Genomic DNA, 57,671 nt, shown 5'->3' with positions numbered 1-57,671 from the left:
TGTTTTGGCCTGATTTATATTTCTTTATAGTGTCTTTTAAATGCGTAACTCTGTTAAACTGTGGAAAACCTCTACCAAAAGCCTGCTTGATGAGTCTTTGTGCATGCTTCTTACTTTCTACTAACCTTACATTTGCAGCCCCCGCCCCCCCTTTTAATTTAAAAACTTTTGGGAAAGACGTTTCTTCACACCACTTCAATGCACTTTTCTTATCATAGAATACATAACTAGGCACTACTGGCGCATTAATAGACTCGAATAAATATTTCTGAGCAACTTTATTATCAAAGTGCCAACCAGTTTTAAAGTTAGGAAAAACTTTGACACCTGAATGCTCAAGGGCATATAGTATATTTTTTGCAGTTATAACATCTTTAAACAAGTTATGGTGGTGATGCCATAGGAAAATATCACACCCTTTTACCTGCTCAATTATGTCATTATCAAACGCATTTACAACTTTAAAGTCTAAATTATTGTTTTCGCAAAAAATAATCCAACGGTCAGAAAAACTCCCCTCTCTATGATGAATTGCTATTTTCATTTTTTAAGCTTTCCCTTTATTACAGCTTTAGATAAATCACAGTGCGCCTCACACCGTATTAGATTATAATAATATGAAAGACCTTTAATATTCGAAAAGTTTATTTTTAATTTATTTAAAAGTATACTTAATAGCTTATTTTTTATAAAAACTTTGGGTGACCAATAGTTTAAATAAGCCTTACTTCTAGTTTGAACATAATCATCCCAACACCTGTTTAAGAGTGCATTGTCAGTAATAACAGTGGATAATTCCTCTACCTTCTCTAACACTTTATTTACACCATTATTAGGCAGAATAAGTTTATAATTTGACTTTTCTTGCATAACATGGTGGATATTTGTTTTTAACTTTCCATTAATAAATTCAACTTCTAGTATCAACCCATCATACCAATCATTATTTTTGCTTTTTTCAGTGAACAAAAAATTACCCAAACTATAATATATTGGTACACTTTGGTAGATTTCATACCCACTTACGCAGTGAGTATGGTGGCCAACAACGAGGTCAGCGCCACATTCGGCATAAAATCGATATTGCTCTTTCATCCTTGGGCTAGGTAAGGAATAAAACTCATGACCTCCATGTACAATAACAATCACATGATCATAATCTTGTTTTGCTTGCCTTATTCTTTTCAGATCTTTTATGAAATCCATACCATTAGCGCCAGCGGAGTCTTCTTCAGCGCTAGCCCACTCATTCTCTGCAATATTCACCAAAGCAACATTAACTTTATTATTACATATAACCCTGGTACGAGAAGCTTCACTTAAGTCTGCGCCAGCTCCAACAGGAAGCACATTATTTCTTTTACAAAAATCAAGTGTATCTAAAACACCTCTCTCGTTATAGTCTTTTATATGGTTATTAGCTAACGCTGCAACATTTATATTTAAACGCTTGATAAGTTCTAACGTACTTTCTTGTTCGGCTTTTAGATGCGGTCCTGTCTTTATTATTTTACTCGTAGAAGAGGTGATTGGGGCCTCAAGGTTTACAATATTAAAATCTGATCCCTGAAAAAGCTCAACTATAGCTTTATCTAGGTTCTCAGTAACATTATATTTTCGAGTAATAGCTAAATCGCCTGTAATTAATAATTTCATATCAACATCGAGCATTTTTTCTCTCTATCCAAATTTCAACTTTTTTTGCCTTTCTGTACATACAGCCACCTTGCAAGGCATGTGTTAAAGTCGCAGTCAATGCAGCGCCAAGATACCCATAGTAATGAATTAAAGGAAAAGCAATCAAAAATCCAAAAATGGAAGTAAATAGTATTATATTCCTTGATTCTCTTTCGAAACCGTGAAGAATGAGGTAATTGGTTCCATAAATATTACGAAATGATAAAAATATTATTGAGAATGCACTTATTCTCACAATATTTACAGCAGAATGAAACTCTTCTGTTAGAAGAAGTTCAATTAAAATTGGAGCAAATAAAAACAAAATAGAACAAAAAAACAGGGAAAGAGTAAGGTGTATTCTCACATAAACTTTATGCTTATCAGCTTTTCTCGCTAAAAATGGAAAAAAGACTCTAGAAACCACCTGCATAAATTGTTCTGAAATTGATAAAAGTTTTCGCCCAGCATCTAAGACACCTACAGCAGCAGGGCCACTCAAAAAACCTAACAGCACTGTAGAAAACCCATAATATATATTAGGTAAGAAATTAATTATAAAAACATTTGTACTTTCTTTTATCATCTTGAATATTACTCTTGGTTCTGGCTTGTAGATTTTAACTTTCCACTTCACTACAATAATATATAACGCAAACAAACCAGAAACGGCATAGCCTGTCGAAACTAGTAAAGGCTGTAATAAAAAATCACTTTTATCTTTTATTACAATAAAAATCAATATTGTAAAAAGAGCCTTAGAAATCAAATTTATAATTGTTATATACTTCATTCTTTCTAAAGCCTGAAAGTACCATTCAGGGAATAAAATATGCCCTGGTATCAAACTAAACGTAAAAATCAATATCTCTTTATTTTCATAAAAATATGGAACTGTATATATTAGGAGTAATAAGAAAATAAATGAAAGAATACTAAGGAACACTTTAGACCAGAGTACATTAGAAAAGATTTGAGCTGACCTTATAGGGTTATCACGATTCCTTGCTAGATCTCGAGTGGCTGTATAATTAAATCCCCAATCTGTTATAGTACGAAACCACAAAATAACAGCGGCCGCGAATGCTATCTTGCCGAAACCATTAACCCCAAGTACTTTTGCTAAATATGGAAGTGTTATTAATGGAAAAGCATAACTAGCAATTTGGAACAACAGGAGATAACCGAAGTTACTAGCTAGGACTTTTCCATCTTTACTTTTAGTTAAGCGTTTAATTAAACGCCCTAAATCTATTGGCATTTAATTTAAAATTCCTGCATACCAAGGAATTGCTTTATTTATTCCATCTAAAATTCTAAACTCTGGAAAATACCCTAAATATTTGATGGCTTTTTTCACATCAGCCTGCGAATGGCGAACGTCACCAACTCTAAATTCACGATATATTGGCTTTTCATTATTTACATTATTAATCTCACTTAACGCTGATTGTATTGCCTTATACAAATCATTCAAAGTTGTCCTATCACCTACTGCAACATTATAAACTTGGTCTTTTGCTTCATCAGACGCTGTTGCTGCTAAGATATTCATTTGCACAGTGTTCTCAATAAAGCAAAAGTCACGGCTAGTTTCGCCATCACCATTTATATAAACATCTTCACCTTTAATCATAGCCGCTGTCCATTTAGGGATTACAGCAGCATAAGCACCATTAGGATCTTGGCGCTGACCAAATACATTAAAATAGCGCAATCCTATTGTTTTAAATCCATAAGTACGAGCATAAACACCTGCATAAAGTTCATTTACATACTTTGTTACTGCGTAAGGTGATAGTGGATTACCAATATTTTCTTCAACTTTTGGTAATGCTGGGTGGTCACCATATGTAGAGCTACTTGCAGCATAGGTAAAGCTTTTTACCTTAGCTTCTTTTGCTGCTTGTAGCATATTCAAAAAGCCAGTTATATTTGCAGCATTTGTTGTAAGCGGGTCTGCAATAGAGCGTGGTACTGAGCCTAATGCAGCTTGATGTAACACATAGTCAACATTATTAGCTAAGGCTCTTTCGCAATCTTGATAATTGCGGATATCACCCTCGATAAAAGTAAACTTCTCCCACTGCTCAGCAGTGACTAAACCTTGCACTTCATCTAAATTATGTTGATGGCCTGTCGCAAAGTTATCTAAACCAATTACTGTTTGATTTAATTTTAATAAATGCTCTAACAGGTTTGAACCAATAAAGCCTGCCACACCAGTTACCAGCCAAGTTTTCGTGTCAGCTTGTAATTCTGTTTTGATCTGTTCGTAACGAGTCATGGAAATCCTATAAGATTTACTTGATGAAATTGGTAGGGGCTTACGCCCCATGAGTTATTTAGATGATGGTTTTATAAACGCATATCTACGCAATCTTTTGGTAAAACATATTTTAAGTCATAAAGCACATGCTGTTCTTTGCCTAACGCTCGTATTTGTTCTACACCCATCTCTTTGAACTCATTATGCCCAACCGCAACTACAACTGCATCATAGTAGTTTTGTTTATACTCGTTGGTAAGCGATAAACCATATTCATGTTCAGCTTCTTCATTTGAACACCAAGGGTCAACCAAATCTACATTGATGTTGTATTCTTTAAGCTCCGTTACAATATCAACCACTTTTGTGTTCCGTAAGTCAGGGCAATTTTCTTTAAATGTTAAACCCATTACGAGTACATTAGCACCTTCAACATGAATTCGTTTTTTAAGCATTTTTTTAACAAGCTCAGACACTACATGCTTACCCATACCATCGTTTAATCGGCGTCCTGCTAAAATCATTTCTGGGTGGTAACCTACGCTTTGCGCTTTATGTGTTAAGTAATATGGATCTACACCAATACAGTGCCCTCCAACTAAACCAGGGCGGAATGGTAAAAAATTCCATTTAGTTCCCGCCGCCTCTAACACCTCTAGTGTATCAATGCCTAGTTTATTAAAAATGATCGACAATTCATTAATTAAAGCAATATTCACATCGCGTTGAGTGTTCTCAATAACCTTTGCAGCTTCAGCCACTTTAATTGAACTCGCTTTGTGAGTACCCGCAGTAATGATTGACTTATAAAGTTGGTCTACTAATTCTGCAATATCTGGGGTTGAGCCACTTGTTACTTTTAAAATATTAGTAACACGATGCTCTTTATCGCCTGGATTAATACGCTCAGGTGAGTAGCCTGCAAAAAAATCTTGGTTGAATTTCAAACCTGAAACTTGCTCTACTACTGGCAAACACGCTTCTTCAGTTGCGCCTGGGTAAACCGTTGACTCATATATAATTATGTCACCTTGTTTAATAACATTACCTAGCATTTCGCTTGCTTTAATAAGCGGCGTTAAATCTGGTTGTTTATGCTCATCAATCGGTGTAGGTACTGTGACAATGTAAGTATTACAGCTTTCTAGATCGCTTACTGTATGTGAATAACTGAGGTTGGGTGATTGTTTTAATTCTTCATCGCTTACTTCTAACGTCGTGTCATGGCCGCTTTGTAGTTGTGAAATGCGACCTTGATTGATGTCAAAGCCTAAAGTTTGATATTTTTTGCCAAATTCGACTGCCAGTGGTAAACCTACATAGCCTAAACCAATTATGCCAATCTTTAGGTCCGTTAATGAATGATGCATTTTAAATACTCTCTTAAACTAAATTTTTTAAATCAGTGCAAACACCTTGTAACTTTAATGCTAACACTATTTGAATCTGCTATTTAGGTGACTAATGTTTCAGCCATAATTTTAGAGTCTCAAGAAGCCTAGAAACTAAAATATTATTACGTAAGCCTTCTTTACCAACCATGAACCTTTCATGTTTAATTACTCGACTTGTACTCATAGTTGTAATAACCATAATACCCATAGGCATTACTGGCTTTTTTGAGTACGCCATTAAACACCACACCTTTCACATCAATACCATTTTGCTCAAAACGGTTACGGGTCAGCTCAAGCTCACGAAGGTGGTTTTGGCCAAAACGTGTGACTAATAAGGTACTACCTGCATGGGCGCTGACAATAGCTGGGTCGGTTACAGCTAAAATTGGTGGCGTATCTATAATTATAATATCGTAATGCTGCTTAATGGTGTCAATTAGCTTAGAGAAGCGCTCATGCATTAATAGCTCAGATGGGTTCGGTGGTATTTGCCCGCGAGTAATTAAGTGTAGGTTTGGTACCTTAGTTTGCTTAATTACATTTTTAAGCTCTAAACGGCCAGATAAAAAGTCACTTAAGCCGTTTTCCCATTTATCGTTAAACGATTTTTGTAGGTAACCTTTACGCATATCGGCATCAATAATTAGCACTTTTTTATCACTCTGTGCCAGTACCGTTGCTAAGTTAACCGATACAAACGATTTACCCACACCTGGGCTTGGGCCCGATATTGCAATTACGTTGTTTTTAGCTTCCATCATCGCAAAGTGCAAGCTGGTGCGTAAGCTACGCAGAGCTTCTATTGATAAGTCAGCTGGGTTTTCTACCGCTAATATGGTGTTAGCTTGTGTTGTTTTACGGTTTTTCATTCTACCAAACGACACCAGCTTATCTTGGTGATCAGAAAACGGTACGCTTGCATACACAGGTAAACCAAGGCCTTCAATTTCGCTTGGGTCTTCAATACCTTTATGAATAGCTTTTTGTATTAATACTATGGCTACTGCTAACATGCCGCCCAGCATGGTTGCCATTACCACTATTAATGCTTTTTTAGGCTTAACTGGCTTAGATAAGTTAACCTCTGCGCGGTCAATAATACGTACGTTACCTACCGTACCTGCACGCACAATGTCTAGCTCTTGCGTTTTACCTAATAGCATAGTGTAAATTTGGTTACTTACTTCAACATCACGCTTTAAGCGTAATAGCTCTTGTTGAGTCGATGGTAAGTTAGTTACTTCGCCAGTTAGGTTTTTCTTTTGTTTTTCTACCGCTTCAATTTGCTCTAGCACCCCTTGGTACGTTGGGTGGCTTTCTTTAAATTTACGGCTTAACTCAAGGCGTTTTAGTTCTAGCTCTTGTAGTTTAGTTTCTAGCTCTACAATTTGTTCAAGTACACCTTGGGTCTCTAGGGTAATGTTTACCGACTTTTGCTTTATTTGGTAATCGTTAAAACGTTTTTCGGCATACTCTAGCTGCTTTTTAACCTCTGGTAATTGTACTTCTAAAAACTCGAGTGACTTTTGTGCTTCTGCGCTGTTTCGGTCAATATTACGGCGCACATAAATAGAGGCTACTTTATCTAGTACTTTTTCGGCGTATTGGGCACTCTCGCTTTGTAACGTTAGGGTAATAATGCCCGAGTCTTTGCCTTTTTCACTGGCACCAATCGCCGCTTGCAGGTCAAGTATTGTATTTAAGCGGTCGCGTTTAGTAATTGTAAATTCAGTACCTGGGCGTGCGTTAATACTACGAATAGTTAAATCAATAATTCCGTTAGAAAGCTCTTGACCAACATGACCAGTTAATATGGTGTCGCCATCTTCGTTTTGCAGTTCAACTTGATTATTCTCAAGAGCAACAATAATAAACGTTGTACCTACATTAAAACTTGGCACATCGAATCTAAAAACGTCGATGCTTTCGCCGCCCCAAGCATATGAGCTAGCGCCCCAGCTTGGCTCAGCCAATTCACCTGGTGACTGCGGCTTAAAACTTCTGAATGCGCGGTTACCAATCATAGGGAATAGTTTTGGCTCTACAATTACATCTAGATTTAGGGTATCTACCGCTTCACCAATTACTGAGCGCGATTTAAGTAGCTCTATTTCGGTTACCGCCGCAGAGGTACTCTCGAACATACCACTCATGTCATCAAAACCAGGTACCGATGCACTGCTGTCTTCAACTTGTATCATCGCGCTTGCTTGGTACACTGGCGCTGCGTACATAGCGTAAATAGCACCCACCAGCATAAATACAGCAGTAACTGCAGCGATAAAATATTTACGATCGAGTAAGGCGCCTACTAGCGCCATTAAATCGATTTCTTGAGAGTTTTGTGTGTTTGCACTGCCGGATTTATTACCAGACAGGCTAGAAGGCTGAGCATTCATTAATGCAAGTTTCCTTATAAATACTTTTGCCAAGCGCTGCAGGCGCTATCGATTAGGTCGTACACATGTTTAAATGCTTCTTCGCTTTGGCGGTAAGGATCGGGGATCTCTTTGTCGCCAATCCACTTTCCTAGCAAAAAGGTTTTGCCTCGCGCTTGTGGGTAACGCGAGCATAGGTCGTCTAAGTGGCGTTTTTCCATCACCAAAATTACGCTGTTTTGCATAACTAACGACGAGCTAATTTGTCGGCCAGCATGGGCCGACATATCAATACCTTGCTCTTGAGTCAGCTTTTGTGCCATTGCATCGGCTGGTTTACCTTCTAATGCAGTTAAACCTGCCGACGATACCGCAATGTTCTTACCTTGCAACTTACTTTTAAGTACATACTCGGCAGTTGGGCTACGGCAAATATTACCTGCACATACTACTAATACTGAGTCAAACATACTTAACCTTAGTTGTTATTCGAAATATCGTTAACAGAGTCAACTGTTGATACTGAAGGTAATAATAGGCTAATTACACGGTTCCAACGCGCAAGCGGTGCTGATGTAACATACACAATATCGCGTGGTTGTAATTCAAACTGCTCAGCAAGTACTAGTGCAGCTACATTCTTTGCGTGAAGTTGGTAAACATCAGCAATAATGCCGTCTTTTTCTAAGTCGCGCTTACGTAATACAAAAATACCATTTGCATCTGCTGTTGCTTCTCTAATACCGCCAGTATCACTAAGTGCTTGTGCTAGGTTTAAGCCGTAGCGGTCAACATTTACTGTGCCTGCTTTTTGAATATCGCCTAGTACATATACTTTTTGTTTATCGTCGCGATTAACATGCACAATATCGCCATGCTTTAATAAACGGTTTTGCGAAATATCACCATGAGCGTAAAAATCGTCTAGTTTGATTTCTTCTGTTTTGTCACCACGAGTAAACGTAACTGTGCGCCAATCAGCGCGGTCTGTTAAACCACCCGCTTGGTTTAAAGCATCGATTAGCGTAAGTGGAATTTCAGTTACCGGGTAAACACCTGGGTTTTCTACTTCACCTGTTACGTAAGCTTTTTGGCTTCTAAAACCAACTACTTTTACGTCGATTTGTGGGTCTTCAATTACGCGACTTAGGCGTTTAGCTAGGTCTTGGCGTACTTGTGCAACTGTGCGGCCAGCTGCCTTAATGTTTGGTGCATAGGCAAATGTAATCGTGCCATCTGTTTGTACACGGAAGCCGTCGAACTCTGCAGTACGTTGTACTGCGGCAGGAATGGTTAATTCTGGGTGATCCCAAACGCCAATCGTTAATACGTCACCTACACCTAATTTGTATTCATAATCGCTTACATTTACACCGGCTAAGCTATTAGGTTGGCTAACTTTTTTGTTGTTTGCTTTTTGTTGATTTATTAATGAAGAGTCAATAATTTGGATATTAACTTTTTCGAGGTCTTTTTCTAAATTTTCGACTTGATCACCTGAGTCAATGCCTTCGTAGTGACTACCCGGAATAATCGTACAACCACTCACTGTGATAATAGACAAAGATGCTAAAAGGAGTTTAAATTTGAACGCCATTCTTCTTCCCAAAAGATTGTTGTATTTTGATTAACGTTTGCTAGCTTAAGCTGGCTAATTAAAGCATGCGAGCTTGTTATACGCAAGTTAACAAACCAAACAGGCCGATATAATTCCCGCATAAGTAATTCAACACTTCTAAGGCTTTGTACATGTTGAATCTAGCCGGTGTTTAAAATTAATTAGGTACTATAAATTTTTACTATTTTGCACTTTTTTATACTAAAGTATTGCAAAATTATGAAGACGTATTTATTGGAAGAGGCAGCCTAATTTGTAACTTTGATTAAAAGTTAACCTTCCCTTTAGTAATGTACATCCTTTAAAGCGGCTAAATTATATCTTTTACGGCCAGAATATCAATCTTATTTCCGATTTGGTTACAATTTTTAGGTGATGAATCTTGGATTAGGTAGCTTTAAGCAATTACTCACATAGAAAATAAGAGCCAAAAAACAATATTCACAAAGAGGATAAGAGAGCGCTGCGCTTTAGAGGATAGTTCATTAAAAGTGTTATTAAGTTTGAATTGCGTATTTGTTCTGCTGCTTCTGAGCTATCTGTGCAAAAGAATTATTGAACCACAGAGGGCACAGAGGCTCTGCGCACTACACAGAGAAGACCTAACTATCACAATGAGCTTATGAGACGCTGCGCTTTAGAGAAAGTAATGTTTTGGTTTCCTCATTCTTTTCTCGTTCACTTCTCTTTGTGCAAATATTTTCGGCACTAAAGTACCACCTACGAGCTGGCTTTTGTCAAAGCTCTACAAACAACACCGTTTAGCTTCAAACTGACAGCTGAAAACTTATGGCTATTTCTACTCGGTAGTTTTCTTTCTTAGCTTTCTCATAAATGTTAACACTTTCCAAATATGAGTAATCAGGTAGCTGTATACAAAAAACACAACTAAAAAGACTAGCAAACTGATTGTTTCGCTTACTTGTTCTAAGTAAATACCTAAGCAGGTCATTAATAATGAAAGCCCGGCAATTAAAAACAATGTTTGCTTTGGTGTTGCACCTGCTCGCATAAATATATGGTGTAAATGTTCACGGTCAGGTTTAAATGGTGAGTCACCTTTACGGATTCTTCGGATCATAATTGCAGCCATATCAATTAATGGCACCGCAATAATCCATAGCGCAGTAACTGGGGCAAGAGCAGGTTCTTTTGATTGAGTGCCAATACATAAAAGCCAAATAATAGTAAACCCGATTAGCATGCTGCCTGCGTCGCCCATAAATATTTTTTTATACTTCTTAATTGGCCAATTAAGGTTAAACATTAGGTATGCGGCTATGGCACCTACATAAAATACACATAACACATACCATTGAATCCCTGCTCTGAATAATAAAAAGGCAAGTGCAGTAAAGGCTATAAGAGATAAAACCCCAACTAAGCCGTCGATGCCATCGACCATATTGAATGCATTAATACAACCGACTACAGCAAGTACCGTGAATACAGCCGAAAAATAACCAAGTTGAATGTTTGTATCTGAAAATAGATTGCCTAAAGACGAAAGCTTATAGTCTAGAAAAAATACCATTGCTAGCGCGATAGCTATTTGAGTTAATAGCCTAGGTTTAACAGAAATGTCTTTGTAATCGTCTACTACACCTATTGTTACCATTAAACCCGATAACAAAATATAAGACACAACCTCTACTGTCATCGGCAAAAAGATAATAACACTTAGGCTTATGCCTATAAAAACACAAATCCCTCCTACTAAAGGGACTGATCCTTCGTGTAATTTTCTGTGATTTGGTCTATCAACTAATCCGCATTTGAAAGCGATTGGCTTTGCAAGCCAGACCTGTAAATAAGTGATAAAAAACGCACTAAATATAAAAGACAATATTTCAAATGGCATTAGTAGAGTTAACCCGAGTGTTATGAAACCAGAACCGAAAAATCAGAGCATTGTAATACAAGAACGATACCCCGAGCAACTGGACCGTAAGGAAAGACAACTCGGTTTAACAAATTCAGATATTTCCTTTTTTAATTGGTTTAGCTTGCCTGCTGTAACGGACTATTTTTAGTGACAATCTTTTTGCGAACTTATTTATACGCCAAATATTATTTAGCACTGCGCAATAAACAATAAAAAGGCATAAAAAGCTAAAAAACATGACAGACTCACTCACAGCTTGTTGTTCTCCATAAATTCCCACCATAGAAAACGCCACACTAAGCAAGAATATAAGTAACAGTGTACTTCTCGAAGATAAACCTAAACGAAGTAAAACATGATGTAAGTGCTGGCGGTCTGCATGAAATGGTGAACGTCCATTTCGAATTCGGTAAAGAATAACGGCAGCCATATCAAGCAAAGGAACGGCCACTATCCATAACGCGGTTACAGGCCTAAACCCAGTATTTTCACCTTGCGTATTTATAACAAGCAACCAAACTACGGTGAAACCTATAAACATGCTCCCCGCATCGCCCATAAATATTTTTCTGTAACGAGTGCCAAATACACCAAGGTTAAAAATTAGATAAGGAATGAGCGAGAAGATAATTAAAATAGTGAATAGGTTTTCTTGATTTTTTATTGTCAGTAACAATGCAATAGATGCCATCGTGTTAATTGCCATTGCACCGAGTAAGCCGTCTATGCCATCAACCATATTAAACGCATTAATCATGGCAACCACAGCGATGTAAGTAATAACTAACCCAAAATAGCCTAAGTTTACATCACCAAATGAGAATAAGTTTCCTAGATTTATTAAATAACTATCTATGGTAACAATCATAAAGGTGGCAATTAATAACTGAAAACCAACCCTAAACCTAACGCTCAAGCTGTGTTTATCGTCAACAACACCCAACATCACCATTAACCCTGCGGCCGATAAATAACTAACCAGCTCAACATCTACAGGCAACCAAATACTACTCGATAAAACAACACTGCAAAAAACGGCTATTCCACCAATTAGAGGAACATGCCCGTTATGCTGTTTTCTTGCACAAGGCTTGTCTACGAGTTCAAAACGTATTGCAAATGGTCTTAGTACTTTTATGGCTACAAGCGAAAAAGCAAAAGAAGACAGAACAGCTAAGAAAAAGTCCATGTTTCCCCCGCGCCAATTTTATCCTTGGCACTATTAAAGATTTACAAACAAAGCAAAAATTTGGATTACTAACGACATGTAAGCATAAAAAGTGTAAACATTTTGTAGTTATTACCGACGAATTTGTAAACACGTTACATTTTAGGGTTTCATTTTAGCAGATGCTTAATCTTTAGCCACTTCGAATAACGGATTATGCAGATTAATTACACATTACATGATCAGTTTATGTTTTTGCTTAATTACTCTTGCTTAGTGACCGCTACTAGTAACCTCAAGAAAGTTAGGTATAATTCGCAAGTTAAAATTCTAGATATGTGCCAAAAGGTTTTGAACAGATGCTCGATAAAGACGCTAATAACAATGTTGTTTCTCCCCCAGAGTTAGGTGAGATAATCGCCTCTATTTGGTCTTTCAAAATCTATATTATTGCTATGTGCTTGATTGCAGCCGTTATTGCTGTTCTTGTAGCAATTAATACGCCTAATGTGTATCGCTCTGAAGCTTTATTAGCCCCTACCGAAAGCCTACAAGGCAATAGTAGTGAAATGGGGTCACAACTTGATGGCTTAGCAACACTTGCCGGTTTAGGTGGGCTAGATAGCAAAGGCTTTAAAACCGAAGTTGCACAAGCAAAAATCCTCACAAAAGAGTTTTTATATTCATTTATCAATAAGCATAACCTCACCGTTGATATTTTAGCTGTAGAGAGCTGGAATAAAGAAACCAATACCGTTACTTACAACGATGAAATTTATGATGCAAATAGCCAAACTTTTAAGCTATCTGATGAAGTAAGCCTTGAATGGCGAACCTATAAAGTACTTACTGAAAACCTTATTATTGAAAAAGTGCGTGGCGGTTTAATCAGTATCACTTATGAACACCCCTCGCCTAAAACTGCGCAATTTGTTGTTGAAAACATTATTAAAGACATAAACAATCAAATGCAAAAATTTGACATAGAGCAGTCAGATAAGAGCATAAAATACCTCGAAGAAAAGCTACAACAAACTAACGTTGCTGACATGCGCTCAATGTTTTATCGCTTAATTGAAGAGCAAACGAAAAACAAAATGCTAACCGAAATAAAAAGCGAGTATATTTTTACAACGTTAGATCCTGCTATTGTCGCTGAAGAAAAGTCGGGCCCTCGACGTGCTTTAATTGTAGTTGTTAGCATTTTACTAGCTGGCATTTTAGGCTGTTTTATTGGCTTAATCAGATTTTACAGAGGCCGCTAAGTGAGCGAACTAGTTACTATATACATGCCAACTCATAATAGAGTTGAAAACCTGAAAAGAGCCGTGCAAAGCGTATTTAATCAAAACTACGCTAATTGGGAGCTGATAATCGTAAATGATGGCTCTAAAGATAGCACTCGTGCTTACCTAGATAAACTGGCAGAACAAAATAGTCGAGTTCGTGTGTTTCACCATGAAGAAGCTAAAGGCGCCTGTGCGGCTCGTAATTTAGCGATTCAAAATGCCAAAGGTGAGTTTATTACTGGCCTTGATGACGATGATGAATTTACGGCTAACCGCTTATCTTATTTTTTAGAAAATTGGCAAGCAGAATACACATCGCTCTGTACACCTGTCACTATTTGCAAAGGCGACAAACAAACTCCACACACTTTTTTTGTTGGTGAGCTAACTCTCGATGATTTACTAGTTGTTAATAAAGTCGGCAATCAATTGTTTTGTGAAACTGAAAAATTAAAACAAATTGGTGGTTTTGATGCTGGGTTTAAAGCATGGCAAGACTACGACACATGGGTACGATTTTTTAAACAGTTTGGTAAAGGCTTAAAGCTTCCCGAGTCGACCTACTTGCAACACGAAGAGCAAAGTGAAGTAAGCATAACTCGTTCACCTAACAGGTTAATCGGCTTTCAACAATTTCTAGATAAACATGCTTCTTTACTCAATAGAAAGCAAGCTAATGCCATGCAATGTTGGCAAGCTATCATTAAAGGCGATTGGGTGCCTATCAATTTATTATTCCGCTCGCACAGTGATATTTATAAGTATTCTATTTTCCATAACATCAAAAAAATATTAGGAAAATAGCCAAAATGCATATTGCTTTTGTTTTAGAAGACTTTTCATTAGGTGGTGTTGAACGCGTCACCGAGCAACTTATTATTGGGCTTAAACAATATCATGATTGCTCAATTTCTATCATCTGCCTTAATACCCAAGGTGAACTATATGATCGATACCAACATTTAGGACATATACATCAATTAGCAGGTCGGTTTGATTTTAGCGGTTTTCGTCACTGTGTTTCTCAACTTAGCCCTGACCTGATTGTATTTACTAAAGGTGGTTTATCTCGGTTTGCTTTTGTGGCACCCAGAAATATCAAAACAGTTGCGGTACAGCACGTGCCAATTAACCTACCTCAAGAAGGAAAGCTTAAAAACGTTTTACGACGTTTAGCTGCAACTCTCTTGTATCGCCAAGTTGATAAAATTGTATGTGTTTCTGAAGGGATCAAAGATAACTTAACCGACTTTAACGTTGCAAGAAAACAAGATTTAATAAGAATCTATAATCCTGTGCTTGATCCTAGCCTTATAAACCGCGCTAAAGAGAGTGTTGAGTATTCCGATTACTATGTATGTGTAGGACGATTGCATTTTCAAAAAGGCTACGACTTTTTAGTTGATATTATTGCTGATGTAAAAACGCGACATGAGAACATAAAAGTGGTTATTTTAGGTGATGGCCCAGACCGTGACTTATTAACAACTCTAATTGCTGAGAAGCAACTGAGCAATAACATTATTCTTCATGGTGCTACGGATAACCCTTATAAATATATTCAACATGCAAAAGCAATTTTACTTCCTTCACGCTGGGAGGGGCTTCCTACTGTATTAGTTGAAGCGGCATTCTTGCAAACGCCAATAATCGCATTTGATTGCCGGTATGGCCCAAAAGAATTAACCGCCAACGGAAAATCTGGTTATTTGGCGAATTTTGAAGACAAAGATAAATTTGCCGACTATATAAATGCGTTTGAAGATGATAAATCTGAACAACTTGCTTCTCCAGACGTGAGTAGCTTTTTGCTTGAGGCTGCTGCTGCCAATTACTACTCATTATTTAAATCAATATTATGAATCAAAACTTAAATACAAAGCTCCTCTCTGGTGAGGTTTTCACGCAAACAAGTCATCAAGCCTTTGAATCGAAGCGTTCAACTGTTATCTCTTTTTTGAACCCTTTTTCATATTATGAAGTGGCAAAAGATGACAACTTGATAGACGGTGTAGACTATTATTTTTCGGATGGCTCTTTGCTTTGCCACCTACACAACCTATTTTTGCCTAAGATCACACGAGCAAGTTTTGATTACAGTTCAATTGCAGGTACATTTTTACAATCAGTCGCTGATACAAATAAAAGAATCGCAATTATTGGCGCAACTGAAGAAGAAAACACCCTTGCGGTTACAGTATTAAAGCAACAATATCCTAGCTTAAATGTGGTTTATCATCGCAATGGCTATATTGAAAGCAATGAGCAAACAGCCTCCGACTTAAATGAGCTCGATATTGATGTTGTTCTTGTTGGTATGGGGACTCCGTATCAAGAACGCTTTTCTATATATTTGAAAGACAACTTAAAGCACCCGGCTGTCATCATTACCTGTGGAGGCTTTTTAACCCAAACATCTATTAAGCCTGATTATTATCATCCATTAATCAAAAAATTTGGTTTACGCTGGTTACAACGTATAGTGATGCATAAACATGTACGAGATAGAGTGTTAAAGGTTTACCCTAAGTTTATTTTTTCTTACTTAAGCACGATGATCAGGACCCATGCAGCAAAAAAGTAATTCAGCTATAAGCACGGCACAATGGCTAACGCTATCAACCTTGTTTATACTTTGCTACTGGCCAACTTATATTGTTCCAGGTTTAGATGAGCACACTGCGCAAAAAACGTTCTTTTTTGTCATGTTGGGTTATTTTCTGATAGTAACGTTTGCAACAAGAACAACTATCAAGGTCCCTAATGTAGCCTATATATACTTTTTTCCTTTAATTGCCATGCTCATTACATTTAGTTTTAATGTGCCGAGCTTTTCTTTTTTTCATGTTTCAGTACTTATAAAGCCCTTTTTGCTCTTTCTTTTTGTCGTATTTTTTTACTCGTTTTTAACGGCACATTTTGATTTAACAGATTCAGCTAGAATCAAAAGCACTTTATTGATTATTTTTTTAATGCAGTTAGCTTTTATCGCTTTGCAAATTATTCTTGGCGACATAGCTGTATTAATGCTTTTTAACTCTAAAGAAGTGTATGAAGGCTTTGGCGTAAGAGCGCCAGGAACATTTGATTGGGTTTATATAACTTGCTACTTTTTGAGCTTCTTTTTAGCTATTTTGATCATTGAGTTTTTCTTGGGTAAAAGTCGATTTAGTGCATTCATATTAATTATTTTTGCGTTGCTCGCTATTTTCTTATCGCAATCTAAAACAGGTTATTTAGCAACCGTTTTAATTTTACTCTATTTTACTTTCTTATCTGCTATTTTAAGACTGGGTATTGCTAATAAAATACTCTTTAGTATGGCTGCTTTACTATCACTTTTGGTTTTTTTGGTTCTCTATTTTGAGGTCAATCTTGATTATGTAACACGTTTTATTGAGCTATCACTTGAAGGTAAATTAGATGGCTCAACATCAACAAGAACTAATCAAACCATTATTGCGCTTACTGAAAGCCTAAAGTATTGGTATAAAGGTTCACCCTTAGCTCTTGAAGGGTTTATTATTGAAAACTCGTATTTAGATTATCTTTTCCGCTATGGAATGTTTGGCCTTATCGCTTTTTTAAGTGTGATTATCACCTTCTATTGGTACTCGCTTGCTGTTTGTATTAATGCTACCAAGCTTTACCGTAATGGCCTTTTAAACTTTCAGACTTTTCAACTAAGCATTGCTTGTCACATCGCTTTTGTTGCCGCCTCTTTATATTCATTTACTGGCACGCCAATAGATGCTTATCGTTCTGCACTTTGGTCTTGTTTTTTAATCTCTTTAACCTCTTACATCAATACATTGATAAAAAAGCAATCGAAACTAAGTAAGCCTAATGTGGCTTATCAATAATTAATGCCTTACGTGAAAGTGCTCTTATTTTAGTTATTGTTTAATTTTAAAGGCTTTTAACAACAATCCTTATTTTCATCTCTCTGTACCTATCAAGCATCAATTAGCCCTGCTACATTTAGGCTAATATTCAACCTTTAGTCTTGGAATCTACTTAAGGGATTTACCATGCTTATCATAAATAAGTGCGTACACATATTTATTATCTTACTGCTAATACCTGGCTGTAACTCAGAAAGCCAAAAACTCACAGATAGTGAGTTAACAGCAAATATAACTCAAAAAGCTCAAGTAGATGAAAAGATCACTACTTTTGCTATTGATGACTCTAATAGGGCTGGGTGGTGGAAACCTATAGCTAGTGCTAACGACACATTATATATCGCCTTTAACAGCGAGGGAGAACTAAGTAGTAAATGCGAAAGCAACAGTACACATTATGTAACTGTCGCGTTTAAAAACAATGAAGAAAATTGGCAATACCTGAATGCACAGGAACACAGCAAGTTATGGAGGAGCTGTGATAATTTTGGCCACAAGCAGCCCAGTATTGCTGTTGATGGCAGTGGTGTTGTCCACCTATTTGCTGACATGCATAACGATATCGAAGGCTGTTGCTACTTTAATAATTTACAATCTTCAGAAGAGTTGGAACTAAAGTATAACTTCAAAAACCAAGGAAGGTTTACTTATCCCATTGCAGCTACAAGTACGTCTGGCGATATTTATCTTATTGTTCGAAATTTACCTCACATAATTCCTCGTGCTGACATAGTTAATTATGAAGGTGCTGGTGAGCTTTATTTGTGGAAACACCAGCTTAAAAAATGGAGCAAGGTTTCTACTTTTGCAGAAAATACTAAAAGTAAACACGGTTTTGATGCGCCTGTTTACCCAGATGACATCTATATTGATCGTTATGGGGTTGTTCACATTTTATGGCAGTGGTCTATAAATACGACAAGTGCCAAAAGGTATTATGGTAGCTACATCACATATAATGAAAATACCCAATCTTTTTACTTTGCAGATGGCTCGTTAATTACCCCACCAGTCTCTCTAGAAAACATTCAAAGCCACCCTAACATGATCTATGAAAGTTCATCTCCAAATAAAGATGCTTATATTCAAATGGCCAAATTAGTTGTAGATAGTACATACTGCTCTCCTTGTGTCGCGTACAGAGAAATTAACGCTTCTAAACATCAAATTAAGTTAACTCGCTGGGAACAAGGTAAGTGGAGCAAGCCTGAAGTTGTACTTTCATCTAGCAACAATACTACTTTTTCAACTTTAGATATCACCACAGATGAAGACTCTATTGCTATTTACTATGCAGTAAAAAATGAGGGGGCTTTTGTAATTAAACGCAAATTTACAAGCTCTACTTGGCAAAGTGAGCTGTTACAGTCGAGTTCTGCTGAAGATATAAGACTTTCTGTTATCTCTTTTGATGATAAGCCAACTCTTTATTTAAGTAGCTTAGTTAATGAGCAAAAGCTGTCTGAACTATTAATACAACCCATAGATTAGCTAATACAGGAAAAAGTAATTTATGCCCAGGGTTGTATTAAACTTAGTTTAAAAACAGCTGATACAACCCATTTACCGTCAAATACATGAGCACATTCATTAAGAACATGAAAAGATATGTTCTTTTGGGTAAACCGCTATCCCCTTTACTAAAGAAGAATAACGCACTTGCAGTCATAATCATTTGTAATGCTGCAACCCCAAAGGCAAACAAACTGATGCTTTTCAGCTGAGTCAATATTAACAACGCACAAATGCTGATTGATGATGAGAGAAGGTTCCACTGGAACTCTATTTTTGTATTACCTTTGGCTTGAGCTGCCATCCCAAGCAATGAGCCAAACGGTGCAACACAACCAATTATAAATAAAGCATATAAGAGAGGTATTGACTGCTGATACTGTTCAAAGAACAACCACACCGCAAGAGTGAGTCCACCAAGGAAGATGAGATACACAGCACTGTTCATCGCCGTTAAGAGCCTTACTGAACGCTCAAAAGTATCGTAAAACTGTTTGCCTTGGTCCTGTAATTTTGCAAGCTTTGGGTAAACCAGCCTAGCAATAAGGATCCTAATGAACTTAATTGGCTGCATAAGTAATTCTTTTGCAAATGAATACAGTCCTAGAACCTCAACCCCCATTAATTTACCAATGATCAGTTGATCTAACTGCGCTCTAACTTGATTCAAAATTTGTGAACCCATTTGAAAACCGCCAAATGCAAGTGCAGGTTTAACGATTGTAAAGTCAACTTTATATGTAGGGTGCCATGACTTTTCTGCAAAAAACAAAAACAGCATATATCTTAAGCTGTTAGTAGCTAAAAATGCATACAGGTAAGGGAAAATACTCGGTATGCCTATTTTTATAAAACCAAAGGTAAAAATTAATAAGCAAAGCTTAGTCACAATATCTATTTTAGCGAGTGCGACGTTCTTTTCTGATTTTATAAAGTTAGCTTGATACTGTGCGCTTAGGCCTAACAGAACAAAGTTAAAAGCCATTATGTATAAGCTTTCGGCTATATCTTTTGACTCATAAAAATTTGCAACTGGCAAAGCAATTAACGCAATTAGCCCGCCAGCACCAGCTCCTAAAAATACGTTTGTATAGTACAATGCCGAGCTTTCTGAACGAGTTAATGTTTGTTTGTAGATGAAATAGTTAGACAATCCCATATCTTGTACAAGATAGGCAATCGCTAAAAACACGTTTATTATAGCAAGTACACCAATCACTTGTGGATTGGTGTAATAAGCTAACATTGCAAAGACAGCAAACTGTACTGCGCCAGATATTGCTGATGACGCTAGTAACCATATGCCTTGCTTTTTAGTGCTCATTTAATTTGACCAGAATATCCAATAATTGAGTATATAGCTTGGACTGCTCAAAATTCTGTTCAACTTTTTCTTTGGCTGTTGCTCTCATTTTTTCAATGTCGATTTGACCATTTACAAGTCTTTCTATTGAGTCAGCAAGCTCTATTGGAGCATGCTCTTGAGCAAGTAAACCACTCTCATTATGAGTAATTAGCTCGGGTATGCCACTATGATAAGTAGAAATGGTGATTAAGCCCATTGCCATCGCTTCCATTAATGCAACAGGAATACCTTCCATATCACCGTTTTCAGCGACAACCGACGGCAATAAGAAAGCGTCAGCTTCGTTTAGCAACTGTGCTATTTTCTCTTGCGGCTGAAAACCCAATAGTTTTACGCTGTTTGAAAGTTGAAGCCGTTCGATTTGCTGAATAATCTGTGCTTTTAAATCACCATCACCAACAATCTGATACTCAAAATCAACACCACGCTTTTGTAACTCAGCCATTGCATCTAAAGCATCAGCCAACCCTTTCTTTTCGATGAAGCGAGCGACACTGATAATTTTTAGCGGCTTAGAAATTGGTTTATCTAATTCTCTGCACTTAAATTGATCACTATTTATGCCCATACGATTAACGGTGATCTTATTAGGCGCACAACCTAACGAGATAAGCTTTTTTTGCCACAGCTCACTAATAGGCAGCATTAACTCGCCAGTTTTGAAGAGGTTTTCATAATCATGCTTGAAAACATCCAAAATGGCTTTTACTGAGATATCGGCACCATGAAACACAGTAACCAATTTACCTTTTAATAAACCAAGCTCTCGCATTTTGTTTGCAACAACAGCTGCAGTGCCAAAATGAGCAACAAACACATCAGATTCAATCAGTGTCTCTGCTCTTGTTACAATACTCGGCAATAGTAATGACTTGCTATGTATACCAAAACGAGAAACGTTTAATGCGGCCAACTTATTTGAGATATTACGAGGCCAAGCTAAATTACTAATTCTTTTAAGTCGTGTTTTAAGTGTGCTATCGGTAACTAACTCATTCGTTAGATAAGTTGTTTTATCTAACAAGTTATAATCACTGACAGCTTTGTGGCTATTGCTCAAGTCGCCTTTGCAAATAGAGATAATACGAACATCAGCACCACGATTTATCAAACCTATGATCTGATTGATTACAAAGGTCTCGGATGCAACAGGAAATTGATTTAGGAAAAAAGTAACTCTCATTAACCCTGCTCAATTTTAGTTAAAACACGTGTCACCATATCTCTAACTTTTTGTCTTTCTTTTTCGACCTGTAGACCCATATTGTCATTTACTTGCTCAATATTGCTCAAAAGGCTTCTAACTGAGGTTAACAAATCGCCATCAAACAAACTTGAAACATCTTTTGATAACTCAGGTAAATCTAATTGGGCCATGATCCCCTTCGATTTGTGCTCATAGTTCAAAGCAACAGCAGGTGTACCAAAATTCATTGAAATAATTGCACTATGAAGACGCGTACCGATCGTTAATGTACACAAGCTTAAGAAAGTACCTAACTCAACATCATTAAGTTCGTCCATAATGACATGGCACATTTGCTTATTTGAAACTAGCTTTTGAACTTTTAAGGCTGTCATACGATCATCACGATGATATCCACCGATGCCTGTACAAGTAGAGCACAGAACAACGTTGTATCCGTCACTAATCAGTTCATCTATTAACTGAGCAAAATGTTGCTCATATTGTTGCTGAGTAACACCTAGTCGTTTATCAAATGGTGCTAATTCACGTAATGTAATAGCAATCGTTGGTGCTGTTTTTGTTAACAGTTCAATATGAGCCGGAATTGTAACAGACTTATTAGGCACTACCCATGCGGTATCTGCACCATCAGTTACCTTGCTACTTGAGATACCAGCTTGATTCATGTAGTTTAAACTCAAGCTCTCTCTTAATGCTAATTCATCGACAAGAGAAAAAACTTGGTTTGCTAACTTTGAATATTTCTTGCTGGCAAACGGACCTACCGAGTGACCTAATAAAAACAACTTTTTCTTCGCAAGCAATGCACACAATGCATGCTCAAACTGAGCTGGGCCATATAAATCGACAAAAAATGACCCGCCCACTTGAATAATTGCATCATACTGAGATAAAGCATCTATTTGATTTTCGACATGCTTTGGCAGCTTTTGCGAGCCATGCTTATTTAATTTGCTGGCTAAGTGATAGCCGAGGAAACGCCTACTATACTTTTTCCACAAACGACCAAAAAATCCACTAGCACTTGAATCATGATACTGATCGAGCGGATCCATAGTCAGTGTTTGTCCAAGTAAATAACTTGAACTGATTGGGAAACGACTATAGGCATCAATTTTTATATCAGGTCGCTGCTCAGTTAGCTCAGCAATTAAACCTCTGATAATTGCACCATCCCCTCGGTTTCCACAGGTATGGTTTCCCACTAATAATAACTTCATATTTCTTTACTTAATTGTAATTGGAGTGCTGTAGAGTTTTGACATTGCTTCGCTAAACTCATCAACTTCACTCGAATCATTAACAACCTTAGTTGTAATTAACATCACTAGCTCTGTACGGCTATTTGAATCGCTCTTGCTTGAAAATAAGCCACCTAACAGAGGTAATTCACTTAATAATGGCACACCATTGTTATTGTCTGCTTTTGTTTCTTGGATAAGACCGCCCAAAGCAACAGTTTGGCCATCAGCCGATAAAATTTCAGTTGAAATGGCTCTGTTAGTTATAACCGGTGTATCAGCACCACTGGTTTCATTTGGTTGTGCATTACTTACTGACATAGCAACACTCAAAGAAATAACACCTTGAGAATTAATAATAGGGGTGATAGCTACATTTACACCCGTAGAGCGATATTGAATAGAGTTTGAAACTGAGTTGCTATCCCCAATATCTTCTACCGTTTGAGTCACGATTGGCACCTGATCACCTGAAGAAATACTCGCAGATTCTCCGTCTCGTACTATCATATAAGGTCTTGATAGAACACGCGTATTACCTGTACTGTTACTCCAATTAAGTTTAGCTTGCCAATCTCCTTTGATAATCGTTGAAGAAATTGAGCCACTGCTTGCAAGGTTTAACAGCGTGCTGTCACTGTCTTCACTTAATGAGTTATAAACCCAATCGATACCTGACGACATATCATCACTTAAATTAACTTCAAGGATGGTCACATCTAAAATAACTTGGCCTGGTAAAACATCCATTTTTTTAAGTAAAGATTCAACCAAACGGTACTCATCATTAGTAGTGTAAAAAATCAGTGCGTTTTGTTGGCGATCTAAACTAAATCGCATTGGACCTGCATCAACAGAGGTCTTACGCCCCCTATTTCCTTGCTCAGCACTCCCTTGATCTTGATTCGTTGCAGCACTTCTATTTGAACCACCGAGTAATAAACTACTGATCGACTCGAGCATAGTTTCTGCCTTTGCATATTTTGGTTTATATACAAAGTACTGTCTTTCATCACCGGCAATCGGCACATCAATTTTGTTTGCCCAAAAAATAATACGATTTACTATTTCCTCATTTGCAGCATATGCAACAAACGCATTAATTCTAGGAATTGGAACAAACGATACATCACCGTCAGTTGAAACAAGCATGCCATCTTCAGCTAACAATTCACGTATTTGCTCAATACCTTCAATTGGAGAAATATGAGCAAACTCAACAAGACGAATTTCACGGCCATACGCTCTAGGTACATCAAGCATTTTAATGATTCGTAACGCCCTAAGAATTTCAGCACGATCACCTTCAACAATAATAAGCTTTTGTAGTGATTGAACGGTAATTGTTGCAGTTGAGAGTTTACCCATGATGCTCGAAATATTTCGACTGCCGCTATACATATAAGGAACAATTTGAGTGATTGCACCGGCCATATCTGGCACATCTGCCGCTTCGCCACCTATACCAATGCCAATTGAGTTTTTCTGCGAGCTACCGGTCACTTTAGATAAATAAATGATGTCGTCTTTACGAAGTGTTTGAATAGCGCTCTCTTCAAGGGTTTTCACAACTACTTTGTAAAATTCAGAGCGCTCAATTGGAGTAGAGATATTTAAGGTAATTTTTTCATTAGAGGCCGCCAACTGCGGAGCCATTACATAATTTAATTTTAAAAGCTCGTCAAATACGCGACTTGTAAACTCTTTTACTGAGATTTCATCAGCGGCAAACGTAATTGGCTCACCAGTTAACTCTGGTGGCTTTTTCGCGTCTTCTTTTAATTTTGAGATGCCACCTAAATCTTGTACTTTAACGGCATTAAAGCTATTTGGAGCCTCATCACTTTGAGCTGCCTCTGACTGAGATTCATTTTTGGTTAGATCTTGTTTTAGGATAGACCTTTCAACCTTCAAATCCTTTCCTTGCAGTCCACCAGTTTGAACACAACCAGACACGGCTAACGCTAGTGCAAGTAAAAGCGTGCTTTTATATGGACTACTTTTCATTTGAAACTTCCTCTACGTTCTCAGTCCTTGTGATATTAATGACCTGTGGCTTATACATTTTTAACAAGTACTCTTTTTCGTTATTTATTAACTCAACACCCGTCGACATTATCGACTTTAATTCTAAAGAATGAAATTTATCACCTTTAACAGCGTCAACCACAGTTTCTTTATTATTTTCACCTGTAATTCTCAACCTCGCTTTTGCAAAGCCGCCTGAGGTATGAATAGAGATTAAAGAAATCGAAATATCAAAAACATCTGGCAGTGCGTCTTGCTGCTTATCTTTTATTCTCGCAAAGTTAATACCTAAAATGTCAGCAAGCCCTTCAACATTAAATTGAGTTGCGCTTATGTCTTTTGTTATGACAGGTAATGGTTCATCTATTTGTTTATCTGCTGTTAGCTTATCCTCAAAAAGAAAATCGCTAACCCAGAGCAAAATGCTAATCACAGCAAAGATTAAGATAATTATATTTTTCATTGTCGCTTAAACACCCGTATAAACTCAATGTTAGCTCGAATTACATCAGGCTGCGCTTTGTCGCGAAACATTGATATTTGCCTTACCCGATTGCCTTGTTCGATATTCTCTAACTCATAAATTAAATTGAGAATTAGATTAGCTTCGCCAGAGATGTTTAATCTGCCCGTGTATACTGCATAAGTATCATTAATAGCTACTTCACGCTGTGGGGCTTTATTGTCTACATTGACCTCGTATTTAGCAACAACAGAATCAACGGCAGTTAGCCAAAATAAAGCCGGATCTTGCTTTTCTTTAAGCGTAGGTATTTTATCAATTTCGCCAAGGTGTTTACTAAACTCTTCAAGGTAACTAGTTAAGTTATCTTTTGAATCTAAAGCTCGTTCTTGCTTATTTACGAAAGCTTTTACATTATTAAGTTCTTGCTTTTTTTCATCTAACCAATCTAACCACGGAAAGAAAACAAATTCCAATGACAGCAATAATGCAATTAAACTTAGGCCAACTGTTTTTATTGAAATAGCATCTTTGTTCATTTCCATACCACCTCAATCGAAAATACTTCTTCGTCTAAGCTGTTTTTGGTAACAGGCCTAGTAAACTTTGCTTCCTTAATTGATGGAGATTGAACGAGCTGTTGTAGCAATGTCGTCGCTGATTTACTCGTAGAGCCGCTCATTCTGAACCCTGTGTTTATAATATTAACTCTATCAATAAACATATCTTCTGAAGAAATATCTAGGCGACTGAATATGTCTAAAACGTTAGGGTTTTCAGTTAAAAATTTAACCAAGCCAGTAGTTTGCTGTTGTTTGTTGTTGAACTCTTGCTTTAAAGCCAAAACTTGGTTGACACTTTCTCTGTGCTCATGCTTTACAGATTCATAGTAATTTGTAGCAACCATCAAATAAGCACTCAAGGCAGCGCCTGTGAGACCCAGAATACCAAGTAAAGCGATAACTAAATGCTTTGATTTTAATTTTTCAACTTTATCAGATGCTTCACTTCTATTTAAAAATAGTCCAGGTAAGTTAATCCAACTGATATCTTCAATTGCTTTTAACTGGCTTGGTTTTTTGTTGTGGTTAATAGAAAGTGGGTATAAGTTTCGCTCTTCGTCTTTGTCGAACAAAGGCATAATTAATTTACAATCTCGAGGAACGTTATTCATAACATGGTCAGGAATAACGAAATAGCTTACTTCTATTGAGTTATTATTTAATTGTTGGATGCTCCAACCAAAGTGCCCTTCCATTGGCGGAAGCTGAAGTTTCTCAGCTTTAATGATGGCGTTCAGTTGCAATAAATTAGTGTTATTGTAGGTTCTTGTTGTTGCCCAAAATAAATCTCTATCAAGAAAACATGCTGTTAGCAGCATATTTGCAGACTTTTTATTGGCTGTTTTTTTAACTTCAAGGTCTGCTGTTAGGTGATATTTATAGTGACATAACGAAGAAGTTAAGCGTAACTTTTGTAACAGGCGTTTCATTATTGAAAAATTAGCTCATCATCAGTTATAAAATATGGACGAAAGGAGTCAACTCCCCTCAGTAGCGTAAACGATTTTGTAATCGACAAATTTTTAGTAAAGGTTATTTCTATTTTATATCGACCACTTGGGTAACTGCCCCCTTCTATCGGAGCATTTCGCTCATCAGGAACCGTAAGACCAAGGGCAGAGTATAAAGAATTCGGCATGTATTGTCGAACAATGTAATCCCCTGAATACAAAACTAAATAGGGCTCAATTTTCGTGTAAATTTCGTTATCTTCAATAATATATTCAAGCTCTTTTATACTTTGTATTGTCGCGTTAGTTGGTAAATTAGGCTCGGCGTAATCCCCTTTTTCTGCCCCTTCGATATGTGTAAGGTTATCTGCATCTTGCCAGTCCTTAAGTCTGTCTTTAACTCTTGGGATCTTTTCTGTACTTAAGCCATTGTTGGTCAACAACTTTAAAAAGTCTTTTTCGTTATAGGGCAAAATAGAGACCAAGCCTCCAATATCTTGTACTTTCACAGTGAAATTTTCATGTTCTTTGATGCCGCCTTTAAAGTCTTGCGTCATCGTATTAGAAACGGGTTGCCCCTGAAAGTCTTGGCGAGGCCCCAAAATACCAAATGAGCTAGTCATATAATCAAACACTATTTCAGCTTGCGCAGATTCAAGCTCTAATACTGCATCGGTATTTTGCTTTATTAGTCCAGTTAATCGTGCATTATTTTGCCCTCTCGAAGACATATAAATCATGATGACAGCCATAATTGCAGTAATCATAAGAACCATAAATAATGCGACCCCTTGCTGCTTAGCCTTCAAACGCATTGCTGGCTCCTTGCTGGTAAGGGTTAACCTCTGGGATTTGTAGAATAATATCTGAGTTTTTATCGCTAGCGATCTTTACGAACATAGGAACAAGCCCCCTTTTACTCCCTTCAAATGTGCTGTACCACGTTGGTGATGGTTTAACATTTACATTGAGGTACTCTGAATAAAAGTCATCTAGTTCAAAACGATTCTTCCAACCAAAGTAGCTGATTTCAACTTCGTTAGCATCTAGGTAAGTGAGCTTTTCGTCACATGGAAACGTGCTTGGAGGCTGATATAAAGGGAAACTGCCAAAAGGTACTTCACAATATTCAAGCCTATTTTCTTCAATTACTAGCGCTGCAACGGCGATTGGCGATGAAACAATAATGGGAGACTCAGTAATAAACAACATAGACTTTTCTTCACCTATAAAAAAAGGGGTTTTAGCTCCTTCTTGATTGGTGTGAAAAAATGGCTTTAAAGCTCGAACTTGGTTATTTATAAGCTTGGTAGTTGTTAATACATCAACACTGCGCGACTTATCTTGCTTTGTTAAATTTAAAATCGAATATCGATAACTGCTTACAGCGAGAGTCATTACTAACGAGAAAATAACCATCGCGATTAATACCTCAACGAGGGTAAAAGCTCCTTGCAGCTTAATTCTTCCAATAAACATCTTTTACTCTCAATATGACTTTTTCTTCATTTTTGACCTTTACCTGAATTTCGTAAAGTATCAAATTACCTGTATTTTGATTATCAGAATCAGATATTTCATTAGATATACTTCGTAACGGTGGTTTTTCATCTAATACCGTTACTTGCCATGTAAACTCACTGTTGTTGATTGTATAAGAACCTGTCTCGGAATCATTATATTGATATTGGTATGCAACATAATCTTTTACAAATTCACCTAACAAAGCCCTATCTATATGGCGTGATAAACGCATTTCATGAAGCGAGGTTGAGCGAGTAACATAACTCATAGCGCTAATTGCAATGAACAAGATAACTGACGCAATCAATACTTCAATTAGCGTCATACCTCGATTATATTTCAATAATTTCATTTTCATTCTTATTATCGAAAGTTGCTTTAATTGCTAATTTTTTGAAGTAGGTTTTAGCACTGACAATAAAACTCGAGTTTTCAAAGGTCATTGTTTCGAAAGTAACTTTTTTTAAGACAGTATTTTCAGCTGTATTTTTTGGATTATTCGGTTCGTTTTGCACTAGTTCAGCAGCTTGCTTCACGTTCTGGCTTTTATTTATTGATAAATCTGTGATCTCTAATGAGTTATTGCTTAGATTTATTTTTAACTCTACTCCTTTATATACACTATATTGTTTGGCGAACTTAACAGCTTCGATTAGCTGCTTACGCTCCCCGTAGCGCTTTGTTTGCTCAAGTTGTTGCCACATATTAGGCAACACAAAAGAGCTAGCTAGGCCAATTAAGACCATAACAATTAATAACTCAACAAGTGTGAAGCCAGCGCTTTTAGAAAGATACATCGTTTATAGACACTATGCTTAGTAGCATGGTGATTACAACAGAACCAACAATACCACCCATGAAAAGGATTAAAAGAGGCTCAAGCATTGCAGTAAAACGTGTCAACCACTGCTCAAAGCTTAAACGAGAGCGTTGTGATATTTCGGTAAATGAACTAGTTAAAGTACCACTTTCCTCACCAACTGAAATTAATGAAATACCAATATCATCAAACAACCCTAATTTTGCCAATTCTGTACTTAGCTCACTCCCTGAAGATACAGAAATAACACTGCTTCTGAGTTTATCCCTCAAAGTAGGGCTAATAACGGTCTCTGCGGCAAGCTCTAAACCAGATGACAAACTCACACCGCTTTCAAGCGTTAGTTGCAGTGCAGTAGAGAATCTTATTTTATCTGACTGTTTAATAATTGTTTTTATGAGAGGCAGTGCAACGGTTGCTTCAAGTAACTTAGCCTTTAATCTAGGTTTACGAAGCGCTGAAACAATACCGGCAACAATTGCTACAATTATTAATAGCATATGCACTTGATAGCTTTGCACCCAGTTAGAGGCATCAATTAAGAATTGGGTGTAACTTGGTATATCCTCAACAGAATCAAACATTGAGGACATGCTAGGTATAACAAAATTAAAAATAGCCCAAATTGCTAGCACGCAAACAATTAAAATGAAAAATGGGTAAGTAATAGCCTGAATCATTTTACTTCGTAATGCGTTTTGAAATTGTAGATTTTGACTTAAGCGAGAAAACACTTGTGGAAGGTTACCTGTACTTTCACCAATCTTTACCATCTCGACAAATAAGGTCGAAAAGACCTCAGGCCTTTTGCCTAATGCGTCGCTTAACAGGTCACCTTGTTTTATATCACTAAGCACACCATTCCAAATAGCCCCCATTGCAGATTGACTATTCGACTTAGCTAAAACAATTAGCGCTTTATCTATTTTCAAACCATTTTTCAGAAGCGTAGACAACTGATTTGTCGACTGCTCCATATCAGCTAGGGTTACTCTCTTACGCTTAAAGCCTTGTTTCTCAGGCGATACCTTTACAACAAGTTTATAGTCTTTCTTTAAAGCTTGAACGGCTGCAGCTTCATTTTCGGCATGCAGCTCGCCCTCAGTTAACTCACCTGTTTTGGTGTAAGCTTTAAACTTAAATAGTTGGTTCACCCAGCTACCCTCATCACTTCTTCAATTGTAGTTTTTCCTTGAAGTGCTTTTAACATCCCATCTTGTTTCAAACTGCGGAGCTTCTTATCTGCCATAAGCTGGTATAAGTTATCGAGTAACTTTTCATCTTTAGCTAAGCGTTTAACGTCATTATCGCATGGTAAGTACTCTAAAAACGCCACTCGACCGGCGTAACCGGTATGTTCACAGTGCTCACAACCTACCGCTTGGTGCAGTCCGGCGTATTGTGCTTGATTCAACGAATGTAAGCCATACTTTTCGAATTGCAGCTGACTTTCTTCTTGGTCTAAAGGTTTTTTGCAGTGAGTACAAAGTGTTCTGGCAAGTCGCTGTGCCATAATTGATACCAAACCTGCATTTAATAAATATTCTTCAATACCTAAATCCATTAATCGAGTATAAGCTGAAGGTGCATCATTTGTATGAACTGTACTAAATACTAAGTGACCCGTTAGTGCTGATTGTAAGGCAATTTTTGCAGTTTCGTTGTCACGGATCTCACCAACCATGATTACGTCGGGGTCTTGACGAACAATACTTCTTAAACCTGCCGAGAAGTCAAAGCCGATATCTGAATTTACTTGTACTTGATTTATACCTGGAAGCTGATACTCAACAGGGTCTTCTAGAGTCACGATTTTTACATCAGGCTTATTCATTTTATTTAAAAATGAATAAAGTGATGTAGTTTTACCTGAACCAGTTGGGCCAGTCATGAGAATAACGCCGGACGTACGCTTTAAATCTTCGTTAATAAAGCTAATTAAATCTTCCGAATAACCTAGTCTTTCTAAATCAAATTTTACAGCATTCTTTATTAAGAAACGCATAACCACACTTTCACCAAAACCCAGTGGTAGTGTTGAACAACGAATATCTAAATCCGTCGAACCAGCTTTCATTTCTATTTTACCATCTTGAGGACGCCTCTTTTCAGCTATATCCATACCAGATAAAATTTTAATCCGCGAAATTACTGCTAACTGTAGGCTTAGTGGTATTGGGTCGGCTTCTTTTAAAATTCCATCGATACGATATCGTGCTCTATACCTTCCATCGACAGGCTCAATATGTAAGTCAGAGGCGCCTAGTTTTACGCCTTTATTAATTAAGCTATTCACTAAGTTTACCGTTGGTGCACCTAGAGCTAACTCTTTCAGCATTGCTAAGTTATCAGAAGAAACAACAAGCTCTGGCTGTTCAACTGAAATCGCATTAAACTGCTCACTAAGCAGTTCAAAGTCTTTTTTAGTTAACGCATAAAACTCAATATTTAAACCAATAAACCTTAGGTAATCTAACCCATCATTATTATGAGGAGAGGCAAAACCTAGTTTTATAGTTTTATCGTCAATCTCTAATGGAATAAGATGGTTTTCAATTAAAAAGTCTGTATTGATGTTACTAAGCTGCTTTACATTGGTATGGTCAAGTGCCAAAGGTCCCTGCCATTTTGAACATTTCAACAAAGCAGCATACATTTCACAAAGTTGCTCTTCATCAATCCAGCCTGAATTTAATAAAAGAACATCTAAAAAATCATTACTTGTAGATTGGTATTCAAGTGCTTGTTTTAGCCTTTTTGAATCTAACAGTTCATGCTCTACAACATATTCCTGAACTTTAGTATTCCACATCAGCGTCTTCACCTTCACCACCGGGTTTTCCGTCACGCCCATAACTCTTCAGCACGAACATTTCTGAGCTTGTTTCTTCTGATTTTGATGAATAAAAATAAGCATTCCCCCATGGATCAAGTGGGATTTTTTGAGGAAAATATGGGCCATCCCACATGTTTTTATCGCTACTTAATAACTCATTAAGATCTTCAGGGTAATAGCCAATATCTAAACGATATGAATCAAGAGCTGTAGCTAAAACTTGCATTTGAGCTTTTGCAGTTCCTTCTCGTGCAGAGTCAACTTTGCTAAACATCCTTGGCGCGACAATAGAGGCTAATAGGCCTAAAATAACCATAACGATTAAAAGCTCAACAAGCGTGAAGCCTGCATAATTTTTTTTAGTTTTCATGAATTTTCCCTGAGAGGCAATTAAAATTAGGGACCAATAAGGCCCCATAAATTTACCATAGCTAGTTGACGATGCAACAAGAAGATTTACTTAGACGACTTTACTCGCTCAATAACAGCGGTGAAATCTTCAAATGATTTCGCGCCCATCACAAATTCATAGTTGGTGATGTAATTACCGTCTTTTTTACCAATGATAAATACTGGCGTTGAACCTAAACCTAATGCGATTGCATCGTTTAATGAGTTAGTTACTAAATTATGAGTTTTAGTATCAGCTAAACATGTATTAAATTGCTCTTCGTCAAGTTGGTTTTCTTTGATTACATTAGCAATATCTGGGTCAGTAATTGCGCTACCTAAATCAAATAATTGCTCTTTTACAGCTTCGTATTTGTCCTGCTGATTTGCACAACGTAGCATTACTGCTGCGTAAGGTGCTTTAGGATGAATATTAGATAGAGGTAGTTCTCTTGCCAATACACCAAGTTGATTAGTATCGACAAACTGCTCTTTTAACTTTGGCCATGTCTCTTTTTGAAACTTTTTACAATACGGGCAATGTAGATCTGTAAATTCTAACATTACAACATCAGCAGACTCTGAACCAATCCAAATCCCTTCGCTTGATAGTTCAATTTTATCTGGTCTAACAAGCTCTGCTAAGCCTACCTTGATTGCTACTTGTCTTTGCACTTTTTTCAGTTCTGCAATTTCATTTTTTAGCGCAGTTATTTCACTTGAGTCTTGTGTTGAAGCACAACCTGACAATACACCCATGATACTTGCTAATACAAAAAGCTTTTTCATTGTTACTCCATTTTAGGTAAAAAAAACCCCCGCCTAGGCGAGGGTTTATAGCATAACTTAGTAGCTAGTAATTATTAATTACTGGCTCCATTCGTTTTGGTCAAGAACTGGCATTACACGGTCAGAACCACCAAGAACACGCTGTACAGATACACCGTGTACAGTGTCACGAGGTGCAGTTACAGTGAATGTTAAAGTGTGACGGTTTGCATTAGATGCAGCGTTAACAGCATCAGTACCTAGTGAACCAGCAGCGTAACCGCCGTCAGCACCAGCGTAGCTCTTCTGGCTAACAGCTTCTTCGATTAGTTCTGGAACGAAGTAAACAACTGAAGATTTAGCTGGAACAGTACCAAGCTTAACTGCAGTTACTTTACGGTTACCAGTGTTACCGTTAGCTGACTCACCGAATACGTCTACAGTTACTTCTGCAGCTTCGTCGTGCTCATTAGTTACACGTACGAAGTTACCTTCACCGTTTACAGCGTAAGGAACTTTAAGTACCGCACCGTTTACATCGATGTTGTGAGTGAACTTGCTAACTTCACAGTGGTCGTTGTAGCTAGCATTAGAGAAATCTAATGTGTAGTGTGTGTTCACATCGTAGTTGAAGTTCATGATGCCAGAAGCTGAAGTGTTCTCTACAGCGTAGTACATTTCGTTGTAGTCAGCACCATGTAAGTTGCTTGTAGCAGCCGCTGGGTTAGTTTCTGCATCACCAGTAGTTGCTGGAGTGAATACGTCTAGAGCTTCTGTGTCGTACATAGGAGCAGCAGCTTTAGTTAAGCCGAATGAACCCCAAGTAGTACCAGTTTCAACAGCAACTTGATCAGCAAGAACCGTATCAGTTGTGCCTGAACCTACAGTACGGCTGTTGTAAAGACCCATTTTAACTGTTGAACCAGGCTCACCAGTTGCAACGAATTGAGTTTCTAAATGGTCGTTAGCACTTAAAGTGATGAAACGGTCAAGGTTACCAGAAACACCGCGGTTGTAGAAAGCAGTTTTATAAATTGCTTGAGTCTTAGTAGCTGTTAATTGCTTAGAACCTTCTGAATCGAAAACGAATTCAGTACGTGCAACGATTGCAGTGTTGTCAGCATTTGAGCTTTCAGCATTTACGTCAACATCAGCAGTAGTGCCGCCGTTAAGAGCGTAGAACTGCGCAGAGATATCAACTAAGTCAGTTGCTTTAGAGATACCACCGATGATGTCGTAACCTGTACCACCATCTGTTTTAGCATTTGTAGATGCGATTGTAACTGTTTTAGTTGCAGAAGCAGTAGTACACTGATCGTTAGCGATCTTGATACCAACTGGGTCAACTGCAGTAGCAACACGAGAGAATGCTAAACGAGTACCAGCACCGATAGTAATACCAGCTTTAGTAAGGAATGTAATAGTACCCTCACCGTCTACTGTACCATCTGAAGAAGCAACTGCAGAGATAGTAGTACCGTCGCTTTTAACTAGGTGAATTTGGTTTGAGTTACCGTCGAATACAGCACCGTCAACTTTAACAACGATGTTAGTACCGCCAGGGATATCAGTTGTTGGGATGTAAACGATTTGCTGCATATTTGCAGTAGTTGTACCGTCGATGAATTCGAAATCGATTGGTAGTGATTTAGTTAACTCGTACGCAGCTGACATTTCGTCAACTTTCTTAACTGCGTTTGCGCCAGCAGTTACTGTAGTAGATTCTACAACACATGATGCACCAGCATAAAGTACGTCGTGATTTTCAACTGTGCTGCTTTTGTAGATTTCGAAACATGCTTCAGTACCTGCGTACGCGTTGCTAGCTAGACCAGCAGCGATAGCAGCTGGGATTAGAGCGATTTTATTAAAACGCTTCATTTTTATCTCCTTGTATCCGGTGGACACTTTAGTTTCTAATATAAAGTTTGTTAAAACCTCTTGATTCTAACAAACAATTTAATAATGTAAAGAGCCCGTCCGACACTCCTAAAAATAAGCAGTATCAACTCAGGCCCGCTAATTATGATTAGTAAATGCTGTTTATTCAAGAGCAAATTAAAAAAAGACTTAATATTTGCTGAACAGCTGATTGTTGAAAATTTTAACATACATAAACAGATAGAATATTTACTTTACATAAGCTAGCCGTATCAGCCGAAAGGCGTAGTCTAGAGAGGAGTTTGGTTCTATTAAAAAGACAAGACGGCCTCAACAGACAAGCTTAAATGAAATAAAAATTTAATTTTCAATTAGATAAATAATGCTCAAAACCTAAAGTCGCTTTATAAATTTTAAGCGTCATGGAACATTGTTTTAGAGTAAAAACTCAATAATGGTTGATTCGTGTTTTTTATAAAAAATTTTCACTAGCGAGAGCCTCTTTTAACTCTCGCTAGCAGCTATTTTTTAAAGAGAGCTGATAGCTGCAACTGCAACACCCATTTGATAAATAATTTGGGTTGCCGTACTCCACAGCGTCAAGTTGTCTATTTGATCAGTATCTAGTGGTACAACTATTGTATCACCCGGCGATAAAGTTTCGTTATTTGCTACAGCAAACCAAGAACCTTGATCTGGCACAACAACCATTCCACTCGCCTTAATTATGTAAAGTCGACCTTCATCAGCACCCGCTTTAAAGCCACCGCTTCGATCAATGTAATCTTCAACAGTAAGACGAGAATCGTATAAATGCGAAGTCGAGAAATTTACCTCACCAACAACACTTATATTATTATTCTCACGAGGAATATAAAGTGCATCGTTATCTTGTAATGTTAAATCAACCACGCCCATTTCGATTGCAGGTAAATCAATAACTAAGCGTCCAACAGATTTGATATCAGCTAAATCCGAAATCAAGTTATCCATATCAGCATAATTTAAGTTTGACTGTGTAATCGATTTAGTGAAACTTTGTGATGCTACACTGCGGCGTAAATCTTGTGATAACTTATCTATTTGACGCTGTTCTTTTTCTCTAATTGCTTGACGTGTAAAAACAGCACCTTCAGGGTATGCAAACTGAGTAAAACCGCCAGCTCTTTTAATTACACTTTTTAAGTCTTCACCCTTACGAATACTGTAAACACCTGGGAACTTAACTTCACCTGCAATTTTTACTCTTAAGTCATTTTGCCAATTAGGAATTGGGTAAACGCTAATTGAATCCTTACTTTGAATATCGTATGAATCAGCTTTACTTAAATCTAAAGCATCTGACAAATCTACACTAACATGCTCGATATTTTCATTATTTGTAAAACGTGTTATTTCAGCCCGACCAAGATAAGAGGCTTCATTCAAGCCGCCAGCTGCAATGACGGCTTTGTTTACGGTTGCATTAACTGGCAGCGGATATAAGCCTTCATATTTTACTTCACCACGAATTCCAAACACTTTAATTTTATTTTTATGAGATGACTGCTGATTGAGTTTTGCAATGATTGGGTTTAATAGTTTTTTTCTACTAAATACTGCATACTCAAATTCATCTAATTCCTCTTCTTGAGTGCTTAGTAGCTTAGTGATGTTATCTGCATTTTCCGCAGTATTATCAGTTAAAGAACCAGATAGTTTTTGCTCTTCACCTAACTCATCACCTAGGTTAACGAATTTATAAAACTCTTGTCTTTCAAATTCATCCCAAAGCTGAACGCGCCTTTGGTGTGCAAGCTGCTCTTCGGTTAATGCTAATGATTTTAATGCATTTTCCTCTTCTGTTTTACTTTGATAACGGCTGAAAACAACAACCACGTCATCAGCTTCAAGTGTTAGGTTACTTTTTGGATCATTATTGTACGCATCAATAAGTGAAAATTGATAAACCTCGATATCTGCTTTTTCGTTAATTTCACGAAGAATTAGCGCATAGTCAAAATCAGCAGTTGGTAATAAATCACTTTTCAGAGATGAAAATAAATCTTTTACTTTTTTACCATCAGACCAAGCGTAGTTACCAGGGTAAGTAACAGCACCCAATAAAGTCACACTGTTATTAAACGCTTCACTTGAAGTTGGGATAGTGAGCACATCCCCACTTTTTAGCTGAATGTTTTCTTGCAACGAGTTATCTAAAGGTAAAACGGTCTTAAAGCTATCTTTAGTGTAACGTTCAATTACTGTTTTTCTTGAGTTAGCATTTGCAGCGTAACCGCCCGCCATAGCGACTAGGTCGTTTATTGTTTCGTTTTTCTCTAACTCAAAAATAGCAGGGCGTTTAACTGCGCCTTTAATACTAACTTGCTTGCCTACTGGTGGGACAAATACCACATCGCCTGGTTTTAAAATAACATCGCCTGAGCTGTCACCTTTAATTAGTAAATCATATAGGTCTAGTTCAGAGACTACCTTACCACCTCTTTTTAGCTGTATATGTCGCAAAGAGCCAATTTTTGAAATACCACCGCTAACAAACAATGCATGCGTGATAGAAGATAATGAAGGGACAGTATAAGCACCTGGCATATAAGCTTCACCAAGAACCATTATGCGAATGCTTCGTGTTTTACCCATCGATATAAAGGCTTTAACACCAATAATTTCTTGCTCAATTTTTAGCTTAATAAGTTCAACAACTTCTTGATATTTTAAACCTGATACATTAACTGGTGATAAGTTTTGTAGTACCAAAAATCCTTCGCGATTTACAATGACTTCTTCGCTGCTAAATTCTTTGCCATATAAATTGATGCTAAAACTGTCTCCGGGGCCGACAATGTAATCATCTGGAACTAAGGCATTTTCAGAAGGCGCGAAAGTTGTAGGTTGTCCCGAAAAAAGCTCATAGCCAAATAACTCTAATTCCTCTGATTTAGGTTTAAATTTTGCTTCTGGGTCTAGCAATTCTGCAGCTTGTTCGTTATTTGCTGAGCTTCTGGGCATTACTGTGCTTGTATTTTCATTCACAGACTGGTTTGAAGAATTATTTGAATTAAGCTCCAAAGCATCAAGATCAAAGCCATACCTTTTTGCAAGTACTTCTTGTTGCGACTTAGGTAGTTTTTTTAGCTGCTCTATTTGTTGCTTGGTAGGAGTCGGAGCTGAATGGGCTTCTGTAATAAACAACAGCGAAATAAAAAGAGCGATTGTTAACTTAAAAAACTTCACAAAGTTTCCCTTATAAGAAAATGAAAATAATCGCGGCATACTATATCATTTTTTGAGCAAAAAAAATGGGTAAACAAGTTTACCCATTTTTATTAACTTAAATATTAGAAACTATACACAAGCGTTAGTGACGTTTCTGTATCTGTGTTTTCTTTATCATCCGCAACGTCTGAGTTGTGAGTGATGTTGTAGGCCACTTTCATTTGTAGTGAGCCGTTGATCTTTGCAAGAATTGCAGACTCTGAACGCGTTTTAGTATTGGTATCACCATATTCTACTGATACTAACTGAGTAAAACGTGCGCTGTCTGAAATCTGCCAGTTATAATCAACTTTACCTAACGCGATAACTTCACCTTCGCGCTCGCCGGCAAGTGAGTTACCGTTTTCATCAACCTCAGTGCTGTCATCAGGGTATTGGAAGTACTTATAACCCGGACCGATTTCAGCGTTTAGCCACATATCAGAACGGTCGATTAGGCGTAAACCATAACCTGCTGAGATTACTGATTCGTTGCGATATGCACCAAAGTAATCAGATACGTGCGAGCCGTAGATGAATAAGTGTGAGTGCTTTTCGTTTAACTTGTAGTTACCTTGTGCAGAGATTGAGTACTTTTCGTTAGTACGTTGTGTTTCTTTAACACCGTCGTCGTTTTCGATCTCATCTTCTTTATAAAGACCGTCTAACTTGTACTCGTTATTCCAGTTTTCTAGGTTATGTAAAACCTTAACACCACCTTTTAGTGTTGTTGTTTCGGTGTTACCACTTGTAATAATGGCACCTAGTTCACTGGTTACATCCCAAGTTTTAGTTTCATCTGCTGCGAATGCGCTAGTTGCAGCACTTGCTGCAACTAGAATTGATAAAGCTTTTAATTTCATTAAAAAATAACCTTTACTACTTGTGATTAATCTTCTTTATGCAAATGAACATCCATTTGCGGGAATGGGATCGTGATATTTGCGTCATCTAATGCGATCTTAATGTTTTCCATTAGATCGAAATACGTTGGCCAATAATCTGATGAATTAACCCACGGGCGAACTACAAAGTTCACACTTGAATCTGCAAGCTCAGATACAGCGACTGTGTATGCTGGATCTTTTAATAAACGAGTTTCTTTATCTAATACTGATTTAAGAACTGCTTTTGCTTCTTTAAGGTCTGCATCGTAACCCACACCAATTACTAAATCGATACGACGAGTTGATTCACGAGAGAAGTTTGTAATTGGGCTTCCCATGATTGATGAGTTAGGCATAATAATTACTTTATTATCTGGTGTACGTAATTCTGTAGAGAAAATTTCGATTTTCTTAACAGTACCCGCTTTACCACCGGCTTCTACATAGTCGCCTGATTTGAAAGGGCGAAGTAGGATGATTAAAACACCTGAAGCAAAGTTAGACAGTGAACCTTGAAGTGCTAGACCTACAGCTAAACCAGCCGCACCTAAAATAGCAATGAATGATGTTGTCTCAATGCCAAGTTGAGATAGTGCCATTAAGATAGTTGCTGCAAAAACAATAGCATAAACAATGCTTGCTACAAATGAACCTACGGCTTTGTCTACTTTCTTTTTATCAAATGCTTTTTCAGTCATCCCTTCGCAAAATTTTGCGATACGACCACCGATGAAGAAAATGATTAGCGCAAGAACAGCCTGAACGGCGTAATGTATGATTAAACCTGAATTCTCATTGATCCAGTTCATTATAGTATCCATATTCTCTCCTGAAGTTCATTTTTAGCATAACGCTGTTCAAATTATATATGATCTTTGGTTAAAAAATCATTAAATTACAGCCAAACTAAAAAATGAGTAATTGCTCAATTGCAAAAGTCGCAAGTCTAAATACCGAAACTGAACACTAACTGACTAAACCTGCTTTTCTGAATTTTCTGAAGCAAGTAAGTTTTTTTTACTTTTTTTAATTTAGGGGGTTCACAAGCCTAAGTTAATTATGTAATATGCGCGCCACACCAAACGAGGTGTATCTCAGTGGCGGCTGTAGCTCAGTTGGTAGAGCCCCGGATTGTGATTCCGGTTGTCGTGGGTTCAAGCCCCATCAGTCGCCCCACTTCTCCCCTTAGTAAATCCCTATATTTTCCTAAATATTTTTTATTTTGAATTTCAAGATTTATCTTTAAAACCTGTTTTCAGATCTAAAAGCCGTCAGCTTTGGCTGTTCGGGTTTGTTTGTGGTTCAATATTTCTTTTGCACAAAGAGAAGTGAATGAGGAAACCACAATATTACTTTCTCTTAAGCGAAGCGCTCTCTTATCCTCTTTGTGAATAAAAGTGGTTTACTCTGTGTAACGAGAACCTTAAATTTCAAACAAAAAAATGCCACCTTTCGGTGGCATTACACACGGGATTATTTCTATTTACTAGAAATGCTTTTCAAAGTTCAAGGCGGTGCATTTTACGCCCAACCTCAAACTCATAATTACTTCCAACTTTTCATCTTGTGGCCTTTAACAGCATAGAAAAGTATGAATAAATAACAAGGCAACATCACAATATAAGCCATTTGTTGTGCTTCTGCGCTTTTTACGCCGCCACTTGCTAGGCCCCAAAATAATGGGCCGAATGCGCCACCAGCTATACCCATAACGAGCAGACCAGAGCCTACACTAGTTAGCTTACCTAAACCAGATAATGCTAACGGCCAAACTGCAGGCCAAACAATCGCATTAGCAAAGCCTAGCACAGCAATGAGCAATAAGGTATCAGGTAGTACCGATTTTAGGCCAAACAATGTTGATATAAATACAGTTTCATTACTACCTGTAACTATCGCTAGCGTTAACACACAGCCCAATACTGCTGAAATAGTTAGTGCTGTTTGCTGCGATAACACTCGTGGGATAAGTAAAATCCCTAAAAAGTAACCTAGTACCATACACCCCATGGTGTACGATGTCATAACACTGTATTTTTCAATACCTAACGACAACGCAAAGCTACCAATGGTATCGCCGGCAATTACTTCAACAGCTACATAGACAAAAAGTGCCACTATCCCTAAGGCAAGACTCGGATGGCTTAATGCTTCTTTTACCTGCCCCGGTTTGTGTTCATCAACGTCGTCATCAATTAACTCTGGCAATGGCATTTTAGTTACCGCAAAGCCGAGTATACCAATAAAAATAGACATCCCTAAATACGGTAAGATTAAGCCATTAGCCATGGCATCAATATCAGTTTGGCTAAGCTCTTTACCTACAAAGCCTTTAAAGTCGCTGAGTATCAGTGCGGTAAATACAATCGGTGCAACAACACCCGCACCTTTATTTAATATACCCATAATACTAACGCGAGCCGCGGCTGATTCTTCTGGACCAATTCTTACTACGTATGGGTTAACCGCTGTTTGTAATAACGTTTGCCCTGCCCCCATAACAAGTTGAGCGAATAAAAACAGTGCAAAAATTTGCGTTTTTGCAGCAGGAATAAACAGTAAACCTGCCACCATCATGGTCGCCATACCCAGCGCCATACCATTTTTATAACCTACCTTTCTGATGATCATCGCCGAAGGTAAAGCCGTAAAAGTCACGGCGATGTAAAACGAGAAAATAATCAGCGATGCCTGAAACGGTGAAAGCTGCAAAATTTGCTGTAAAAATGGCATCAGTGAACCATTTAACCATGTAGCAAAACCCAGTATAAAAAACAGCGTGGCAACAATCGCCATAGGCACAACACTGCTTTGTTTATTCATTTCAGACATAACATTTCCCATAACAGCACAGTTCGACTCTACAGCGCTGCTCATTCAGATGATTATATAAAAGAGATATTAAATATTTATAACACTATCGCAACAAAAATGACAGCGCTGACATATTTCTTTTAAATACCTTAGGTGTGAAATGTATTTCGGCCGATGTTTTAAGATTAGCCGTCAGCTGTCAGTTTTGAGCCGAATGGTGTTGAATGTAAAACGCGCCAAGCAAGCGTGACGCCTACGATGTATGAGGCGTTTTAACGCCGAACAGGTTTGAGCTATTCACGGCTAAAGCCGTTCCTACGAAATAAAAAATGACGCCTACGCTTTGCTGTAGACGCCAAATTTATTTATCGCAAAAACATTACTCACCCACAACTGTCACGCGGCTGGTTTGCTGTGCGTTTAAACGGGTGCGTAGCGCAACTTTTGTATTGTTATCAACCTTCACAGGCTCGGCATAAGTTTGCCAGCTTTGGCCGTTGTCTAGGCTGTATTCAATGCTCAAATATGCAAATGCGCTGTTGGCATACAACTTACCATTTTCAATCACACCGCCAGGTACTGGTAAATGCAGATTGATGCCATCTTTAGCTAGTTTCTCAAGCTCTTTTAAACCTACAGCACTTGAGAACTCCGCCCAGTCTTTTGCTTGTTTTTTACTATCGACGCTTTCGCCTTCCCAATCGGCTTTATGCCATGCGCGCTCTGCCACTGACAGAATACGCGGGAAGATCATTGCTAATACTTGCTCTTCAGTACGGATTGTTTCTGACCATACCTGTCCTTGCATACCCAGAATGTTCTCTGGCTTTTCAAGTTTAGGTAACGGGCGGCCCACCAACGCTTCTAAATTAATAATTGGCTCACGAGTGCGGGTGTAATCAGCATTGGCATACACGTCATCAGGCATATAGTTAAAGGCCTTTTTAGTATCTGTGTAACGAGTTGCCCAGTAATAACCGCGCTCTTCAGGGTTTGCTTCGTATGGGTGGTCAAAGTACAAATGCGTACCGTGTGATAACACCACTTGGTAACCAGCATTTGCTAGGCGGTATGCTCTATCGGCAACGCCCCATTCCCAAATGTTATCCCAAGTATTTACGGTAAAGGTTTTATTAGGGAACTCATTACGTTTAAACGAGTTTTCGCGGTCATACATGATGCCATCTTCCCAAATACCCGGAGAAATACCACGTTTTTCTAGTAAGGTCGCAACACGTTGTGTGAAGTAAGGTTTTAAATCTGCTGGGCCGGATACACCGTTATTTGGATCGGCAAATAACGCCTGACAGATTGGCGAACCTATCCACGAGCCTGCTCCAACTTCATCACCACCAATATGCAGGTTCTTTAACTGAACACCTGCTTCGCGGTACATCTGCTGAAGTTCATAAGTTACTTTATCTAAAAATGCGTAGGTTGAGTCCATACACACATTCATTGAGTTATCTTTGTAGTTTTGTACCGTCATGTACACAGAGGTATCTTCGGGATCGGTAAGCAAGTATTGCGTTGCAGGTCCCATATCTATGTGTTGAATTTCTTTGTTTGCAGAGCGCGTTTTAATGTTGTTTTTAGCGACTTTCTCAGCTTCTTCTAACATGTTGTGATAACGCGCTTCCATCGCTTTGATTGAGGCACGCGCATGGCCTGGCCCTTCAACTTCTGGGATGATTTGAATGTGGCGGTCTTTCGCAAACTTTAATAGCTCAACAAACTCACCACGTTTCAAATAACCATTACCTGAGCCTGATTTAAACGGTCCAGTGCCAAGCTGAGTTAATAAGCACTCGCGCTCTTCTAAATCAAAGCAGCGATAGCCACCAACGTCGGTAAGCTCTGGTAGGCCTGGGATCTCAAGTCGCCAGCCTTCATCTTCTGAAAAGTGCCAGTGTAGCTTATTCATTTTATAGCGAGCCATTTGCTCAACCAGCTTGAACATTGCCTCTTTGCCATGATAATTACGACCATTATCATAGTGCATGCCACGCCAACCATAGCGCGGTGAATCTTCAAGTTCTAACTGCGGTAAGCTAGCACTACCTTGGCTGTTTGCAGGAATGAGGTTCAATAAGCTTTGCATCGCATAAAACACACCGGCGTTATCGCTACCTACGATGGTGATCATTTCATCATCAACCTCTAGGGTGTAGCTTTCTGCTTTTGCATTATTGAGTTTAGGGTCAACTTTTAAGCGAATTACTTTATCTTTGCCGACATTGATATGATCAGGCTGTGCTTTCAGGCTAATGCCATAGTCATCTTGTAAGTCTTGCATAAACACCATAACTTCGTGCTTAAGCTGGCCCTGATAACTGATTTGCCAATTATTGTTTAACGTTGCGCTACCACGGTTAAAATCGACTTTACGAGGCTTAGGAATAATACGCTTTAAAGCATCATCTTTACTGACCGCAACCTTGTCAGCGCTATTACGCTCGAAACGTACTTTTGCCGTTGCTAAAACCGATAAATCTTTTGGCTCATTGTAACGGCGTAACTGATTCTCACGGGTAAATGGCGTCACAAACTGTTTAAAGTCTTCAGTGTCGGTGTTGGCAAATACGGCAGGTTTATTCTTACCTGACACAAAAAATGCCCGTGGCATAAAGTCACTGTAAGCAACAATCCACACTTGCGCATCAAACGGTAGCTCTAAGCTTTCACCTGCAGCTAAACCTTTAAATGAGCTCGTTGGTACGATGCGGTGCAAGTCACCATTAACGTGTTCAATGTTTAAGCCCGCAACATGCTCAGTTGAGATTTTACGAACTGAGTGGATATAAAGCTGCCAATCGCTCTCGCCTGCAGGTAACGTCACATTAGAGCCATTGTTGAGGGTAATTTTTCCTAAAAAGCCCGCATCTTTATTACGAAAGTTATCTTCTACCGAAAATAGCAGTTCAGTACCTTTCGCAAACTGATCAACTTGCGATTGAGTTAATGCTGCACTTGCCATTAAAGGCGCAGTCGCTAGCATTACCGCGAATAGTGACTTCTTAAAATCCATTACTTTCTCCTCGTTTAAGCCCTGAGTGTACGGTATTTCTGCGTACTATTTTTCATTTTTGTTAATAATTCGTTCCTATCATATAAAAACTAAAATGACAGCGCTATCATTTTGTGAAAAATATAGGTGAGGAGTTAGAAGCTTTAAGCCGTAAGCTGTAAGTTTGAAGCCGAATTGTGTTGTTTGTTGGTAAGGCGTTAGTCCATCGAAAAAGTGTTGAATATAAGACGCGCCAAGCAAGCGTGACGCCTACGTGGTAGGAGGCGTTTTAACGCCGAATAGATCTGACCTATTCACGGCTAAAGCCGTTCCTACGAGGTGCGAAGTATTGTAGGCGTGAAATTTATTTCGCGCGATGTTTTTGGATTTGCCGTCAGGGTATTGATGTAAAACGCGCCAAGCAAGCGTGACGCCTACGTGGTAGGAGGCGTTTTAACGCAGAATAGATTTGACCTATTCACGGCTAAAGCCGCTCCCACGAGGTGTGAGGTATTGTAGGCGTGAAATTTATTTCGCGCGATGTTTTTGGATTTGCCGTCAGGGTATTGATGTAAAACGCGCCAAGCAAGCGTGACGCCTACATGGTAGGAGGCGTTTTAACGCCGAATAGATTTGACCTATTCACGGCTTTAGCCGTTCCCACGAGGTGCAAGGTATTGTAGGCGTGAAATTTTTTCACGCGCACTTATAGCTTATCGCTCAAACCTTAACACAAAGATACTTCTCTTCTAGGTACTCATCTAGACCTTGGTGGCCGCCTTCTCGGCCTAAACCAGACTGTTTAACGCCGCCAAATGGCGCTACTGGGTTTGAGATAAGCCCTTCGTTAATACCTATCATGCCGTATTCGAGTGCTTCGCTTACTCGATAAACTTGCTTTATGTTTTCACTATAAAAATACGCAGCTAAACCATAAGGTACGTCGTTCGCAAGCTGAAGTACTTCTTCTTCATCATCAAAAGCGATGATACTGACTACAGGGCCAAACACTTCATCATGATAGATATCCATCTCTGGGGTCACATCAGTTAAAATTAATGGCGCTTGAAAGCTACCTTCAAGTTCGCTGTTATCACCGATTAACGATGCACCTTTATCAACCGCATCTTGCACAAGCGTTTGAACTTTCTCTTTTGCTTTAGGGTAAATTAATGGGCCGATATCTACCCCGTCATCTAGACCATTACCTACCTTTAACTCAGCTACTTTGTCTGTGAGTTTTTCGAGCACCGTTTCAAGCACTGAGCGCTGAATAAAGATTCGGTTAGCGGCAACACAGGTTTGCCCTGCGTTTCTAAACTTAGCCCCCATAAGGCCAGCAACGGCTTCATCTAAATCGGCATTATCAAAAATAATGAACGGGGCATTGCCGCCAAGTTCCATAGACGTTTGCTTAATTGTTGAGGCACACTGCGATAGTAACTGCTTACCTACACCGGTTGAGCCTGTGAAAGTGAACTTACGCACACGCTCAGACTCGGTCATGATCTCACCCACCATTTTAGCGTTTTCAGAGACCACTACGTTCAGTGCTCCTTTTACAAACCCTGCTTTATCAGCAAGGTAGGCTAAGGCAATAGCGCATAATGGCGTATGCTCCGAAGGTTTAATCACAAAACTACAACCCGCGGCATAAGCTGGCGCCACTTTACGGGTGATCATGGCAATCGGGAAATTCCAAGGGGTAATACCTGCCACCACACCGATTGGCTGCTTTATCGTTGTTAAACGATGTTTGCTGTCGGTAGCAGGGATGGTGTCGCCATAACTACGCTTTGCTTCTTCACTAAACCATTTAATAAAGCCTGCACCGTATTCAACTTCGCCCAAGGCTTCTTTTAAGGGCTTACCCTGCTCTTTAGTCATCAACTCAGCAAGCTGTTGCTTGTGCTCAATAACCAACTCATACCAGCGACGCAACGTTTCACTTCGCTCGGTTGCAGTTGTTTGCTTTAGTTTGCTAAATGCCTCGTCAGCACTTTTTATAGCCAGCTCAACCCCTGCTTCATCAATATCAGAGACATGAGTGATCGCCTCTGCGGTTGCGGGATTATCTACACTAAAACGCTGGCTCGTAGAGTAAAAGTCACCGTCGATAAACGAATCAGAAAAAACCAAATCAGACATAGAACCTCCAAAATCAGCTATCAGCTATCAGCTATCAGCTATCAGCTATCAGCTATCAGCTATCAAAAACATAAAACCTGAGAGATCAATATAAAGCTATTTCAGTTCATTAACACAAAGAACTAAACCTCTATCTCGATCTGCTAAAAACTGACGGCTGAAAGCTGACAGCTCTAAAATAAAAAAACCGCTGTAGAGACCAAGCAACTACAGCGGTTTTTACGAAATCAAAGCCGTTAAAAATTAATGCTCTTCATTAACGATATTGAGATTATACTTTGGAATTTCAACCACTAAATCTTCATCTTTGATCACCGCTTGGCAACCAAGGCGTGACTCAGGCTCAAGACCCCATGCTTTATCTAGCATATCGTCTTCAAGCTCATCACTCTCATCTAAAGAGTCGAAGCCTTCACGAATGATTAAGTGGCATGTTGTACATGCACATGATTTTTCACAAGCATGTGGAATGCTAATACCATTTTTTAGTGCAACATCTAATACCGTTTCACCTGTAGGAGCTTCAATAGCAGCGCCTTCTGGGCATAACTCTTCGTGTGGAAGAAAAATAATTTGTGGCATACCTTACCTCGTTAAACTTCGTCTACTGACTGCCCTTGCAGCGCTTTTTTGATTGATGCATCCATTCTGCGAGCAGCAAATTCGCTACTTGCATTGTCTACAGCTTCAATCGCTGCTTTAATTTCTGCAGGTGTTGTTGCACTTTCGCGTACGGCAACAAGTTTAGCAATTTCTGCTTTTAACGCACCTAATTCTTGTTCATCAAGTAATGCACTGTCGGTTGCCAGTGATGCTTCAAGCGCTTCAACAACACGTAAAGCTTCAACTTGCTGCTCTTTAAGCATCCGCGCTTGCATGTCGTCTTTCGCGTTAGTCATTGACTCTTTGAGCATATTTGCAACTTGGTCGTCTGATAAACCAAACGATGGTTTGACCTGAATTTCAGCCTGCACACCCGTTGATTTTTCCATTGCCGATACACTTAATAGGCCATCAGCATCGACTTTAAAGGTTACGCGAATATGCGCAGCACCGGCTGCCATGGCCGGAATACCTTTTAAGCTGAATTTAGCCAACGAACGACAATCGTCAACTAGCTCACGCTCACCTTGTAATACATGCAGTGACATAGCCGTTTGACCATCTTTGAAAGTGGTAAACTCTTGTGCACGTGCTACGGGGATCGTGGTGTTACGTGGAATAATTTTTTCAACCAAGCCACCCATGGTTTCAAGACCTAGCGACAGTGGTAATACGTCTAATAGCAACATGTCTGAATCTGGCTTATTGCCAACCAGAACATCTGCTTGTAATGCCGCACCGAGTGCAACTACGCGATCTGGGTCGATAGAAGTCAGTGGCTCTTTATCAAAAAATGCAGCAACTTGAGAGCGTACAATTGGCATACGAGTCGAGCCGCCAACCATAACAACTTGCAGTACTTCTTCGTTCTCGATACCCGCATCTTTAACCGCACGGCGACAAGAACGTAGTGTTTTCTTCACAAGGCTAAGAGCAAGCTCATCAAACGTTTCGCGGGTTACTTCAACTTTGTGGCTTTGACCATCAAACTCTAAACCAACATTCACTGTTTGGTATTGGCTTAGTGCTTCTTTACACGCTTTTGCTTTATTGATGAATAAACGTAATACCGATGCAGAAAGCTCGCTCACACCGGTTTGTGTTTTAAAGTATTCAACTAATAGCGAGTCAAAATCGTCACCACCAAGGCTTGAGTCACCGCCTGTAGCAAGTACTTCAAATACACCTTGGTGTAAACGTAAAATAGAAATATCGAAGGTACCGCCACCTAAATCGTACACGGCGATAATGCCTTCTTGGCCTGAATCAAGGCCATAAGCAACAGCCGCAGCCGTTGGCTCGTTTAATAAACGCAATACCTTAATACCTGCAAGCTCTGCGGCATCTTTGGTGCTTTGACGCTGTGCATCATCAAAATAAGCTGGCACAGTAATAACCGCACCTAAGATGTCTTGGCCTGCAAAGCTGTCTTCTGCACGTAGTTTTAATGCTTTTAAAATTTCACTCGATGCAGTAACAGGGCTAATTGCACCTGCAACTGTGCTGATTGCTAATGAGCCATCATGCTCACAAAATTCGTACGGCAGTTGACCATAGCTTTTTTCGATTTCAGCCTGAGTTTTACCTAAAAAACGCTTAACCGAGATTAGTGTGTTTGCAGGGTCTTGAGTAGCAGCTGCAGCCGCTCGCTCACCAACCACAATACTATCTGCTTGGTATTGAACAACCGATGGTAGCATCGCATTGCCTGCTAAATCAGTCAGTGTGCGCGCTTCGCCGCTTTGCACTGTTGCAACTAACGAGTTAGTTGTACCAAGGTCAATACCGACTGCTAATTTGTGCTCATGTGGTGCCGCGCTCTGCCCCGGCTCAGCAATTTGCAATAATGCCATAATGCTCTTTTTAAACTCTTAAATAGCTGTTGTGTAACAACTAACGATTAATCATCAAATAAACTGTCTTCAATACGCTCTAGTTCATCGCGTAACTTATAAACAAACTTCAATTTACGAATATTGTCAGCGGCAGCTTGCCATTGTTGCTCATCATTACTCGCCAGCTGAGCGGCTAATTCACTGCTGTATTGTTTATCGAGCTGTTTAATTTGCGCTTCAAACTGGGCAATTGCTGCATCAGGATCTGCGGCATTTTCAAGTTCTTCTAATTCTTCACGCAGCTCCATTTGCTGCATTAAGAACAGCGGGTCTTGCAATGTTTGTTGCTCGGCGCGAATATCTACACCAAGCTCGCTTAGCATGTACTCAGCACGTTTTACTGGGTGTTTTAAAGTTTGTAATGCATCATTGATTTCTGCTGCATTTTGCACAGCAAGTAATTTGTCACGGCTGCTAGAGCTTGCGTGGCGATCTGGGTGAACTGCACGTTGCAGCTCAAGGTAGTGTTTATTAATAGTCGCTAAATCAATGTTGTAATCTACTGGAATTGCAAATAACTCAAAGTAACGCATTACATAATCCAACTCGGTAAACAGGAAAGAACAAAGCCCTACATAGGCAGGGCTTCAAGCAAAGAAAGTTTTTTAAGCTTAAACGGTGAAGCTTTCGCCGCAACCACACTCATCGGCTTGGTTCGGGTTGTTAAACTTAAACCCTTCGTTCAAACCTTCTTTGGTGTAATCAAGCTCAGTACCATCAATGTAGACTAAGCTTTTGGCGTCAACGATCACTTTCACACCACGGCTTTCAAAAATTTCGTCGCCGTCTGCTAACTCATCAACAAACTCAAGAACATAAGCAAGACCTGAACAGCCCGTCGTTTTAATGCCAACGCGTAGGCCAATGCCTTTGCCGCGATTTGCTAAAAATGATTCTACGCGGTTTGCTGCCGCATCTGTCAATGTCACTGCCATGAATTTATCTCTTACTTCGCTTGTTTGCTTTTGTAGTCAGCAATTGCTGCTTGAATCGCGTCTTCTGCTAAAATTGAACAGTGAATTTTCACTGGCGGTAATTCAAGCTCAGCACTGATATCAGTGTTTTTGATTGTTGCAGCTTCATCTAATGTTTTGCCTTTTACCCACTCAGTTACAAGTGAAGAAGAAGCGATTGCGCTACCACAACCATATGTTTTGAATTTTGCGTCTTCAATTACACCTTCTGGTGATACTTTGATTTGCAATTTCATTACGTCACCACATGCTGGTGCACCCACCATACCTGTTGCAACTGACGGATCATTTTTGTCTAAAGCACCCACGTTACGTGGATTTTCAACATGATCGATTACTTTATCACTATAAGCCATAATACTATCCTCACTACCTGCTAGCGGCGGCGATCACTAATTAGTGATGCGCCCACTCAACTGAATCTAAATCAATACCTTCTTGATGCATTTCCCATAGAGGAGACATCTCACGTAAACGGCCGATCGAGTTTTTGATTAGTTCGACGGTGTAATCAATCTCTTCTTCAGTCGTAAAGCGGCCAATGCTGAAACGAATTGAGCTGTGTGCCAACTCGTCATTACGGCCTAATGCACGTAGTACATAAGAAGGCTCTAAGCTTGCTGAGGTACAGGCTGAACCTGATGAAACAGCAATGTCTTTAACAGCCATTAATAACGACTCACCTTCAACAAAGTTGAAGCTGATATTTACAATACCTGGAACTGAGTGACTTGGTTCACCATTGAAGTAAACTTCGTCCATATCAGCCATGATGCCATCGATCAGGCGCTTACGAAGTGCGCTGATGTGTGCATGGTCTTTTTCGAAATCTTCTTTAGCGATTCTAAATGCCGCACCCATACCAACTAATTGGTGAGTAGCTAGTGTGCCTGAACGCATACCACGCTCATGACCACCACCGTGCATTTGCGCTTCTAAACGTGCGCGAGGCTTACGACGAACATAAAGTGCGCCTACACCTTTCGGGCCATATACTTTGTGGCCAGAGAACGACATGAAATCTACTTTTAACTGTTGCACGTCGATAAGTACTTTACCTGCGCTTTGAGCAGCATCTACGTGGAACATAATTTTGCGCTCACGGCACATTTCGCCGATTGTCGCGATATCTTGGATAACACCTAGCTCGTTATTTACGTGCATTACGCTCACAAGTACTGTGTCGTCACGCATTGCAGCTTCAAGCTTTTTAAGGTCAAGTAAACCGTTTTCTTCAACGTCCATATAGGTTACTTCGAAACCTTGGCGCTCTAGTTCACGACACGTATCAAGCACTGCTTTGTGCTCTGTTTTAACCGTGATAACGTGCTTGCCTTTCTTTTTATAGAACTGCGCAGCACCTTTAATTGCTAGGTTGTTTGATTCTGTAGCACCTGAAGTGAAAACAATTTCACGTGGGTCAGCGTTGATCAGATCAGCAATGTCTGTACGTGCTTGATCAACGGCTTCTTCTGCTTGCCAACCAAAACGGTGTGAGCGTGATGCAGGGTTACCAAAATTACCGTCCATAGTCAGGCATTGCATCATTTCTTTTGCCACACGTTCATCAACAGGCGTGGTTGCTGCGTAATCTAAATAAATCGGTAACTTCATTTCTCTCTCCGCTTTCGTCAAGCTACAGTTGACAGCTTACTTGAATGTTTTCCAGTTGCTTAATTGCATTGTTGATGCTGTTATCTTGGCGCGATGCGACTTCTTTCACATCTGACTTTTCCACCAATTCAGCAAGGGTAATACTATTTAAAAACTCTTCGATACGTGCGCTTAAGTCCGACCATAAGGTATGAGTCAAACAACGCATGCCGCTTTGGCAGCCACCCGTTGCATTGTGGCAACGTGTTGCATCAACAGACTCATCAACGGCGTTAATCACATCACCGACAGAAATTTCGTTCGCTTCTCGACCTAGTAAATATCCGCCACCTGGGCCACGCACAGAGGTCACAAGGCCGTTTTTACGTAAACGGGCGAATAGTTGTTCAAGGTAAGATAACGAAATCTCTTGGCGTTCAGAAATATCGGCAAGAGGCACTGCACCCACATTTGTATGTAGTGCAACATCCAACATGGCGGTTACTGCGTATCTGCCTTTTGATGTTAACTTCATGGAGCCCCCGATGTTACTGCACGCTAAGGTGTGCAAATTTTAATTACCAGACCAAAATAGTCAAGTATTATCACTTGATAAAAATTGATACTTGCCATTGATAAAACCGAATACTTGACAAAAACAGTCAAGTACTGGGTACATTGTAATTACCTGAGTAATTTAGTCAAGTATTATACTTATAACCTGTGATTATTTAATAGACTTATTAATAGAGGTAAGAATACCGCGTAAGATGTTCATCTCAGCTTCTTCTGGACGTGCGCGGTTAAATAAACGACGTAGTTTAGTCATCACCATGCCTGGGTGCTGTTTGATGATAAAACCTGTGTCGTTTAGCGTTTGCTCTAGATGCTCATAGAAAAGCTCAGTTTGCTTCGCATTTGGGTAGGTTACTTCGTCTTCTTCTTGTACTTTTGGCTGTTTATTTAAATATGCCATACGTGTTTCATAACATAGCGTTTGCACGGCCATTGCTAGATTTAGTGAGCTGTATTCAGGGTTTGCAGGAATACATACGTGGTAGTTACATTGTTGTAGCTCTTCGTTCGTTAAACCACTATTTTCGCGACCAAACACGAGTGCAACAGGGCCCTGTTCAGCCTCAGCTACTAATTTTTCACCACATTCACGCGGCTCAACCATAGGCCAAGATAAAGTACGTGAGCGTGCGCTGGTACCAATTGTTAAGCCACAATCAGCAATCGCATCTGCCAGTGTATCAACAACCACTGTTTTACCTAAAACATCAGTTGCACCGGCTGCAAGCGCACTCGCATGACTGTCAATTTCACAAGCAGGATCAACAAGATATAAATTTGATAAGCCCATCGTTTTCATAGCACGTGCCGCTGAGCCAATATTACCAGAATGTGATGTGTTAACTAATACGATACGAATATCATCAAGTGTCATTGCGTTGTTACTTACTGAAAGTCAAAAATTGCGGGGATTATAACATAGCTATCAGCTATCAGCTATCAGCTATCAGCTATCAGCTATCAGCTATCAGCTATCAGCTATCAGCTATCAGCTATCAGCTATCAGCTATCAGCTATCAGCTATCAGCTTCGATCTTATGCATAAGAGATGTCAACATTTTTGATAGCTCTTCCGTTTCACTCACCCAAGCTCTACCGATGGCAGCATCAATATATTTAATCTCAATTCCGATATAAATTTGCGTTCGTGTTTCTGCTATTGACGATCTTGATATATCTAAAAAACGCACCCGTTCTTTTTTGCTGATTCTCACCATACCTTCTGCGATGTTACTCGGTATTGATAAACCAGAACGTGTGAGTTGATTGCGAAAACCAAAATCATTTAGATCTGTCGTTTCTTTGTAGATTTCAGCACTTAATCTTGCTGATCGCTTCCATACCTCTAATTTTTCAAAATTCATACTTGCATCCTTTTAAGTATAAAAACTTTATATAGGCACGAATTTTTCAGAATGCAAATTTCAAACTGACGGCTGACGGCTGACGGCTGACGGCTGACGGCTGACGGCTGACGGCTGACCACTAACCCCTTCTTCTGAAATTAAATCAATAACAAAATCAGAATCGTACAAAAAACAACCTATTTTATTCGAGTTTATTGTTTACTTTACGCTAGAAATCGCTAGAATACGCCGGCTTAAATATATTCGTTCTTTTACAACCCAAAGGTAATGCTATGCATCCAATGTTAAACATTGCGGTTCGCGCTGCGCGTAACGCAGGCAAAATTTTACTTCGCGCAAGTGAAGACTTATCAAAAGTTGATGTACAACAAAAAGGCACTAACGACTTAGTGACTAACATCGACAAAGAAGCTGAAGCCGCAATTCGTGACACTATTTTAAAATCTTACCCAGATCACACTATCGTAGGTGAAGAGCTAGGTGAGCATAAAGGTAAAGATGCAGATTACCAATGGATTGTAGACCCTCTTGATGGCACAACTAACTTCATCAAGGGTATCCCTCATTTCGCAGTATCTATTGCACTTAAAGTTAAAGGTCGTTTAGATCAAGCTGTTATCTATGATCCAATCCGCGGTGAATTATTCACTGCTTCTCGTGGTCAAGGCGCACAGCTTAACAGCAAGCGTTTACGCGTAACTAAAACTAACGAATTAGCAGGTTCTGTACTCGCAACTGGTTTCCCATTCAAACAAAAGCACCACTTAGACGCATACTCTGAAGCGTTTAAAGCACTTTTCGTGCACACTGCTGATATCCGCCGTGCAGGTTCTGCTGCATTAGATATGGCTTATGTTGCAGCGGGTCGTGTTGATGGTTTCTTTGAAATAGGCCTTAAGCCATGGGACACAGCAGCAGGCGAGCTTTTAGTTAAAGAAGCTGGCGGTATGGTTGTTGATTTCGCAGGTGGTATTAACTATAACCAAAGCGGCAACATCATTTGTGGTGCACCTAAGTTAACTCAAGCGATCATTCGTGAAATTCGCCCAGTGTTAACTGAGTCACTACTTCGCTAATAGCGGTTGTAATGTAAAAATGCAAAAAAGGAGCTAAGGCTCCTTTTTTTGTGGCTGAAAATAATCGTTGTCGAGTTTTATCTCTATAACTTCACCTTCTTTAAATGGCAACTTAGCTAAGTCTTCAGCAAAGTAACTGGCAAATAATTGCTCAAATTCGCCCGAGCTTTTCATCGTGTTGAGCCCTTTTAATAATACCTCAGCTAGTTCAGGCTTGTGGTTACTGACAAAAAAGTAAAATGCTGTTGGATAACTAATATAAAGGTTAGGCACTATAACCAGCTCGTCACTTTTGATTTGTTCCATTTCAGACATGACTTCAATAAACGAACGTGGAAAATAATCTACTCGCCCTCTAATCACTAAGTTAAACATCGCTTGATAATTTGCCAGTGGCCTGACTGTTAAGCCGTTTTGCGCAAGGATTTTTGTATCAGGCCAATCATGGCCTTGAATGGCACTAAACTGCGCTAAATCTTGTTTCGTTTTTACATCTTTAAAACGCGGTAGAAACGCTCGTTTAGTGAGTAATGCGCGTTTACCAATGTAGCCTTTAAACAGAGGTACTTTGACTGCTATTGCAAGGTGTTCTCGCTCGGGGCTTGTCATACTCCAAAACACATCGGCCTGCTTTTCATCGAGCATCAGCAAAGTGCGCTGTTGATGAGGGTGAACCAGAACTTCGTTGATTTCTGCTTGATAATTACTGGCGCGTAAAGCCGCTGCCAGCAATTCATGAAGGTAATAATCGCGTTTATAAAGTGGGCGTTGTTCAATCGCTAAATTGACCACATTTTTAGCTTCTGTGGTAAGGCTGTATCCTAGGCTTAGCAATACTAGGATTGCACTACATAGTCGCTTCATTGTTATTTTGTTTATTGTGTTTTTTTTAAGCTACACCCAGTTAAACAGGGACACAAGTAAAATTAAGCAAACTTAAAATTTCTTCATGAGCGGGCAGATATCGCTTCATCTTTATGGCTGCTTAAACGTACCACTGCGGGGGCTGGTCGGCTACGTTTACATACAAACAAGTGGCTACTCTGATAACGTTTGGCCTCTTTTTTCGCATCAGTTGCCAGCGCTGCGACTTGGTGGCTGTTAATACATAGCTCTAAATCAGGCTTAACTAAACCAATTGATAATGTAAGCAGTGGCACAAACTGCTTTTTACCTTCTCGATTGCTTGCCCAATAACCCCCTTGCTCAATATGTTCTGGTGTGAAAAAGGCCCGAGACTGCAGCTCAAACTTACTAATAATGTTATGGCAAACTTGCTCTGCATCATTTTTATCAAACACCACCATAAAGTCATCACCGCCAATGTGCCCGACAAACCCTTTGCTAGTACTACAGGCCTCGACGATGACTTCAGCAAGTAATTTTATAACGCTGTCACCACTGGCATAACCGTACAGGTCATTGAATTGTTTGAAGTGGTTTAAATCAACGTATGCGAGTGAGAACGGATAGTTATTACGAAGTCTCAGCTCAATTGCTTCGTTAATCGCGACATTACCCGGCAGCATAGTCAGCGGGTTGGCATGTTGTGCATGGCGGATTTTTTCTTCGGTAATGTGTTTTAAGATATTACGCAATGGCGCCAAACCTAAGTATTCACCATTTCGAGTGATCACAATATGGCGTCGAATATCAAACTCAAACTCGGTAATTTGCTGGCTCACCGTATCGAGTAACTCGTTTTCGTCAACGATTAACGGCTGTTTATCCATTAAAGAAGTAACTGGCTGCTTATCATAAAGTGCATGGCCATAGGGAGCAGCAAACACTTCAGTGAGTTGATCTCGGTGTAATAAACCAACAGGAATATTGTGCTCTAATACGGCAAGACTAGTTAGCGTTTTATCTTGCTCAAAGATACTGTGGGCATCTTTACAGCGGGTTGTTGCTTCTATGCTGGCGTGCTCGACTGCCAACCAACCAATCGCCATAGACTGCTCAAAAGTATTGCTATTATCTGATGACTCTAAGTGCTTTAAGCAGTGAATATTTATTTCGTAACTTGGCTGTAAGCTCGGCCTTTCAAGTAAAAAGCCTTGTGCATGTTGCACACCTAAGCTTTCGAGTAAACGAAGCTCCTCTGCCCGTTCTATGCCTTCTGCTATCACTTGTGTATTGGTTGCTTTTGCAAGCTCTATAATTGACTTTAAAAACTCTTTTTTAACCACACTCTGATCGCAGTGGTCGATAAAGTAGCGGTCTATTTTTACAAACTCAGGGCATAGCTCAGACCACTGCTTTAAGCCCGAATAGCCAGCCCCTAAGTCATCAATGGCAATCGAAAAACCTAACTCACGATAATGAGCAATGGTTTTTAACA

50 protein-coding genes and 1 tRNA gene (2 of these 51 cut by a window edge) are annotated in these 57,671 nt (G+C 39.0%); 8 read left to right on the top strand and 43 right to left on the bottom strand.

The window, feature by feature from the left end:
- The 10 genes from IMPJCBKJ_RS09365 to wecA (IMPJCBKJ_RS09320) all read right to left on the bottom strand — a co-directional run.
- Positions 1 to 544, bottom strand: the 5' portion of a protein-coding gene (locus IMPJCBKJ_RS09365; protein WP_166339969.1) for a hypothetical protein. 464 nt of this gene lie to the left of the window's left edge; the window shows 544 of its 1,008 coding nt (coding positions 1-544); the start codon lies at positions 542 to 544; its stop codon lies off the left edge, out of view.
- The gene (locus tag IMPJCBKJ_RS09360) at positions 541 to 1,671 is read right to left on the bottom strand and encodes a CapA family protein (protein WP_166339967.1); all 1,131 of its coding nucleotides are present in this window, start codon (positions 1,669 to 1,671) and stop codon (positions 541 to 543) included. Before IMPJCBKJ_RS09360 ends, IMPJCBKJ_RS09365 begins: the two co-directional genes overlap by 4 nt.
- Positions 1,658 to 2,938, bottom strand: a complete 1,281-nt coding sequence (locus IMPJCBKJ_RS09355) for a flippase (protein WP_166339965.1) — start codon at positions 2,936 to 2,938, stop codon at positions 1,658 to 1,660. Before IMPJCBKJ_RS09355 ends, IMPJCBKJ_RS09360 begins: the two co-directional genes overlap by 14 nt.
- A complete protein-coding gene (locus IMPJCBKJ_RS09350) occupies positions 2,939 to 3,964 on the bottom strand; it encodes an NAD-dependent epimerase/dehydratase family protein (RefSeq protein WP_166339963.1) in 1,026 nt (341 codons plus the stop codon).
- A gap of 71 nt (positions 3,965 to 4,035) precedes the next feature.
- Entirely contained in the window at positions 4,036 to 5,316 is a 1,281-nt protein-coding gene (tviB, locus tag IMPJCBKJ_RS09345) for a Vi polysaccharide biosynthesis UDP-N-acetylglucosamine C-6 dehydrogenase TviB (protein ID WP_166339961.1), read from the bottom strand.
- Positions 5,317 to 5,501: 185 nt separating this feature from the next.
- Positions 5,502 to 7,742: a polysaccharide biosynthesis tyrosine autokinase gene (locus IMPJCBKJ_RS09340; protein WP_166339959.1), complete on the bottom strand. Its 2,241-nt coding sequence runs from the start codon at positions 7,740 to 7,742 to the stop codon at positions 5,502 to 5,504.
- 14 nt (positions 7,743 to 7,756) lie between these two features.
- On the bottom strand, positions 7,757 to 8,191 hold the full coding sequence (locus IMPJCBKJ_RS09335) for a low molecular weight protein-tyrosine-phosphatase (RefSeq protein ID WP_166339957.1): 435 nt from the start codon (positions 8,189 to 8,191) through the stop codon (positions 7,757 to 7,759).
- Between the two features lie 8 nt (positions 8,192 to 8,199).
- Entirely contained in the window at positions 8,200 to 9,318 is a 1,119-nt protein-coding gene (locus IMPJCBKJ_RS09330) for a polysaccharide export protein (RefSeq protein WP_166339955.1), read from the bottom strand.
- 820 nt (positions 9,319 to 10,138) lie between these two features.
- Positions 10,139 to 11,200, bottom strand: coding sequence for a UDP-N-acetylglucosamine--undecaprenyl-phosphate N-acetylglucosaminephosphotransferase (gene wecA, locus IMPJCBKJ_RS09325; protein WP_166339953.1), 1,062 nt, complete (start codon positions 11,198 to 11,200; stop codon positions 10,139 to 10,141).
- A 115-nt stretch (positions 11,201 to 11,315) separates the two neighbouring features.
- Entirely contained in the window at positions 11,316 to 12,413 is a 1,098-nt protein-coding gene (gene wecA, locus IMPJCBKJ_RS09320; RefSeq protein ID WP_166339951.1) for a UDP-N-acetylglucosamine--undecaprenyl-phosphate N-acetylglucosaminephosphotransferase, read from the bottom strand.
- Between the two features lie 338 nt (positions 12,414 to 12,751).
- On the opposite strand from wecA (IMPJCBKJ_RS09320), the gene IMPJCBKJ_RS09315 reads away from it, so the two are divergent.
- The 6 genes from IMPJCBKJ_RS09315 to IMPJCBKJ_RS09290 all read left to right on the top strand — a co-directional run bounded on the left by IMPJCBKJ_RS09315 (position 12,752) and on the right by IMPJCBKJ_RS09290 (position 19,077).
- A complete protein-coding gene (locus tag IMPJCBKJ_RS09315) occupies positions 12,752 to 13,657 on the top strand; it encodes a Wzz/FepE/Etk N-terminal domain-containing protein (protein WP_166339949.1) in 906 nt (301 codons plus the stop codon).
- The gene (locus IMPJCBKJ_RS09310; RefSeq protein WP_166339947.1) at positions 13,658 to 14,485 is read left to right on the top strand and encodes a glycosyltransferase; all 828 of its coding nucleotides are present in this window, start codon (positions 13,658 to 13,660) and stop codon (positions 14,483 to 14,485) included. It begins immediately after the preceding gene.
- A 5-nt stretch (positions 14,486 to 14,490) separates the two neighbouring features.
- On the top strand, positions 14,491 to 15,543 hold the full coding sequence (locus IMPJCBKJ_RS09305) for a glycosyltransferase (RefSeq protein ID WP_166339945.1): 1,053 nt from the start codon (positions 14,491 to 14,493) through the stop codon (positions 15,541 to 15,543).
- On the top strand, positions 15,540 to 16,265 hold the full coding sequence (locus IMPJCBKJ_RS09300; RefSeq protein ID WP_166339943.1) for a WecB/TagA/CpsF family glycosyltransferase: 726 nt from the start codon (positions 15,540 to 15,542) through the stop codon (positions 16,263 to 16,265). The genes IMPJCBKJ_RS09305 and IMPJCBKJ_RS09300 overlap by 4 nt, the downstream gene beginning before the upstream one ends.
- Positions 16,249 to 17,544: a hypothetical protein gene (locus IMPJCBKJ_RS09295; protein WP_166339941.1), complete on the top strand. Its 1,296-nt coding sequence runs from the start codon at positions 16,249 to 16,251 to the stop codon at positions 17,542 to 17,544. Before IMPJCBKJ_RS09300 ends, IMPJCBKJ_RS09295 begins: the two co-directional genes overlap by 17 nt.
- A 168-nt stretch (positions 17,545 to 17,712) precedes the next feature.
- Positions 17,713 to 19,077: a BNR-4 repeat-containing protein gene (locus IMPJCBKJ_RS09290; RefSeq protein ID WP_166339939.1), complete on the top strand. Its 1,365-nt coding sequence runs from the start codon at positions 17,713 to 17,715 to the stop codon at positions 19,075 to 19,077.
- Positions 19,078 to 19,120: 43 nt separating this feature from the next.
- On the opposite strand, the gene IMPJCBKJ_RS09285 is transcribed toward IMPJCBKJ_RS09290, so the two are convergent.
- From IMPJCBKJ_RS09285 to IMPJCBKJ_RS09195, 19 genes are all read right to left on the bottom strand, one after another.
- A complete protein-coding gene (locus tag IMPJCBKJ_RS09285; RefSeq protein WP_166339937.1) occupies positions 19,121 to 20,422 on the bottom strand; it encodes an oligosaccharide flippase family protein in 1,302 nt (433 codons plus the stop codon).
- The gene (locus tag IMPJCBKJ_RS09280; protein WP_166339935.1) at positions 20,412 to 21,647 is read right to left on the bottom strand and encodes a glycosyltransferase; all 1,236 of its coding nucleotides are present in this window, start codon (positions 21,645 to 21,647) and stop codon (positions 20,412 to 20,414) included. Before IMPJCBKJ_RS09280 ends, IMPJCBKJ_RS09285 begins: the two co-directional genes overlap by 11 nt.
- A complete protein-coding gene (gene wcaK, locus IMPJCBKJ_RS09275; RefSeq protein WP_166339933.1) occupies positions 21,647 to 22,894 on the bottom strand; it encodes a colanic acid biosynthesis pyruvyl transferase WcaK in 1,248 nt (415 codons plus the stop codon). The genes IMPJCBKJ_RS09280 and wcaK overlap by 1 nt, the downstream gene beginning before the upstream one ends.
- A 6-nt stretch (positions 22,895 to 22,900) precedes the next feature.
- A complete protein-coding gene (locus IMPJCBKJ_RS09270) occupies positions 22,901 to 24,922 on the bottom strand; it encodes a secretin N-terminal domain-containing protein (RefSeq protein WP_166339931.1) in 2,022 nt (673 codons plus the stop codon).
- On the bottom strand, positions 24,912 to 25,406 hold the full coding sequence (locus IMPJCBKJ_RS09265) for a hypothetical protein (protein ID WP_166339929.1): 495 nt from the start codon (positions 25,404 to 25,406) through the stop codon (positions 24,912 to 24,914). Before IMPJCBKJ_RS09265 ends, IMPJCBKJ_RS09270 begins: the two co-directional genes overlap by 11 nt.
- Complete coding sequence (locus IMPJCBKJ_RS09260; RefSeq protein WP_166339927.1) at positions 25,403 to 25,945, bottom strand: hypothetical protein; 543 nt, start codon at positions 25,943 to 25,945, stop codon at positions 25,403 to 25,405. Before IMPJCBKJ_RS09260 ends, IMPJCBKJ_RS09265 begins: the two co-directional genes overlap by 4 nt.
- A complete protein-coding gene (locus tag IMPJCBKJ_RS09255; protein WP_166339925.1) occupies positions 25,942 to 26,898 on the bottom strand; it encodes a hypothetical protein in 957 nt (318 codons plus the stop codon). Before IMPJCBKJ_RS09255 ends, IMPJCBKJ_RS09260 begins: the two co-directional genes overlap by 4 nt.
- Positions 26,898 to 27,734, bottom strand: coding sequence for a type II secretion system protein GspK (locus IMPJCBKJ_RS09250; RefSeq protein ID WP_166339923.1), 837 nt, complete (start codon positions 27,732 to 27,734; stop codon positions 26,898 to 26,900). The genes IMPJCBKJ_RS09255 and IMPJCBKJ_RS09250 overlap by 1 nt, the downstream gene beginning before the upstream one ends.
- Positions 27,718 to 28,398 (bottom strand): prepilin-type N-terminal cleavage/methylation domain-containing protein, encoded by a 681-nt coding sequence (locus IMPJCBKJ_RS09245; protein ID WP_166339921.1) that lies wholly within the window; start codon positions 28,396 to 28,398, stop codon positions 27,718 to 27,720. Before IMPJCBKJ_RS09245 ends, IMPJCBKJ_RS09250 begins: the two co-directional genes overlap by 17 nt.
- The gene (locus tag IMPJCBKJ_RS09240) at positions 28,379 to 28,795 is read right to left on the bottom strand and encodes a prepilin-type N-terminal cleavage/methylation domain-containing protein (protein WP_166339919.1); all 417 of its coding nucleotides are present in this window, start codon (positions 28,793 to 28,795) and stop codon (positions 28,379 to 28,381) included. The genes IMPJCBKJ_RS09245 and IMPJCBKJ_RS09240 overlap by 20 nt, the downstream gene beginning before the upstream one ends.
- Positions 28,776 to 29,240 (bottom strand): prepilin-type N-terminal cleavage/methylation domain-containing protein, encoded by a 465-nt coding sequence (locus tag IMPJCBKJ_RS09235; protein WP_166339917.1) that lies wholly within the window; start codon positions 29,238 to 29,240, stop codon positions 28,776 to 28,778. The genes IMPJCBKJ_RS09240 and IMPJCBKJ_RS09235 overlap by 20 nt, the downstream gene beginning before the upstream one ends.
- Positions 29,227 to 30,417: a type II secretion system F family protein gene (locus IMPJCBKJ_RS09230; RefSeq protein ID WP_166339915.1), complete on the bottom strand. Its 1,191-nt coding sequence runs from the start codon at positions 30,415 to 30,417 to the stop codon at positions 29,227 to 29,229. Before IMPJCBKJ_RS09230 ends, IMPJCBKJ_RS09235 begins: the two co-directional genes overlap by 14 nt.
- Positions 30,414 to 32,075: a GspE/PulE family protein gene (locus IMPJCBKJ_RS09225; protein ID WP_166339913.1), complete on the bottom strand. Its 1,662-nt coding sequence runs from the start codon at positions 32,073 to 32,075 to the stop codon at positions 30,414 to 30,416. The genes IMPJCBKJ_RS09230 and IMPJCBKJ_RS09225 overlap by 4 nt, the downstream gene beginning before the upstream one ends.
- Entirely contained in the window at positions 32,062 to 32,469 is a 408-nt protein-coding gene (gene gspG, locus IMPJCBKJ_RS09220) for a type II secretion system major pseudopilin GspG (protein WP_166339911.1), read from the bottom strand. Before gspG ends, IMPJCBKJ_RS09225 begins: the two co-directional genes overlap by 14 nt.
- A gap of 86 nt (positions 32,470 to 32,555) precedes the next feature.
- The gene (locus tag IMPJCBKJ_RS09215; protein ID WP_166339909.1) at positions 32,556 to 33,278 is read right to left on the bottom strand and encodes a thioredoxin domain-containing protein; all 723 of its coding nucleotides are present in this window, start codon (positions 33,276 to 33,278) and stop codon (positions 32,556 to 32,558) included.
- Between the two features lie 78 nt (positions 33,279 to 33,356).
- The gene (locus IMPJCBKJ_RS09210) at positions 33,357 to 35,138 is read right to left on the bottom strand and encodes a hypothetical protein (RefSeq protein ID WP_166339907.1); all 1,782 of its coding nucleotides are present in this window, start codon (positions 35,136 to 35,138) and stop codon (positions 33,357 to 33,359) included.
- A gap of 528 nt (positions 35,139 to 35,666) precedes the next feature.
- The gene (locus tag IMPJCBKJ_RS09205; RefSeq protein ID WP_346774158.1) at positions 35,667 to 38,369 is read right to left on the bottom strand and encodes an SLBB domain-containing protein; all 2,703 of its coding nucleotides are present in this window, start codon (positions 38,367 to 38,369) and stop codon (positions 35,667 to 35,669) included.
- 104 nt (positions 38,370 to 38,473) lie between these two features.
- Positions 38,474 to 39,253 carry a DUF481 domain-containing protein gene (locus IMPJCBKJ_RS09200; protein ID WP_166339903.1) on the bottom strand — a complete coding sequence of 260 codons (780 nt, stop codon included), beginning with the start codon at positions 39,251 to 39,253 and terminating at the stop codon, positions 38,474 to 38,476.
- Positions 39,254 to 39,279: 26 nt separating this feature from the next.
- Positions 39,280 to 40,098, bottom strand: coding sequence for a mechanosensitive ion channel domain-containing protein (locus IMPJCBKJ_RS09195; RefSeq protein WP_054552509.1), 819 nt, complete (start codon positions 40,096 to 40,098; stop codon positions 39,280 to 39,282).
- Between the two features lie 279 nt (positions 40,099 to 40,377).
- Here IMPJCBKJ_RS09195 and IMPJCBKJ_RS09190 point away from each other — a divergent pair.
- Positions 40,378 to 40,453, top strand: a tRNA-His gene (locus tag IMPJCBKJ_RS09190).
- A gap of 369 nt (positions 40,454 to 40,822) precedes the next feature.
- On the opposite strand, the gene IMPJCBKJ_RS09185 is transcribed toward IMPJCBKJ_RS09190, so the two are convergent.
- The 12 genes from IMPJCBKJ_RS09185 to IMPJCBKJ_RS09130 all read right to left on the bottom strand — a co-directional run bounded on the left by IMPJCBKJ_RS09185 (position 40,823) and on the right by IMPJCBKJ_RS09130 (position 54,251).
- Positions 40,823 to 42,109 carry a sugar MFS transporter gene (locus tag IMPJCBKJ_RS09185; RefSeq protein WP_240921017.1) on the bottom strand — a complete coding sequence of 429 codons (1,287 nt, stop codon included), beginning with the start codon at positions 42,107 to 42,109 and terminating at the stop codon, positions 40,823 to 40,825.
- A gap of 361 nt (positions 42,110 to 42,470) precedes the next feature.
- Entirely contained in the window at positions 42,471 to 45,119 is a 2,649-nt protein-coding gene (locus tag IMPJCBKJ_RS09180; RefSeq protein ID WP_166339899.1) for a family 20 glycosylhydrolase, read from the bottom strand.
- A 699-nt stretch (positions 45,120 to 45,818) separates the two neighbouring features.
- On the bottom strand, positions 45,819 to 47,246 hold the full coding sequence (locus IMPJCBKJ_RS09175) for an NAD-dependent succinate-semialdehyde dehydrogenase (RefSeq protein WP_166339897.1): 1,428 nt from the start codon (positions 47,244 to 47,246) through the stop codon (positions 45,819 to 45,821).
- Between the two features lie 243 nt (positions 47,247 to 47,489).
- Positions 47,490 to 47,828, bottom strand: a complete 339-nt coding sequence (fdx, locus tag IMPJCBKJ_RS09170) for an ISC system 2Fe-2S type ferredoxin (protein ID WP_054552505.1) — start codon at positions 47,826 to 47,828, stop codon at positions 47,490 to 47,492.
- Between the two features lie 11 nt (positions 47,829 to 47,839).
- On the bottom strand, positions 47,840 to 49,702 hold the full coding sequence (hscA, locus tag IMPJCBKJ_RS09165; protein ID WP_166339895.1) for a Fe-S protein assembly chaperone HscA: 1,863 nt from the start codon (positions 49,700 to 49,702) through the stop codon (positions 47,840 to 47,842).
- Positions 49,703 to 49,749: 47 nt separating this feature from the next.
- Positions 49,750 to 50,277 (bottom strand): co-chaperone HscB, encoded by a 528-nt coding sequence (gene hscB / locus IMPJCBKJ_RS09160; protein ID WP_054552503.1) that lies wholly within the window; start codon positions 50,275 to 50,277, stop codon positions 49,750 to 49,752.
- 78 nt (positions 50,278 to 50,355) lie between these two features.
- Complete coding sequence (gene iscA, locus IMPJCBKJ_RS09155; protein ID WP_054552502.1) at positions 50,356 to 50,679, bottom strand: iron-sulfur cluster assembly protein IscA; 324 nt, start codon at positions 50,677 to 50,679, stop codon at positions 50,356 to 50,358.
- Between the two features lie 11 nt (positions 50,680 to 50,690).
- Positions 50,691 to 51,074: a Fe-S cluster assembly scaffold IscU gene (gene iscU, locus IMPJCBKJ_RS09150; RefSeq protein WP_054552501.1), complete on the bottom strand. Its 384-nt coding sequence runs from the start codon at positions 51,072 to 51,074 to the stop codon at positions 50,691 to 50,693.
- A gap of 40 nt (positions 51,075 to 51,114) precedes the next feature.
- Entirely contained in the window at positions 51,115 to 52,332 is a 1,218-nt protein-coding gene (locus IMPJCBKJ_RS09145) for an IscS subfamily cysteine desulfurase (RefSeq protein WP_054552500.1), read from the bottom strand.
- Between the two features lie 22 nt (positions 52,333 to 52,354).
- Positions 52,355 to 52,846: a Fe-S cluster assembly transcriptional regulator IscR gene (gene iscR, locus IMPJCBKJ_RS09140; RefSeq protein ID WP_054552499.1), complete on the bottom strand. Its 492-nt coding sequence runs from the start codon at positions 52,844 to 52,846 to the stop codon at positions 52,355 to 52,357.
- Positions 52,847 to 53,038: 192 nt separating this feature from the next.
- Complete coding sequence (gene trmJ, locus IMPJCBKJ_RS09135) at positions 53,039 to 53,761, bottom strand: tRNA (cytosine(32)/uridine(32)-2'-O)-methyltransferase TrmJ (RefSeq protein ID WP_138602698.1); 723 nt, start codon at positions 53,759 to 53,761, stop codon at positions 53,039 to 53,041.
- Positions 53,762 to 53,903: 142 nt separating this feature from the next.
- Positions 53,904 to 54,251 (bottom strand): four helix bundle protein, encoded by a 348-nt coding sequence (locus IMPJCBKJ_RS09130; RefSeq protein ID WP_054552497.1) that lies wholly within the window; start codon positions 54,249 to 54,251, stop codon positions 53,904 to 53,906.
- A 275-nt stretch (positions 54,252 to 54,526) separates the two neighbouring features.
- Between IMPJCBKJ_RS09130 and suhB the strand changes: the two genes are divergently transcribed.
- Positions 54,527 to 55,330 carry an inositol-1-monophosphatase gene (suhB, locus tag IMPJCBKJ_RS09125; protein WP_054552496.1) on the top strand — a complete coding sequence of 268 codons (804 nt, stop codon included), beginning with the start codon at positions 54,527 to 54,529 and terminating at the stop codon, positions 55,328 to 55,330.
- Between the two features lie 33 nt (positions 55,331 to 55,363).
- Here the strand turns inward: suhB and IMPJCBKJ_RS09120 are convergent, their stop codons facing one another.
- Complete coding sequence (locus IMPJCBKJ_RS09120; protein ID WP_166339893.1) at positions 55,364 to 56,194, bottom strand: transporter substrate-binding domain-containing protein; 831 nt, start codon at positions 56,192 to 56,194, stop codon at positions 55,364 to 55,366.
- Between the two features lie 83 nt (positions 56,195 to 56,277).
- A protein-coding gene (locus tag IMPJCBKJ_RS09115) for a GGDEF domain-containing protein (protein WP_054552494.1) crosses the window boundary here: on the bottom strand, positions 56,278 to 57,671 show its 3' portion. The gene runs 397 nt beyond the window's last position; 1,394 of the gene's 1,791 nt are visible here — the last part of the coding sequence; its start codon lies off the right edge, out of view — the gene reads right to left on this strand; its stop codon occupies positions 56,278 to 56,280.

Source organism: Pseudoalteromonas sp. MB47 (assembly GCF_011319765.1).
Classification (GTDB): domain Bacteria; phylum Pseudomonadota; class Gammaproteobacteria; order Enterobacterales; family Alteromonadaceae; genus Pseudoalteromonas; species Pseudoalteromonas simplex.
This window is presented reverse-complemented; position numbering and strand designations above follow the sequence as displayed.

Coding starts and splice junctions, on each gene's coding strand:
- IMPJCBKJ_RS09120 (WP_166339893.1), bottom strand. CDS start 56,194: ATGAAGCGACTATGTAGTGCAATCCTAGTATTGCTAAGCCTAGGATAC.
- hscB (WP_054552503.1), bottom strand. CDS start 50,277: ATGCGTTACTTTGAGTTATTTGCAATTCCAGTAGATTACAACATTGAT.
- iscA (WP_054552502.1), bottom strand. CDS start 50,679: ATGGCAGTGACATTGACAGATGCGGCAGCAAACCGCGTAGAATCATTT.
- IMPJCBKJ_RS09270 (WP_166339931.1), bottom strand. CDS start 24,922: ATGAAAAGTAGTCCATATAAAAGCACGCTTTTACTTGCACTAGCGTTA.
- IMPJCBKJ_RS09305 (WP_166339945.1), top strand. CDS start 14,491: ATGCATATTGCTTTTGTTTTAGAAGACTTTTCATTAGGTGGTGTTGAA.
- IMPJCBKJ_RS09335 (WP_166339957.1), bottom strand. CDS start 8,191: ATGTTTGACTCAGTATTAGTAGTATGTGCAGGTAATATTTGCCGTAGC.
- IMPJCBKJ_RS09265 (WP_166339929.1), bottom strand. CDS start 25,406: ATGAAAAATATAATTATCTTAATCTTTGCTGTGATTAGCATTTTGCTC.
- IMPJCBKJ_RS09360 (WP_166339967.1), bottom strand. CDS start 1,671: ATGCTCGATGTTGATATGAAATTATTAATTACAGGCGATTTAGCTATT.
- IMPJCBKJ_RS09280 (WP_166339935.1), bottom strand. CDS start 21,647: ATGAGAGTTACTTTTTTCCTAAATCAATTTCCTGTTGCATCCGAGACC.
- IMPJCBKJ_RS09210 (WP_166339907.1), bottom strand. CDS start 35,138: ATGAAGCGTTTTAATAAAATCGCTCTAATCCCAGCTGCTATCGCTGCT.
- iscU (WP_054552501.1), bottom strand. CDS start 51,074: ATGGCTTATAGTGATAAAGTAATCGATCATGTTGAAAATCCACGTAAC.
- IMPJCBKJ_RS09330 (WP_166339955.1), bottom strand. CDS start 9,318: ATGGCGTTCAAATTTAAACTCCTTTTAGCATCTTTGTCTATTATCACA.
- IMPJCBKJ_RS09260 (WP_166339927.1), bottom strand. CDS start 25,945: ATGAACAAAGATGCTATTTCAATAAAAACAGTTGGCCTAAGTTTAATT.
- IMPJCBKJ_RS09355 (WP_166339965.1), bottom strand. CDS start 2,938: ATGCCAATAGATTTAGGGCGTTTAATTAAACGCTTAACTAAAAGTAAA.
- IMPJCBKJ_RS09240 (WP_166339919.1), bottom strand. CDS start 28,795: ATGAAATTATTGAAATATAATCGAGGTATGACGCTAATTGAAGTATTG.
- IMPJCBKJ_RS09295 (WP_166339941.1), top strand. CDS start 16,249: ATGCAGCAAAAAAGTAATTCAGCTATAAGCACGGCACAATGGCTAACG.
- gspG (WP_166339911.1), bottom strand. CDS start 32,469: ATGAAAACTAAAAAAAATTATGCAGGCTTCACGCTTGTTGAGCTTTTA.
- IMPJCBKJ_RS09175 (WP_166339897.1), bottom strand. CDS start 47,246: ATGTCTGATTTGGTTTTTTCTGATTCGTTTATCGACGGTGACTTTTAC.
- tviB (WP_166339961.1), bottom strand. CDS start 5,316: ATGCATCATTCATTAACGGACCTAAAGATTGGCATAATTGGTTTAGGC.
- trmJ (WP_138602698.1), bottom strand. CDS start 53,761: ATGACACTTGATGATATTCGTATCGTATTAGTTAACACATCACATTCT.
- IMPJCBKJ_RS09195 (WP_054552509.1), bottom strand. CDS start 40,098: ATGGATACTATAATGAACTGGATCAATGAGAATTCAGGTTTAATCATA.
- IMPJCBKJ_RS09255 (WP_166339925.1), bottom strand. CDS start 26,898: ATGAAACGCCTGTTACAAAAGTTACGCTTAACTTCTTCGTTATGTCAC.
- suhB (WP_054552496.1), top strand. CDS start 54,527: ATGCATCCAATGTTAAACATTGCGGTTCGCGCTGCGCGTAACGCAGGC.
- IMPJCBKJ_RS09200 (WP_166339903.1), bottom strand. CDS start 39,253: ATGAAATTAAAAGCTTTATCAATTCTAGTTGCAGCAAGTGCTGCAACT.
- IMPJCBKJ_RS09225 (WP_166339913.1), bottom strand. CDS start 32,075: ATGTGGAATACTAAAGTTCAGGAATATGTTGTAGAGCATGAACTGTTA.
- fdx (WP_054552505.1), bottom strand. CDS start 47,828: ATGCCACAAATTATTTTTCTTCCACACGAAGAGTTATGCCCAGAAGGC.
- IMPJCBKJ_RS09285 (WP_166339937.1), bottom strand. CDS start 20,422: ATGAGCACTAAAAAGCAAGGCATATGGTTACTAGCGTCATCAGCAATA.
- IMPJCBKJ_RS09340 (WP_166339959.1), bottom strand. CDS start 7,742: ATGAATGCTCAGCCTTCTAGCCTGTCTGGTAATAAATCCGGCAGTGCA.
- IMPJCBKJ_RS09180 (WP_166339899.1), bottom strand. CDS start 45,119: ATGGATTTTAAGAAGTCACTATTCGCGGTAATGCTAGCGACTGCGCCT.
- IMPJCBKJ_RS09145 (WP_054552500.1), bottom strand. CDS start 52,332: ATGAAGTTACCGATTTATTTAGATTACGCAGCAACCACGCCTGTTGAT.
- iscR (WP_054552499.1), bottom strand. CDS start 52,846: ATGAAGTTAACATCAAAAGGCAGATACGCAGTAACCGCCATGTTGGAT.
- IMPJCBKJ_RS09250 (WP_166339923.1), bottom strand. CDS start 27,734: ATGCGTTTGAAGGCTAAGCAGCAAGGGGTCGCATTATTTATGGTTCTT.
- IMPJCBKJ_RS09130 (WP_054552497.1), bottom strand. CDS start 54,251: ATGAATTTTGAAAAATTAGAGGTATGGAAGCGATCAGCAAGATTAAGT.
- IMPJCBKJ_RS09290 (WP_166339939.1), top strand. CDS start 17,713: ATGCTTATCATAAATAAGTGCGTACACATATTTATTATCTTACTGCTA.
- IMPJCBKJ_RS09350 (WP_166339963.1), bottom strand. CDS start 3,964: ATGACTCGTTACGAACAGATCAAAACAGAATTACAAGCTGACACGAAA.
- wecA (WP_166339951.1), bottom strand. CDS start 12,413: ATGGACTTTTTCTTAGCTGTTCTGTCTTCTTTTGCTTTTTCGCTTGTA.
- wcaK (WP_166339933.1), bottom strand. CDS start 22,894: ATGAAGTTATTATTAGTGGGAAACCATACCTGTGGAAACCGAGGGGAT.
- hscA (WP_166339895.1), bottom strand. CDS start 49,702: ATGGCATTATTGCAAATTGCTGAGCCGGGGCAGAGCGCGGCACCACAT.
- IMPJCBKJ_RS09185 (WP_240921017.1), bottom strand. CDS start 42,109: ATGTCTGAAATGAATAAACAAAGCAGTGTTGTGCCTATGGCGATTGTT.
- IMPJCBKJ_RS09300 (WP_166339943.1), top strand. CDS start 15,540: ATGAATCAAAACTTAAATACAAAGCTCCTCTCTGGTGAGGTTTTCACG.
- IMPJCBKJ_RS09215 (WP_166339909.1), bottom strand. CDS start 33,278: ATGAAAAAGCTTTTTGTATTAGCAAGTATCATGGGTGTATTGTCAGGT.
- wecA (WP_166339953.1), bottom strand. CDS start 11,200: ATGCCATTTGAAATATTGTCTTTTATATTTAGTGCGTTTTTTATCACT.
- IMPJCBKJ_RS09235 (WP_166339917.1), bottom strand. CDS start 29,240: ATGTATCTTTCTAAAAGCGCTGGCTTCACACTTGTTGAGTTATTAATT.
- IMPJCBKJ_RS09315 (WP_166339949.1), top strand. CDS start 12,752: ATGCTCGATAAAGACGCTAATAACAATGTTGTTTCTCCCCCAGAGTTA.
- IMPJCBKJ_RS09245 (WP_166339921.1), bottom strand. CDS start 28,398: ATGTTTATTGGAAGAATTAAGCTGCAAGGAGCTTTTACCCTCGTTGAG.